Source organism: Rahnella aquatilis CIP 78.65 = ATCC 33071 (genome assembly GCF_000241955.1).
Taxonomy (GTDB): Bacteria; Pseudomonadota; Gammaproteobacteria; order Enterobacterales; family Enterobacteriaceae; genus Rahnella; species Rahnella aquatilis.
On the sequence record NC_016818.1, the window covers coordinates 4,081,662 to 4,139,332 of the forward strand.

A 57,671-nucleotide genomic window follows, 5' to 3' on the forward strand; every position below is an offset into this window, starting at 1 on the left:
TTACGAAGCGCAAAACGAAACGCCATTGTTATACATCGATCGCCACCTGGTTCACGAAGTGACCTCTCCGCAGGCGTTCGATGGCCTGCGCGCGATGGGCCGTCAGGTGCGCCAGCCGGGTAAAACCTTTGCGACCATGGACCACAACGTGTCCACGCAAACTAAAGACATCAATGCGAGCGGCGAAATGGCACGCATCCAGATGCAGGAATTAATCAAAAACTGTGCTGAATTCGGCGTGCAGCTGTATGACCTGAACCATCCGTATCAGGGTATCGTTCACGTTATCGGCCCTGAGCAGGGCATGACTTTGCCGGGCATGACGATTGTCTGCGGCGATTCCCACACCGCCACACACGGCGCGTTTGGCTCACTGGCCTTCGGTATCGGGACTTCTGAAGTTGAACACGTTCTGGCGACACAAACCCTGAAACAGGGCCGTGCCAAAACGATGAAAATTGAAGTGACCGGCGAAGCACCTGCGGGTATCACGGCGAAAGATATTGTTCTGGCCATTATCGGTAAAACCGGCAGCGCCGGCGGTACCGGTCACGTTGTGGAATTCTGTGGTAAAGCCATCGAAGCGCTGAGCATGGAAGGTCGAATGACCCTGTGCAACATGGCGATTGAAATGGGGGCGAAAGCCGGTCTGGTTGCGCCGGACGAAACCACGTTTGCCTATCTGAAAGGCCGTCAGTTTGCGCCGAAAGACCAGAACTGGGATACGGCAGTTGACTACTGGAAAACCCTGAAAACAGAAGATGGCGCGACGTTCGACAGCATTGTTACGCTGGACGCCTGCGAAATAGCACCGCAGGTGACGTGGGGCACCAATCCGGGTCAGGTGATGGCCGTGAATCAGACCATCCCGGACCCGGCCTCGTTTGCTGATCCGGTAGAACGTACATCTGCTGAAAAAGCGCTGGCGTATATGGACTTGCAGCCGGGCATTAAACTGACTGACGTAGCCATTGATAAAGTGTTCATCGGCTCCTGCACCAACTCACGCATCGAAGACTTACGCGCGGCGGCAGCGATTGCCCAAGGCCGTAAAGTAGCGAACGGCGTACAGGCCATTGTGGTACCCGGCTCCGGCCCGGTAAAAGCGCAGGCGGAAGAAGAAGGTCTGGATAAGATCTTCATCGAAGCCGGTTTCGAATGGCGTCTGCCGGGCTGTTCTATGTGTCTGGCGATGAATAATGACCGTCTGGAACCGGGCGAGCGTTGCGCGTCTACCAGCAACCGTAACTTTGAAGGCCGTCAGGGCCGTGGCGGCCGCACGCATCTGGTCAGCCCGGCAATGGCGGCGGCGGCGGCTGTCACTGGCCGTTTCGCTGATATCCGTGAACTGAACTGAGGAAAAACACCATGGCTAAATTTACCCAACACATCGGTCTGGTGGTTCCGCTGGATGCAGCTAACGTCGATACCGATGCCATCATTCCAAAACAGTTTTTGCAGAAAGTGACCCGTACCGGTTTCGGCCAGCATCTGTTTAATGACTGGCGTTTTCTGGACGATGCCGGTCAGGTGCCAAACCCTGATTTCGTGCTGAACAAACCACGCTACAAAGGCGCGAGCATTTTGCTGGCACGCGAAAACTTTGGCTGCGGTTCTTCCCGTGAACATGCGCCATGGGCACTGACTGACTACGGTTTCCATGCGGTGATCGCGCCAAGCTTTGCCGATATCTTTTACGGTAATTCGTTCAACAACCAGTTGCTGCCGATCACACTGAGCGAAGCCGAAGTGGACGAACTGTTCGAGCTGGTAAAAAACAACGAAGGCATTCAGTTCGAAGTGGATCTGGAAGCGCAGACGGTTAAAGCAGGCGATAAAAGCTATCCGTTTGTCATCGACAACTTCCGCCGTCATTGCATGATCAACGGTCTGGACAGCATTGGCCTGACGTTACAACACGAAGAAAATATCTCCGGCTACGAGAAGAACCAGCCTGTATTTATGCACTGATTTCTCTGGACATAAACGTAAAAAACCCGCGTACATCGCGGGTTTTCCTTTATCTGAACCGGTCAGACATCTTTAACTTTATACATCAGCCCGAACGCCACCACAGCCAGTACGGTCGCCGCCCAGTAAACCGGATAATGACCCAAGCTTTCCACGATAAAACCCTGCAACAAACCGGCGCAAATCACACCGGTAGAAATACTGTTAGTGAACAGCGTGGTCGCAGAACCTGCCCTTCCCGGCATCAGATCCTGAAAATACAACATACCGATACCCGCCACGATGCCGATGAAAATCGCGTTAAACAGTTGCAGGATCATCAGCGCCGCCTTGAACTGAAACGCGACCAGCCCGGCATAGAAAATCACACCGCTGGCGACGGCATACAGCATCAGCTTGCGTTTGCCGGTGCGTTTCACCAGATACCCGGCCAGCAACATCGCCGGAATTTCCAGCCCGGCAGCGGTCCCCATCAGCAACCCCGCCAGCCCTTCCGGCAGGCCTAACTCACTGGTGATGTAGAGCGGCATATCAATGACATACATGATATTGCAGGTCCACATCAACAGGGATGAAAAGAATAACAGGCGAACATCTTTGTTACGCCAGGCACTGGCGTGCACCACTTTCTCATCCACCGGCAGTTCAAGGCGCGGCACTGAAGGCAGGAAAAAGAAAATCATCAGAATGCTGCCGACAAACACCGCAGCCGCACTCAGGTACATTGGCGTAAAACCGTAATTCAGCGCCACCATAAACGACAGCGGCGGGCCAAGCACCCAGGCCAGCGAGAGCATCGCACGCATCATCGAGCTGAACATCACCACTTCACTGGCGGAGCGATCCGCATGTTCACGCGCCAGTGCAAACAACTGCGGCATTGATGCATTCCCTATTGCCGCCAGCAACACGCCAACGGTGATCAGCACCAGGTAATCGCGGCTGAAGGCAAAGACCAGACTGTTGCCGAGCGCCATCAGGCAGCAGAACATCAGTAATTTTCGCCGGTCGCCTTTGTTATCCGAGCGGTTAGCCAGCAGGAAGCTGATGGCAATCCCAGCGATAGCATTAACGGTATAAAAGAAGCCGACCCACAACGGGCGGACTTTCACTTCGTTGGTCAGAAACAAGCTGAGTGTGGGAGCCTGCAACGCCCCGGCAATACCGCACAGCAAGGACACCACCAGAAAGGTGACATAAATTGCATTAATACGAGGTTTTGACATGACGCCGTCCCTGAGAAATGAAAGCCTATAAAGCAAGACAGACAGTGTAGCGAAGTTTCAGGAAGTTCTGGGGAATGAGCAAAAAAACTGCGTAAAAAAACCAGTGAGTTTCCTCACTGGCTGGTGACATTACACCATTACTCAGAAAATCGGATTGGGTCTGGCCTGCCATGAAAGGGATTACAGGCGCTGGCGATATTCTTTTTCATCCACAGAATCGATATCCCACTGCGTCAGCCGCGCCAGAATATCCATCCGGTATTGCACCGGCACCCAGGACAACCAGTCAGCATGATTTTTCGCCGCGCCTTGTCTGATGGCTTTGAAGTAAAACTGATAAAAACGGGCAGTTAACTGGCGTTTCATGGTGTCCTCCGGTTGTTCACAACAGGCTTTCGTTGAGAAACAGTATCGGCGTAATATGAGGAAAGATAAATTGATGAAGATCGGCAACGGAGCTCCCCTTTTATGTCCTCGTCCCGTTTACAACAACAGTTCATCCGCCTGTGGCAAAGCTGTCACGGTGAAGACACCGAAACCACATTACAGGCCTTGTCACAGATCCTGAACTGTTCACGCAGACACATGCGCTCGTTGCTCAGTACCATGCAGGAACAGGGCTGGCTGCAATGGGATGCCGAAGCCGGACGCGGCAAACGTTCCACGCTGAAATTTTTGTATACCGGGCTGGCACTCCAGCAACAGCGCGCTGAAGAGCTGCTGGAACAGGACAGCATTGATCAACTGGTACAACTGGTCGGCGACAAAACGAGGGTGCGTCAGATGCTGTTGTCACAGCTAGGCCGCAGTTTCCGTCAGGGCAAACATATTCTGCGCGTGCTGTATTACCGCCCGCTGGTTAATCTGCTGCCAGGCACCATGTTGCGCCGTTCAGAAACCCACATCGCCAGACAAATTTTCAGCGGCCTGACACGCATAAATGAGGAAAATGGGGAAGTCGAAGGCGATTTAGCCCATCACTGGCAGGAAATTTCTCCGCTGCACTGGCGTTTTTATCTGCGCCCCGCCATTCATTTTCATCATGGCCGCGAACTCAGCATGGCAGATATCATCGCCACCTTTGCCCGCCTGAAATCACATCCGCTGTTTAGCAACCTGAAGTCGGTCACGACCCCCACGCCCAATGTCATAGACGTCCACCTGAACGCGCCCGATCGCTGGCTACCGTGGCTGTTCGGCAATATCCACGCGATGATCCTGCCGCAGGAATGGCAGTCATTGCCTGATTTTGCCCGACATCCGGTCGGCACCGGCCCTTACGCGGTGGTACGCAATATGAAAACTCAGCTGCGCATCCGCGCCTTTGACGATTATTTTGGTTTCCGTGCGCTTATCGACGAAGTGAATATCTGGGTTTTACCGGAACTGAGTGAGGAGCTGGTGCATTCCGGCGTGCAGCTTCAGGCCGATGAATCCGGCAAAAGCGAGCTGGAAAGTCGCCTTGAAGAAGGCTGCTATTTTCTGCTTTTTGACCAGCGTTCACCGGCCGGACAATCAGAAGAAACACGCCAGTGGTTGTGCGATTTACTCAATCCCATCGCTTTACTCAATAATGCGGAACCGGTTTACCAGCGCTACTGGTCCCCGGCGTATGGCCTGCTGCCGCGCTGGCATCATAAAGCGCCACAGCCGCGTCCGCCAAAACCGCAAAACCTGACTCAGGTCACGCTGACATTCTACGGTGAGCATTCTGAACATCAGGCCATCTGCAATGCGTTGCATCCGCTGCTGGCGGCGGAAGGTATCGAACTGATTATTCAGGTGGTGGATTACGCGGTCTGGCACCGCGGCGACGCCACCAGTGATTTATGGCTCGGCAGCGCCAATTTCACCCTGCCGCTGGATTTTTCACTGTTCGCACATTTCTACGAACTGCCACTGGCAAAGCACTGCTTCAGCGAAGAGATGATCGATGATGCCGCGCAGTGGCACGCAGGGAATTTATCGATAGCGAAGTGGAGTCAGAAACAAACGGTCAGCCATCAGATCCATCCGCTGTTCCATCACTGGCTGGTGTTGCAAGGACAACGCAGCATGCGCGGCGTGCGCATGAACACCCTCGGCTGGTTCGACTTTAAATCCGCCTGGTTTGCGCCACCGGACAGTTAATCGGACTATCGCATCGCGCCGTTAATCACTAGAATGACATCCGTTCTCAACGGGGTGCCCGATTTGTTAAAGCAGCGATGTAAACGCCGCGAGCAAGTGTTCAGCCGGTGAAGGCCAGCGCACAGAAAGCGGAGCGTACACAAAGTACGTGAGCATTTCGAGCACTGCCCGACGCCGGATCAACACCTGCGCAGCAAGTTTGGCTGAGATTTAGACTCGTCGAACCTGATCCGGTTGATACCGGCGGAGGGATTTGAGACTGCGCGATGCTCACTCAAAATCCTTTGCCCTTTCATTTTTTTGGAGCGCAAAGTTGAAAAAATTATTGTCCTGCCTGCTGTTACTTTCTGCACCTGCATTTGCGGCAAAACCTGTTCTGACGGTGTACACCTACGATTCTTTTTCTGCCGACTGGGGCCCCGGCCCGGCCATCAAAAAAGCCTTTGAGGCCCAATGCGGCTGCGAGCTGAAATACGTGGCGCTGGAAGATGGCGTGTCTTTACTCAACCGTCTGCGGATGGAAGGTAAAAACAGCCAGGCGGACGTCGTCCTCGGGCTGGATAACAACCTGTTGCAGGCGGCGGAACAAACCGGTTTATTTGCCAAAGCGCCGAAAACCGACGCCAAACTGACGGTGCCCGGCGGCTGGAATGACAGCACGTTCGTACCTTACGACTACGGCTATTTCGCCTTCGTCTATGACAAAAACAAACTCAAGAACCCGCCAAAAAGCCTTGATGAGCTGATCAACAGCGACCAGAAATGGAAAGTCATTTATGAGGATCCGCGCACCAGCACGCCGGGTCTGGGCCTGATGCTGTGGATGCAAAAAGTCTACGGCGACAAAGCCCCCGAAGCCTGGCAAAAACTGGCGAAGAAAACCGTCACCGTCACCAAAGGCTGGAGCGAGGCCTACGGTTTATTCCTCAAAGGCGAAAGCGATCTGGTGCTGAGTTACACCACCTCTCCGGCATACCATATTGTCGAAGAGAAGAAAGATAACTATGCCGCGGCTGACTTCAGCGAAGGTCATTACATGCAGGTGGAAGTGGCCGGTCAGCTGGCGAACAGCAAGCAGCCTAAACTGGCCGAAGCCTTCATGAAATTCATCACCACGGAAGATTTCCAGAAAGTGATCCCGACCGGCAACTGGATGTATCCGGTCGTGGATACGCCGCTGCCTGATGCCTTTAAACAGCTGACCGTGCCGGCCAAATCCCTGCAATACAGCGCACAGGATGTCGCCACTCACCGCAGCCAGTGGATCCAGGCATGGCAGAACGCCGTCAGCCGTTGATCCCGCGCTGGCTGTGGCCGGGGGTCATCGCGTCGCTGGCTATGTTGCTGGTGGCCGCGCTGGCCTTAGGCTCTCTGTGGCGTCATGCGCCACAGATGAGCGGCGCCTCCCTCTTGCAGGATCCGTATCTCTGGCATGTGATCCGCTTTACCTTCTGGCAGGCGCTGCTTTCAGCGCTCTGCTCAGTGCTGCCCGCTATTTTGCTGGCACGCACGTTGTTCCGTCGCCGTTTTCCCGGCCGCCAGTTGTTATTACGTTTATGCGCGATGACACTGGTGCTGCCGGTTTTGGTGGCGGTGTTTGGCATTCTCAGTGTCTATGGACGACAGGGCTGGCTGGCGCAGATTTGCGGCTGGCTGGGTATGGATTACCATTTCTCGCCCTATGGCTTACAGGGCATTTTGCTGGCGCACGTATTTTTCAATCTGCCGCTGGCGACACGCCTGTTATTGCAGGCACTGGAAAATATCGCCGTTGAGCAGCGCCAGCTCGCCGCGCAACTGGGCATGAACGTCTGGCAGCAATTTCGCTTTGTGGAATGGCCCGCGCTGCGCCGGCAGATTTTTCCCGCCGCTGCCTTAATCTTTATGCTGTGTTTCGCCAGCTTCGCCACGGTGCTTTCACTGGGCGGCGGCCCGCAGGCGACCACCATTGAACTGGCCATTTATCAGGCGCTGAGTTACGACTACGATTTAAGCCGCGCCGCGACGCTGGCGCTGATCCAGCTTTTTTGCTGTCTGGCGCTGGTGTTGCTCAGTCAGAAACTCAGTCAGGTGTTGCCGGTCGGGCAAACCCATTCTCAGCGCTGGCGTAACCCCGACGATTCGTGGCCGCGACGCATCGCTGATAGCGTGCTGATTGGCCTCGCGTTGCTGCTGATCCTGCCGCCATTACTTGCTGTGATGACCGACGGTGTAAACCGGGCAGCGGTTGGGGTTTTACAACAACCTGCGCTCTGGCAGGCATTATGGACATCAGTGCGTATCGCGCTGGGCAGCGGACTATTATGTGTGCTGCTGACCATGATGCTGCTGTGGAGCAGCCGCGAACTGCGGTTACGCAAGAGAAATAGCTGGGCGCAGACGATGGATCTGAGCGGCATGCTGATCCTCGCGATGCCGGGTATTGTGCTGGCGACCGGTTTCTTCCTGTTGCTCGGCGATACCACCGGTTTACCACAGTCGCCATGGCCGCTGGTGATCCTCACGAATGCACTGATGGCCGTCCCGTATGCATTAAAAGTGCTGGATAATCCGATGCGCGACGTGGCAGAGCGCTACACGCTGCTGTGCCTTTCGCTGGATATGCATGGCTGGCAGCGGCTGCGCCGGGTTGAACTCAGCGCCCTGAAACGCCCGATCGCGCAGGCGCTGGCTTTTGCCTGCGTGCTTTCGCTGGGGGATTTCGGTGTGATTGCCTTGTTCGGCAACGAGAATTTCCGCACCCTGCCGTTTTATCTGTATCAGCAGATCGGCTCTTACCGCAGCCAGGACGGCGCGGTGACGGCGCTGTTATTACTGCTGCTATGCTTCCTGTTATTCACCCTGATTGAGAAACTGCCGGGCCGCCATGCTGACGCTGAATAAACTGACGTATTTGTACGAACATCTGCCGATGCGCTTCGATTTACAGATCGACGCCGGTGAACGTGTGGCGATCCTCGGCCCGAGCGGCGCAGGGAAAAGTACCCTGCTGAGTCTGGTCGCCGGTTTTCTGGCTCCGGTCAGCGGGCAGATCCTGCTAAACGGCGCAGATCACAGCGCGACGCCTCCGGCAAAGCGTCCGGTGTCGATGCTGTTTCAGGAAAATAATCTGTTCTCGCATCTGACGGTGCGTCAGAACATGGGGCTGGGATTGCATCCGGGGCTGAAACTTACCGCGCAACAGAAGCAGGAACTTGAAAACATCGCGCAACAGGTCGGGCTGGCCGAATGTCTGGAGCGCCTGCCATCGCAGCTTTCCGGCGGTCAGCGTCAGCGTGTTGCTCTGGCGCGCTGCCTGTTACGCAGTCAGCCGCTTTTACTGCTCGATGAACCGTTTTCAGCACTCGATCCGGCGCTGCGCAGTGAGATGCTGGGTCTGCTGGATAAGGTGTGCGGCCAGCGTAATCTGACGTTGCTGATGGTGTCGCACAATCTGGATGACGCGGCGCGGATTGCTCCGCGAACGCTGCTGATTGTTGATGGCAGGATTTTTTACGACGGGCCGACGCAGGCACTGGCCGACGGCACTGCGCCGCAGGCCAGCGTGTTGGGGATAATGCCGGAAATCAGCGGGTGATCACTTGCCACAGCAAATGCCCATAAACCGGCATCATCGGCTGTTCACTCAACATCACCAGACTCACCACTGTCGCCACAAGACTCAGCACACAGACGATACGCAGCCGCGGTAATGGCAGCCATTTGGTCATCGCATCAGGCGACGCTTTGCCCGAACGGAACCCGCGCCACAGCAACCAGGCACTCAGCCAGATCAGCACCACGGCGGCAAACAGCATCCATTTGAAAACCGAACTGTTGTGGCTGGCCGGAATATCAATGGCCACACCTGCCAGAATGCCCGGCAGGAAATACACCGGCGGCCAGGTGATACAGCCAATAATATTCGGCGGCGCAAATTTATACGGCGGCAGATTCAGCATACCGGCAACCATCGGCACCAGCGGCCGTGTTGGCCCGATGAAACGCCCGATGATCACCGTCGCAAAACTGTGGCGATCCAGCGCATAACCGGTTTTATCCAGTAATGACTGGTAACGTTTGAGGAAGCGCCAGCGATGCAGCGGCTCCTTGAAACCGCGTCCAATGAAATACGAGGCCCAGTCGCCGAAGAAACATCCCAGCCCCGCCGCCAGCCAGGCTTCGTACAACCCCACCTGACCGCTGCCGATCAGCGTCCCGAGCGTCGCCATCATCACGGTGCCGGGCAAAATCAGCCCGACCAGCGCCAGCGACTCGAAGAAAGCCACCACGGCGACAATAATTAATGCAAAGCCCACCGACTGAGCGACCAGATGTTGTAGATAGGCTTCCATATCTTCCCAGGATTCAGTTACGCCTGCGCCAATTGCGCAGATAAATGAGACAAGTGTGAGTTTTCTGTATTCTCATTGTAGTAAATACATCAAGCGGCTGAATTGTCAGCGCATGAACTATCACAGTCAACCGGGTAATTGTATGCGTATTTGGCAGAAACCTGGGTCATAGACAAAGGCTGTATAAATAACCATACTCTGTTGTCATTCCTTATCTGTGCATCTTTACCGTTTCGAGGCGCTTATTACTTCCACCTTTGTCCGTCCCGCTTCAGCCCCTACTGACACTCCGCCGCGTCAGGGATTTGTGCTGACCCGCCACTGGCGCGACACGCCGCGCGGTACCGAGGTGGAATTGTGGCTGGCGACCGACGAAGGGCCGCAGAAAGTGCGCCTGCCTTTACAGGAGTCCGTGGCGTTTATTCCGGCCGAACAACGCGCGGCGGCAGAGCGCATTCTCGCCGATGAAAAAAATGTCAGCCTGCGGGAATTACCGCTACAGGATTTTCATTCGCGGCCGGTCCTCGGGCTGTATTGCCCGCAACACCGGCAGCTTATGCGGATGGAAAAACTGCTGAAAGAAGGCGGTGTCAGCATTTTCGAAGCCGATATCCGCCCGCCGGAACGTTTCCTGATGGAGCGCTACATTACTGCGCCGGTATGGTTCAGCGGCAAACCAGGCCCCGGTCATTTGCTGCTTGAAACAAAAATGAAGCCCGCTGAGGATTACCGCCCGCCGCTGAAACTGTGTTCGCTGGATATCGAAACCAGCGGCAACGGCGAACTGTACTGCATCGGGCTGGAAGGCTGCGGGCAGCGCCACGTTTATATGCTCGGCCCGCCAAACGGTGCGCCTGACGCTCAGTTTGATTTCAACATGGTTTACGTCGACAGCCGCCCGCAGTTGCTGGAAAAACTCAATGAGTGGCTGGAAACCTATGATCCCGACGCCATCATTGGCTGGAGCGTGGTGCAGTTTGACCTGCGGGTTTTACAGAAACACGCTGACCGCTACAAAATTCCCCTAAAATTCGGGCGCGGCGGTGGTGAACTGGAATGGCGCGAGCACGGTTTCAAACAGGGACACTTTTTTGCTGCCGCTGCGGGCCGCCTGATCATCGACGGCATTGAAGCGCTGAAATCGGCGTTCTGGAACTTCAACTCGTTCAGTCTGGAATTCGTCTCGCAAAGTTTATTAGGCGAAGGCAAAGCCAGCGACAATCCCTATCAGCGGCTGGCCGAAATCGAACAGCGTTTTCGTGAAGATAAACCGGCGCTGGCACGCTATAACCTGAAAGACTGCGAGCTGGTGACGCGTATTTTCGCCAAGACTGAACTGATGCCGTTTTTGCTGGAACGCGCCTCGGTCACCGGTCTGGCCGTGGATCGCAGCGGCGGTTCAGTGGCGGCCTTTACTCATCTTTATTTACCCCGCATGCACCGCGCCGGTTACGTCGCGCCCAATATGGGCGAATTGCAGGGCGAAATGAGCCCCGGCGGCTTTGTGATGGATTCGCGTCCCGGTTTGTATGATTCGGTGCTGGTACTCGATTATAAAAGTCTGTACCCGTCGATTATCCGCACCTTCCTGATCGACCCGGTCGGGCTGGTCGCCGGGCTGAAACAACCGGACGACGAACATTCGGTACCGGGGTATCGCAACGCCCGCTTCTCGCGGGAAAAACATTGTCTGCCGGAAATCGTCCGCCAGATCTGGATGGGTCGCGAAGAAGCCAAGAAGCAGAAAAACAAACCGCTCTCGCAGGCACTGAAAATCATCATGAACGCGTTTTACGGCGTGCTCGGCTCGAGCGGTTGCCGCTTCTTTGATCCGCGTCTCGCCTCTTCCATTACCCTGCGCGGACACGACATCATGCGCCAGACCCGCGAACTGATTGAAGCCGAAGGTTATCAGGTGATTTACGGGGATACCGATTCCACCTTTGTCTGGCTGAATAAAGCCCGTTCGCAGGAAGAGGCCGACGCGATTGGCCGCCGTCTGGTTGAACAGGTGAATGCGTGGTGGAAAGGCCATCTGCAACAGGAATACGGGCTGGAAAGCGCACTGGAACTGGAATTCGAAACGCATTATCAGCGTTTCCTGATGCCGACCATTCGCGGCTCGGAAACCGGCAGCAAAAAGCGTTATGCCGGTCTGGTGAAAGACGCCGACGGCGAGCACATCGTTTATAAAGGGCTGGAAACGGTGCGCACCGACTGGACACCGCTGGCGCAGGAGTTTCAGCAGGCGCTGTATGAGCGGGTCTTTCACCGCCAGCCGTATCAGGATTACGTGCGCGATTACGTGGCGCGCACGCTCAGCGGCGAGTTTGATGACAAACTGGTGTACCGCAAACGCCTGCGCCGTAAGCTGAGCGATTATGAGAAAAACGTCCCGCCGCATGTCCGCGCGGCGCGGCTGGCGGATGACTATAATGTGCTGCACGGTCGCGCCAAACAGTATCAGAATGGAGGCTGGATCAGCTACGTGATGACCACCTCCGGCCCCGAACCCCTGGAAAACCGTCAGTCTCCGGTCGATTACGATCACTACATTGAGCGTCAGCTTGAGCCGGTCGCCGATGGCATTTTGCCTTTCCTTCACGATGACTTTGCTACACTGATTACAGGTCAGATGGGTTTATTTTAAACAAAAGAAGGCGCAGCTCTTGTGATTCACAGGTGACGAATCGCTTACCTTCCATTACCATAGCGCCCTTTCCCATTTCTGAAACATCCTCACACAGTGAATGACTCCGCGCCTCCGGGCGGGGAAAGAAAACTATTGCCCGTGAAACATCTCGGGCTGAACAAGCATTGCGCAGTCGCCGTATACAGAGCACACAACACAGAGAGAGATTATGCCGTTTACATTGGGTCAACGCTGGATAAGCGATACGGAAAGCGAATTAGGATTAGGAACCGTGGTAGCGCTGGATGTGCGCATGGTCACCCTGCTTTTCCCCGCCACCGGTGAAAACCGTTTGTATGCCCGAAATGATTCCCCGATCACCCGCGTGATGTTCAACCCCGGTGATACCATCAGCTGTCACGAAGGCTGGCAGTTGCAGGTCGAAGAAGTGGTTGAAGATAAAGGTCTGTTGACCTATATCGGCACCCGTCTGGACACGGGAGAAACCGGCGTTGCCATGCGTGAAGTGCTGCTCGACAGCAAACTGACCTTCAGCAAACCGCAGGATCGCCTGTTCGCCGGTCAGATTGACCGCATGGACCGCTTCGCCCTGCGTTTTCGCGCCCGTAAATATCAGCGTGAACAGTTCCGTCTGGAATTCGGCGGGCTGCGCGGTATGCGCGCCAGTCTGATCCCGCATCAGTTGCACATCGCTTACGAAGTCGGTCAGCGTCATGCGCCGCGCGTTTTACTGGCCGATGAAGTGGGTCTGGGCAAAACCATCGAAGCGGGCATGATTATTCATCAGCAACTGTTGTCCGGCCGTGCTGAACGCATACTGATCGTGGTGCCGGAAACCTTGCAACACCAGTGGCTGGTAGAAATGCTGCGCCGCTTCAATCTGCGCTTCTCTTTGTTTGACGACGACCGCTACGCTGAATCCATCCACGAAGCAACAAACCCGTTTGAAACTGAACAACTGGTGATCTGTTCCCTTGATTTCGTGCGCCGCAATAAATCCCGTCTTGAGCAGTTATCCGATGCTGCCTGGGACATGCTGGTGGTCGACGAAGCCCACCATCTGGTGTGGAGCGAAGACGCGCCGAGCCGCGAATATCAGGTTATCGAACAGCTTTCCCAGCAAATCCCGAGCGTTCTGCTGCTGACCGCTACGCCGGAACAACTGGGACAGGAAAGCCACTTTGCGCGTCTGCGCCTGCTGGATCCGGACCGTTTCCACGATTACGAAGAATTCATCGAAGAACAACAGCAATATCAGCCGGTGGCTGATGCCGTGACACTGTTGCTCAATAAAGAGCCGCTGACGCCGGAAGCCCTGGCGCTGCTGGGTGAAAGTGTCGGCAATGCCGATACCGATGCCCTGCTGACCGCCGCCAATAAAGGCGACGAAGCCGCCGCGAAACAGCTGGTTTCCATGCTGATGGACCGTCACGGCACCAGCCGCGTGCTGTTCCGTAATACCCGTAATGGCGTGAAAGGTTTCCCGGAACGTCATCTGCATGCCGTGAAACTTCCGCTGCCGACGCAGTATCAGACCGCGATTAAAGTCTCCGGTATTATGGGCGCGAAGAAAACCGCCGAAGCGCGTGCGCACGACATGCTGTATCCGGAACAGATTTATCAGGAATTCGAAGGCGAGAACGCCACCTGGTGGAACTTTGATCCACGCGTCGAATGGCTGCTCGGTTATCTGACCGCCAACCGCGACGAAAAAGTCCTGGTGATCTGCGCTAAAGCCGCCACTGCATTGCAACTGGAACAGGTTCTGCGTGAGCGTGAAGCGATACGCGCTGCGGTGTTCCACGAAGGTTTGTCGATCATCGAACGTGACCGCGCCGCCGCTTACTTTGCTTCCCAGGAAGAAGGCGCACAGGTTCTGCTGTGTTCTGAAATCGGCTCCGAAGGCCGTAACTTCCAGTTCGCCAGCAAAATGGTGATGTTCGACTTGCCGTTCAACCCGGATCTGCTGGAACAGCGTATCGGGCGTCTGGATCGTATCGGTCAGCAAAACAATATCGACATCATGGTGCCTTACCTCGAGCAGACCGCGCAGTCGGTGCTGGTTCGCTGGTTCCATGAGGGTCTGGACGCGTTCGAACATACCTGTCCGACCGGCCGCACCATTTACGACAGCGCGTACGATCAGTTGATTGCGTTCCTGGCGACACCTGCCGCGCAGGAAGGTCTGGACGCGTTCATTCTCGAATGTCGCGCCGAACATGACGCGCTGAAAGAGAAGCTGGAAAATGGCCGCGACCGCCTGCTGGAGATGCATTCCAACGGCGGCGAACGTGCACAGCAACTGGCGAAGGAGATCGGTGAGCAGGATAATGATGTCAATCTGGTGAACTTTGCGCTGAATCTGTTTGATATCGTCGGTATTAATCAGGAAGATCGCAGCGATAACCTGATCGTCCTGACGCCGTCTGATCACATGCTGGTGCCGGATTTCCCTGGCTTGCCGGAAGACGGTTGTACCGTGACATTCGATCGTGAACAGGCGCTCTCGCGTGAAGATGCGCAGTTCATCAGTTGGGAACATCCGATCGTGCGTAACGGTCTGGATCTGATCCTTTCCGGCGATACCGGCAGTTGTGCGGTATCGATCCTGAAAAACAAAGCGCTGCCGGTAGGAACTCTGCTGGCGGAACTGGTTTACGTGGTGGAATGTCAGGCGCCGAAACATCTGCAACTGACCCGCTTCCTGCCACCGACACCGGTGCGTATGCTGATGGATCGCAAAGGCACCAATCTGGCGGCTCAGGTAGAATTCGAAAGCTTTAACCGTCAGCTGAACGCCATCAACCGCCATAACTCCAGCAAGCTGGTGAATGCGGTACAGCAGGATGTTCACGCCATGCTGCAACAGGCTGAAGCGGAAATTGCGGAACAGGCGCGTGCCCTGATTGAGGCCGCGAAAGTGGAGGCTGACGAGCAACTGACCCAAGAGCTGGATCGCCTGAAAGCGCTGAAAGAAGTGAACCCGAACATTCGTGATGACGAACTGGAATCGGTAGACTCGAACCGTAAGCAGGTGCTGGCGAATCTGAACGATGCCAGCTGGCGTCTGGATGCGATCCGCCTTGTGGTGGTCAGCCATCAGTAAGCCCGACGGGATGCAGCCGGTTTGCATCCCTTCTTTATTTCACCCCGAATGCAGACTTAAACCGCTATGAGCGAACATCAACCGACTCTCCCTGAACCGTCGAAAACCCGGCCGCTGGAGAATTATAATCCGCCGACCGATCCCTGGTTACAGGTGATTTTTCAGGATGAACATATCATGGTGGTCAATAAGCCAAGCGGTCTGCTTTCCGTACCGGGCAAGCTGGCTGAGCATCAGGACAGCCTGATGACGCGTATTCAGCAAGAATTTCCTGAGGCTGAGTCCGTACATCGTCTGGATATGTCAACCAGCGGTGTGATCGTGGTAGCACTGACCAAAGACGCCGAACGTGAACTTAAACGCCAGTTCCGCGAACGCGAAACCAAGAAAGTGTATATCGCGCGGGTCTGGGGACGGGTTGAGGAAGACTACGGCATTATCGATTTGCCGCTGATTTGCGATTATCCCAACCGGCCGAAACAGAAAGTCTGTCACGAGACCGGCAAGAAAGCACTGACGCAGTATGAAGTGATGTCATGGGATGATGACGGCACAACGCGGGTGAAACTGCGGCCGATCACCGGACGTTCGCATCAGTTGCGCGTGCATCTTCTGGCGCTCGGACACCCGATTCTGGGCGATAAATTCTATGCCCACCCGCAGGCGCTGGCAGCGGCAGACCGTCTGCAACTGCATGCGCAGGAGTTATCGTTTTATCATCCGATCACAGACGCCCCGTTGGTGTTTAATTGTGAGCCGGACTTTTAATCCTTTCGGCTCCTGTCGGTAAAAAAAATAAATATCCTCCGGCATAGCCGGAGGTTTTTCATATGCGCCTGTAAGGCTCTGTTACCAGCCGCGCCCTAACAGGCGCATAGCAATCTGACATTTGCATCCAAATTCGTTACTTACCGCCCGTAAACGGGCTCCCTGGATACGGGATTGATAACTGTTCCCCTAGTTTATCCTGCTCCAGTTGGTGCTTTATGTATTCCTGGATCTTCGATGTATTTTTACCCACTGTATCTACATAATACCCTCGGCACCAAAACTCCCTGTTCCTGTATTTGAATTTAAGATCACCAAATTGTTCATATAGCATCAGACTACTTTTGCCCTTCAGATACCCCATGAAGCTCGATACACTCATCTTCGGCGGGATTTCCACAAGCATATGGATGTGTTCTGCACAGCATTCTGCTTCCAGAATGTGCACATTTTTCCATTCACACAGTTTTCTTAAAATACTCCCTACTGCACGGCGTTTCTCGCCGTAGAAGACCTGCCTTCGGTATTTAGGCGCGAAAACTATGTGATATTTACAGTTCCATCGGGTGTGCGCTAAGCTCTTTTCGTCCCCCATTGGGACCCCCTTTTGATTTCTTGTTTGACCAATGCAGTTGCCAGACCGCAAGGTGTTTTAACAAATCAAAAGGGGTTTTTATATCCGGCTCAAAGCTGGAAGCTTTACGGAACCCCCAGCCTAGCTGGGGGTTTTCTATAGACAACAAAAAAGGCGCTGAATTCAGCGCCTTTTGCATTACGTGGGTATCAAAGCAACGAGAATTATTTAAAGCCTTTCTCACGTTTGATCAGATCATACGCGGCCTGAATCGCCTGCGCTTTTTCCTTCGCCATTTCCATCATTTCCGGCGGCAAACCTTTCGCCACCAGTTTGTCAGGATGATGCTCGCCCATCAGTTTGCGGTACGCACGTTTAATCGTTGTCGCATCGTCTGTCGCATTCACACCCAGCACTTTACAGGCATCTGCCAGCGTCGGGCCTTGCTGCGTCTGGTGATAACCGCCGCCATAGGAACCGCCCCCCTGCTGATGACCACCAAACTGCTGGCCACCTTCCATCATGCGCAGGAACTGATCGAACTGCATGCGTGAAATTCCGAGCTCTTCGGCAATCACATACAACACTTCGCGTTCATTGGGATGCAATGAACCGTCGGCGTACGCCGCCTGGATCTGAATTTCCAGAAAAGTCCGTATCAGGTCAAAACGACCAAAACACGCACTGCGCAGTTCACGCATTTTCTCACGCAAGGGATAGTCAGCTTCTTTCCCGTCGCGAAAGGCGCGCTGTGCGGCTTCGCGCTGCTCGCCGTGCAACTGCATACGTTCCATGTAAAGACTGGCGATCTGAATATCCGCCTCGGTAACTCTGCCTTTTGATTTAGTCAGATTTCCCATCACCTCAAACGTGGTGCGGAAAAAGATGGTTTGACGTGTCTGCTGATCGGCAAAATACCCTTTGCGTTTCGCTGAACGCGCGGTATCAAACATATGCCCTATCAGCAGCCCTGCTACTATTCCCCAGAAGCCTAAACCGGACCATAAGCCCAGGATAAGTCCGAGCAGTTTTCCCCAATACTGCATATACTCCTCAATTCGCCATGCCGTCGCTTAAAAATTGCTTTATCATAACCGGCATTTATCGTTGTGCCTAACGGCAGCAACGTAACCGGTGGGATTTAACACTAGCGCAACCATGATGAGTGAGATAGTCTCTGACCGTTTGCCGGCATGATGCCTCTGATGACGGAACACCATTTTACGTATGAAAAACAGACGTCTGAAAACACGCTTACCGACAATGCTGGCCGCCACAATCTGGTCAGTATTGTACAGTCACGGCGCAATGGCCGATCTCGCAGAACAATGTATGCTCGGCGTTCCGACCTATGACAAACCTTTGGTGCAGGGTGATCCTAATTCACTGCCTGTGACCATCAACGCCGATAAGGCGACCGGCAACTACCCTGACAGTGCGCTATTTAGCGGCAATGTTAACGTTGTTCAGGGCAACAGCACGCTGGATGCTGATCAGGTTCAGCTTAATCAAATCGCCAATCCCAATCAGCCGACTCCGACCCGAACCGCTACAGCGACCGGCAACGTGCGTTATAACGATAACCAAATCAAGCTGAATGGCCCGAAAGGTTTTGCGAACCTGACCACCAAAGATACTGACGTTCAGGATGGCGACTACCAGATGGTCGGCCGTCAGGGACGTGGTCAGGCTGACAAAATGAAGCAGCGTGACAACAACCGTTACACCATCATGGATAACGGCACATTTACCACCTGTCTGCCTGGCGATAACAGCTGGAGTGTCGTCGGTTCCGAAGTGATTCAGGACCGTCAGGAAGAAGTGGCTGAAATCTGGAACGCCCGCTTCCATATCGGTCCGGTGCCGGTGTTCTACAGCCCGTACATGCAGTTGCCGATTGGCAATAAGCGTCGTTCCGGTTTCCTTATCCCGAATGCTAACTACAGCAGCAATAATGGCTTTGGCGTCACCGTTCCTTATTACTGGAACATTGCCCCAAACTACGACGCCACGATCACGCCAAATTACATGAGCAACCGTGGTCTGCAACTGCAGAATGAATTCCGCTATCTGACCGTTGCCGGTGCAGGTTTGATGGAATTCGATTATCTCGGTGACGATAAGAAAATTGACGAGCAGTATGTCGCTGATGAAAACCGTACCAGCGATAAAACCAAGCGCTGGATGTATTACTGGCGCCACGCCGGTGTATACGATCAGGTATGGCGCTTCAATGTCGACTACACCAAGGTCAGTGACCCTTACTACTTCACCGATTTCGATTCGAAATACGGTTCCAGTACTGACGGCTATTCCACGCAGAAATTCAGCGTAGGTTACGCCAACCAAAACTGGGATGTCACACTGGCCAGTAAGCAGTTCCAGGTATTCTCTGATTTCGGGAACACCAACGCTTACCGTGCACAGCCGCAGCTGGACATTAACTATTACAAGAATGATGTGGGCCCGTTTGACCTGCATCTCTACGGTCAGGCGGTGAAATTCACCAGCGTAAACCCTGACAACCCTGAAGCCGTACGTACTCACTTCGAACCGACGCTCAGCCTGCCACTCAGTAATGGCTGGGGAAGTCTGGATAACGAAGTGAAACTGATGGCAACCCACTATCAGCAGGATATTCCGGACGCGTATTACGATAGCAATCCGAATACCAAACTGCGTTCATCCGTGAACCGCACCATGCCTGAGTTTAAAAGCGACGGCAAAATGGTGTTTGACCGCACGATGGACTGGAACAGCGATTATACCCAGACCCTCGAACCACGCGTGCAGTACCTGTATATCCCGTACCGCAACCAGAGCGCGATCAATACCTACGACTCCACGCTGTTACAGTCCGACTACACCGGTCTGTTCCGCGATAAAAGCTACAGTGGTCTTGACCGTATTGCCTCGGCAAATCAGGTGGCGAGCGGTTTAACGACCCGTATCTATGACGAAAATCTGGAAGAACGCTTTAATGCGTCTGCCGGTCAGATTTATTACTTCCAGCCGCCACGTACCGGTGACGTCGATAGCGTACTGGATAAAAATGATGATACGGGCAGCCTGGTGTGGGCCGGTGACAGCTACTACAAAATCAATAACTTCTGGGGTATTCGCGGCGGCGTACAGTATGACACCCGTCTGGATGCACTGGCTTTAGGTGATGCTGTGCTGGAGTATCGCGCAGATTCGGAAAGAATGATTCAGTTGAGCTACCGTTACGCCAGCCCGGAATATATTCAGGCGACGTTACCTAACGTCACCAACCCGGGTTATCAGGACGGGATTTCGCAGGTTGGCGGCATCGCCAGCTGGCCGATTGCTGACCGCTGGGCGATCGTGGGGGCGTATTATTACGACACCAAAGCACAGCAACCTGCCGATCAGCTTATTGGTTTGCAATACAACACATGCTGCTGGGCTGTCAATGTTGGCTATGAACGTAAGATCACCAACTACGATTCGGTTAAGTCAGAAAGTAAGTATGACAATAAGATTGGTTTCAATATTGAACTTAGAGGCTTGGGTAACAATCAAACCCTCGGAACGAAAGAAATGTTGGCCCGCGGCATACTGCCTTATCAAAGTGCTTTCTAAGCCCGAAACATGATTCATTTCGTGAAGACACGACGAACTCAGTGAACTTGAAACCCGCGCTTGCGGATTAGACAAATGGAAAAAGTATGAAGAACTGGAGAACACTTCTCCTCGGCGTGACGCTTTGTGCCAGCACCGCGTTTGCTGCCCCTCAGGAAGTTGATAAAGTTGCCGCCGTCGTAAACAACGGCGTCGTGTTGCAAAGTGACGTAGATGGTTTGTTTAATTCTGTAAAACAGCAGGCAAAGCAGGCTAATCAACAGTTACCGGATGATGCGACTCTGCGTCACCAGATCCTTGACCGTTTGATCATGGATCAGATCCAGTTGCAGATGGCGACCCGAATGGGCATCACGCCAACCGATCAGGATGTTGATAAAGCCATTGCCGGTATTGCACAGCAAAACAACATTTCTGTTGATCAGCTGCGCAGCCGTCTGGCTTACGACGGGATGAACTACAGCACTTACCGTACGCAGATCCGTAAGGAAATGATCATCAGCGAAGTGCGTAACAGCGAAGTGCGTCGCCGTGTCACCATTCTGCCTCAGGAAGTGGAGCAGCTTGCCAAACAGGTTGCGGCTCAGAACGGCAGCGGTGCTGAGTTTAACCTCAGCCACATTCTCCTCCCTCTGCCGGAAAACCCGACTCAGGATCAGGTTGATTCTGCAGAGCAGCTGGCGAAGAAAATTGTTACCGATCTGAACAATGGCGCGGACTTCGGCAAACTGGCTATCACCTACTCGGCTGATTCCCAGGCACTGAAAGGCGGCAACATGGGCTGGGGCAAATTGCAGGAACTGCCTTCCCTGTTTGCTCAGGCGTTGAGCACCGCGCAGAAAGGTCAGGTTATCGGTCCGATCCGTTCCGGTGTTGGCTTCCATATTCTGAAAGTGAACGATATCCGCGGCGATAACAAAACCGTTTCTGTCACCGAAGTTCACGCCCGTCACATTCTGCTGAAACCTTCAGTGGTAATGACCGATGCGCAGGCGCGTGCGAAGCTGGAACAGGTAGCGGCGGATATTAAGAGCGGCAAAGCGACCTTCGCTGAGGAAGCTAAACAGCTTTCTCAGGATCCGGGCTCTGCCAATCAGGGCGGCGATTTAGGCTGGGCGTCACCAGACATGTACGACCCTGCGTTCCGTGATGCGCTGATGAACCTGAAAAAAGGTGAAATGAGCGCACCGGTCCACTCCTCGTTCGGCTGGCACCTGATCCAACTGATCGACACCCGTCAGGTCGATAAAACAGATGCAGCACAGAAAGAACGTGCTTACCGCATGCTGTTCAACCGCAAATTTGCGGAAGAAGCCCAGACGTGGATGCAGGAACAACGTGCTGAAGCGTATGTGAAAATTATGGATGGGAATGGAAAATAATACTTCCGTGACAAAATCTGTGGTCATTACCCCCGGCGAACCGGCCGGGGTTGGGCCGGATCTGGTACTCGCTCTGGCTCAGCAGGCATGGCCTGTTGAGTTAGTGGTATGTGCCGATCCGGCCTTACTGCTTGAACGTGCTGAGAAACTGGGGCTGAGTATTCAGTTGCGCGATTATCAGCAAGGCCGGCCGCCAGAGCCTCAGGCGGCAGGCACACTGACCGTTTTACCGGTTAAACTCGCCGCACCGGTGACAGCCGGTAAACTGGATGTGGCTAACGCGCCCTACGTGGTAGAAACACTGGCGCGTGCCTGCGACGGTGCCATCAGCGGTGAATTTTCCGCACTGATCACCGGACCGGTTCAGAAAAGCATTATCAACGATGCTGGTATCCCCTTCATCGGCCATACCGAATTCTTTGCTGACCGCAGCCATTGCGACCGTGTGGTGATGATGCTGGCGACCGAAGAATTGCGCGTAGCACTGGCGACCACGCATCTGCCTCTGCTGGCAGTGCCGGGGGCGATTACCCGTCAGTGTCTGCATGAAGTGATCACTATTTTGCATCATGATCTGAAAACGAAATTTGGTATTACCGCGCCGCAAATTTATGTGTGTGGTCTGAATCCACATGCCGGCGAAGGTGGCCACATGGGGCACGAAGAGATCGACATTATCATTCCAGCCCTGGAGGAACTGCGCCAGCAAGGGATGAATCTCATCGGCCCGCTGCCCGCTGATACGTTATTCCAGCCTAAATATCTGCAACACGCCGATGCTGTTTTATCGATGTATCACGATCAGGGCCTTCCGGTGCTAAAATATCAGGGATTCGGCCGCGCAGTGAATATCACACTCGGCCTGCCTTTTATCCGGACTTCCGTTGATCACGGTACCGCCCTTGAACTCGCCGCCACCGGCACCGCCGATGCAGGCAGTTTCAAGACAGCAATAAATCTCGCCATTCACATGGCAAATAACAGCAACGATAAATAACAACAATGAATAGTAGAGTCCACCAAGGTCACTTTGCCCGTAAACGTTTTGGGCAAAACTTCTTAACCGATCAATTTGTTATCGATAGCATCGTGTCGGCCATTCATCCTATGCCGGGCGAGGCTGTCGTTGAAATCGGCCCGGGTCTGGCGGCATTAACTGAGCCTGTTGCTTCACGTCTGGACAGCATGACGGTTATCGAACTCGACCGCGATCTGGCTGCACGTCTGGAAACTAATCCGAAGTTTCAGGGCAAGCTGCGGGTCATCCAGTCTGATGCGATGAAAATCAATTTCGCCGAACTGTCTGAAGAACTCGGTCAGCCACTGCGCGTCTTTGGTAACCTGCCGTACAACATTTCCACGCCGCTGATGTTCCACCTCTTCACCTATACCAACGCCATCAAAGACATGCACTTTATGTTGCAGAAGGAAGTGGTAAACCGTCTGGTTGCAGGGCCGAACAGCAAGGCGTATGGTCGTTTAACGGTGATGGCGCAGTATTATTGCAACGTGATCCCGGTTCTGGAAGTCCCGCCGGAATCCTTCACACCAGCACCTAAAGTGGAATCCGCTGTGGTTCGTTTAGTGCCGCATGAAGTGATCCCGTATCCGGTACCGGATATTCGCATTCTGAGCCGTCTGACCACCGATGCTTTCAACCAGCGTCGCAAAACAGTGCGCAACAGCCTCGGCCACCTGTTCACTCCTGAACAAATGACCGAACTGGGCTTAGATCTCAGCATGCGTGCTGAAAATATTTCTGTAGAGCAATTTTGTAAACTGGCTAACTGGTTGTCCACACGACCTAAAACCCCGGAACTTCAGGAGTAGCGTTATGCTTAATTCGCCCCGCGTTTGTGTTCAGGTGCAAAGTATCTACGTTGAGTCACAGTCGATACCGGAAGAAGAACGTTTCGTCTTCGCTTACACCATTACCATCCGCAATCTGGGGCGTTTTAGTGTGCAACTGCTTCGCCGTTACTGGTTGATCACCAACAGTAACGGCCGCCAGACCGAAGTCCAGGGCGAAGGGGTCATCGGTGAACAACCGCTGATCCTGCCTGGCAATGAATTTCACTATACCAGCGGCGCCATTTTAGAAACGCCGCTGGGCACGATGGAAGGCCATTATGAAATGGTCGCACAAGACGGTGAAACCTTCCGTGTGCCTGTTCCGGTCTTCCGCCTCGCCATCCCTACGCTGATAAATTAATCCTCATGTCGACATATCTTATTGGTGATGTTCACGGCTGCATCGATGAACTCAAGGCGCTATTGGCGCAGGTGGATTTTAATCCGCAAAATGATGTCCTCTGGCTGACGGGGGATTTAGTCGCCCGCGGTCCGTCCTCACTTGACGTGCTGCGTTTTGTCAGCGGTTTAGGTGACTGTGTCCGGATGGTGCTCGGTAACCACGATCTGCATCTGCTGGCAGTTTACGCCGGGATCAGTTTCAACAAACCGAAAGACCGCATCACACCCCTGCTTGAAGCTGAAGATGCTGACGAGCTGATCAACTGGTTGCGCCGCCAGCCGGTACTGCAGGTTGATGAAGATCTGAAACTGGTCATGGCCCACGCCGGGATCACGCCGCAATGGGATCTCGACACCGCCAAAATGTGCGCCCGTGAAGTGGAATCTGTACTGAGCAGCGATACCTATCCGTTGTTTCTTGATGCGATGTATGGCGATATGCCGAACAACTGGCACCCTGAACTGACCGGTCTGGCGCGTTTGCGTTTCAGCACCAATGCTTTCACCCGTATGCGTTACTGCTTCCCGAACGGACAACTGGATATGATCTGCAAAGATATTCCGGAAAACGCGCCGAAGCCGCTGAAACCCTGGTTTGATATTCCGGGGCCCTTACAGGAAGCAGGCTACAGTATTGCGTTCGGTCACTGGGCGTCACTGGAAGGAAAAGGCACACCGGAAGGTATTTATGCGCTGGATACCGGCTGCTGCTGGGGCGGTGATCTGACCATGCTGCGCTGGGAAGACAAAACCTATTTCACCCAGCCTTCAAACCGCCAGAGCGAAAAACAGCAGTCTGAGATCCCGAAAGCCGTTTGATCAAATAGATGACATTCAGACAGCAAAAAGGCACCTGAAAGGGTGCCTTTTGCTGTCACACGGCTCACGCAGCCGTGGGATCAGGCGCGACGATCAAGGATCTCGAAGCAATAACCGTGTGAGTTCTGCTCATCCGCATCGTGGAATTCGCTGAATGTGCTTTCCCAGTCATCCGGCTCGTAATCAGGGAAATGCGTATCCCCTTCGACTTCGGCATCAATGTGCGTCAGATATAAACGGTCGGCCTTCGGCAGCAACTGCTCATACACACGGCCGCCGCCCATCACCATCACTTCCTCCACATCACCGGCAGCAGCCAGCGCAGCGTCAACAGACGTTACCCAGGTCACGCCTTCATGCTCGCCCGGTTTAGAGCTGATAACAATATTCAGCCGGCCTGGCAACGGGCGTCCGATTGACTCAAACGTCTTGCGCCCCATGATGACGGGTTTGCTGAGCGTATTACGCTTAAACCAGGCCAGATCACCAGGTAAATGCCAAGGCATAGCGTTTTCCATGCCGATAACGCGATCGGTCGCCAGTGCGGCGATCAGGCTAATAATCATTGTGAAGCCCTGTGTAGAAAAAGGATTTGTGCGTGACCCCAAAAAAGAGCTGCCACTATACGGAAAGCCCCATCAGCCGTCGATAGGGAGACTGACGCTTTACAAAGATATAAGAGAGCTCTTACCCTGCCGGGATATTCGCCGACAAAAGTACCAGTTCCTGGCGTAAAGGACGTTCAAAAGCAGGAGAATTTCGCCGTAGTCCAGTCGAAAATGCTGAACCGCTCCTTTGCTTTTTGCATTATCACTCCGCGTTGTACAACAACGCTTACACACCGGGGCGTTTACGGTACAGCCACAATCCTGGTAATGATAATCCGATAGATAATGCCCCGACGATAAAACTGGCTTTCAGAAAATTAGTGAGTGCCGTCGACACCAGGGCTTCGCTGTAGCCCAGATGCGAAATCTCGACGACAGAGATCATCGCCGTGTAGGCAGAAATACCGGGGAACATCGGGATAACAGCGGCGACAGTGAAAACTTTTGGATGCGCCAGCAACCAGCGTGACCAGCGAATCCCCATAATGCCAATCAGTATAGCTGCCAGCAAAGAGGCCCACTCGATGTTCATCCCGCCATGAATAAGCAACATCCGCGTGCCGTGGCCGAGCGCACCGAGCAGCGCACAATAACGCAATGCCCGTGGCGGCACATTAAATACCATCGCAAAGCCCAGTGCAGGCACGGCGGCAAACAGCATATCCTGTATCAGTGCCCATAAAAGACTCATGACCACCCCCGCAAATCCCACAATGCCATTGCCATAACCACGCCAATGCAGGTCGCCAGCGTCAGCAGACTGGCCATCGCCCAGCGCGCCAGGCCGGTATTCACATGCCCTTTGAACATGTCCGCCACGGCATTAATCAGCGGAAATCCCGGCACCAGCAATAACACACTGGCAGCCATCGCGACGCTTGATGAGTGCTGAAAAATGCCCAGACGCAACAAAAGCCCTGAAATGGAAGTCGCTACGAAGGCCGTGCAGCAAAAGTTGATCAAAGGATTCATGTGCCGCGCAGTGAGGCTCTGGCGTACGGCCATGGCCACACCGCTGGCCAAAAAAGTGACAGTGAACGCATCCCAGCCGCCACCATTAAGTCTGCTGAAACATCCGCAGGAGAGCGCCACCATCAATACCATCAGCCAGCGCGGATAGCGCAACGGTTCGATTTTTTGCAAGCGTTTGGCCACCAGCGCGCTGTCGAGCAGTTTATGCTCTGCCAGGATCACCGTATGCTGGACTTGTGTCACAACCTGCATGTTGATCCCGCGGTCGACATTTTTACGCGTCGAGGTCAGACAATAACCACCGCTTAGCGTGCTGAGTACAATGGCATTGGCGGAGATCGAGCTTTCCACCCTGTCCATTCCCAGCGCGACGCCAAGCCTCGCAGACAACTGTTCGACCAGCATACTTTCGGCACCGTGCTGTAACAGCATCAGGGCGCATTCGATGCACAGCCGGGTAATTTCACGCTGATGATGCGCCTCGGGGCTTTCACGCACCGGGTATTCTATGACCGGATCCTGCATACCATTCACCGCCCGTAAAAAAGCAATAAGAGTGATTTAACTTACTGAGGATTGGCGTATCATGCCGCCTTCTTTTGTTCCGAACATTGACGACGGTTATTTTCATGCTTGAAACCACCCTTTTTGTTGCCAGCATTGCCTTCCTCGGCATGCTTTCTCCTGGTCCTGATTTCTTTCTGGTCATCAAAAATGCGGCCCGCTATCCGCGTATCGCAGCCCTCATGACATCACTGGGTGTGATTTGTGGCGTGATTACGCACATGTCTTACTGTGTGGCCGGTCTGGCAGTGGTGATCACCACCACGCCGTGGTTATTCAATTTGCTGAAATACGTCGGTGCTGTGTATCTGATCTGGGTGGGGATTCAGGCGTTATTTTCGCGCAGCAACAGCAAGATGAACCTCGACGGGCTTGAGCCGCAGCAGGTGAAACTACGCACGGCGTTCGTGCAGGGTTATCTGTGTAATCTGCTTAATCCTAAGGCGACCCTGTTCTTCCTGGCGATGTTTACGCAGGTCTTGCAGATTAACTCCACCTTCGGTGAAAAGCTGTGGTACGCCTCGATTATCGTTGGTTTGTCCACCCTCTGGTGGCCGTCGCTGGCATTGCTTATTCAGAGCCCGCCGGTGCGCCGCGGTCTGGCGAAAGCGCAGAAACTGATTGATAAACTGCTGGGCGGAGTATTGATTGGGCTGGGCATCAAAGTCGCCCTGAGCTGATATCCGGAAGAAAAAAACCGGTGCATCAGGCACCGGTTTTCTGTTTTTACGCGTCTTTATCCTTTCGCTTCAATCACCTCTTTTTCCGGCGCTTTTCCGTCGATACTGCCACGCCAGCCCTGCTGCTGACCGGAAGCCAGACGTTCCTGATCCTGCTCGATGGCGGCTGTCAGCATATCTTTCGCACGCTGCATGCTGGCGATACGGAACTCAGTATCTTCGTAATTCTCGATCGTCGCTTCCAGCATTTTCAGGTTATAGCGGCGGAACAGATCGGCTTTTTCGCGGGCTTCATAGGCATCCAGCCCCAGTGCTTCCAGCACATCGCGGCCAACGCGCAGGGAGCCTTCAAACAGTTCACGTTCCGGCGCTTCGACACCCAACTGGCGCAACTGATACCAGTGATCGACATCGCGGGCACGGGCAATGATTTTCAGGTTCGGGAAATGTTCTTTCGCCAGCGCCGTCAGCTGAAGATTGGCTTCCACATCGTCGATGGCGTTAATCAGCACTTTGGCCTGCGCGGCACCCGCCGACTCCAGCAAGTCCACCCGGGTGGCATCGCCGTAAAAGACTTTGGTGCCAAATTTACGCAGCGTTTCGATATGATCCGGGTCGTGATCCAGTACCACCGTGTGCACATTGTTCGCCAGCAACAAACGACCGGCAATCTGACCAAAACGCCCGAAACCGGCGATAATCACCTGTGCGTTTTCATCATCAATGGTGTCATGCGGACGGTCATCTTTCGGTGCATTACGCTCAAGACGGGCCGACAACACCAGCAGTAACGGCGTTACCGCCATGGAAAGCGCGACGGCCAGCGTCAGGGCTTTCGACCAATCTTCCGGCAGAATACCGGCCATTTTTGCCGCACCAAAAATCACGAAAGCAAATTCACTGCCCTGCCCGATTAAGATGGCAAACTGGCCGCGCTGTTTTTTCGGCACACCCAGCCACGGCGCGACCAGCCACAGCAAGGCCGCTTTCAGCGCCATAAAACCGATCAGTAATGTGGCGATCAGCAACGGCTGATGGACCAGCGTGCCGAAGTCGATGGACATGCCGACACCAATAAAGAACAGCCCGAGAAGCAGACCTTTGAACGGTTGAATATCGCTTTCCAGTGCATGACGGTATTCAGAACTTGCCAGCAATACACCCGCCAGAAACGCGCCCATCGCCATCGACATCCCTGCCATTTCCAGCAGAATACCGAAGCCGAAGACCAGAAACAGCGCAACGGCACTGAATACTTCACGCATGCCGGAGCGTGCCACAAAGTGCAGCAAGGGCCGCGTCACGTAGCGTCCGAGCAACACCACAAGTACCAGCGCACCGGCCACTTTTGCCGCCGACAGGCCAAAGCTCATTAGCGTTGTGGCTTCACCGGTACTCGCCAGTAAGGGGATCATCGCCACCAGCGGGATCGCGGCGATATCCTGGAACAGCAACACCGCAAAGGCACTGCGGCCGATAGGTGAAGCCGTCAGGCTGCGCTCACTCATCGCCTGCATGGCAATCGCCGTCGAGGAAAGCGCCAGCGTCAGGCCGATCAGCAGCGCGATTTTCCAGTCCAGTCCGAGGAAATAACAGAATGCGCTGAGCACCACGCCGCAGCCCGCCATCTGGATGCTGCCGCCACCGAAAACTGACGCACGCATCGTCCACAGCCGTTTTGGGTCGAGCTCCAGCCCGATGACAAACAGCATCAGTACCACACCGATTTCGGCAAAGGTCAGGATCGACTCCGCATCTGACACCAGTTTCAGTCCCCACGGTCCGATAATGCAGCCCGCAATCAGGTAACCGAGTACAGAACCCAGTCCCAGACGCACGGCAATCGGCACAAACAGCGCCGCCGAGCCGAGATAAATCAGGCCTTCGATCATCAGATTATGGTTATCCAAGAGTCACCTCCGGCGGGCAGCCTTCTTTCAGGCCCAGACAGGCGGTTAAACGGCGACGATATTCTTCGCCCGCCGCTTTCAGCGCCACTTCATCGCAAATAAAGGTATTGTGCACAGCGAAATACGGCAGCCAGTGCATACCGCAATAAATGGCTGTCGCCTGTAACGGCTGCGCCAGCACGTCAAAATCAGGGTGATCGCCCAGCTCAAAATGATGCTCGTTACCGCCCGTGGTCACCGCCCACAGACAATGTTTACCGTTGAGCGCGTTGCCTTCATGGCCGTACGCCCAGCCGTGCTCGAGCACTTTATCGATCCATAGCTTCATTAATGGCGGCAGGCTGTACCACTGGATCGGATGCTGAAAGACCACCAGATCCGCGCGTTCAACCGCTTTCTGTTCAGCGGCAATATCGATATTGAAATCGGGATAGAGGTCGTAGAGCGAACGCACTTCGACGTCGGGCAAATCACTGACTGCCGACAGCAGCCCCTGATTGGCTCTTGAATGACGCGGATAAGGATGGGCGTAAATTATTAAAATCATCAGTGAACTCATATCGACAGAATATGGATTCATCATAAAGTATTTTTAACATTTAATAACTGCCGTAAATACGATGAAAAACAGGGCCATCTGGCCCTGTTGATTTATCGCGCAGGATTTACGGACAACTGATTGCTCCGAGATCCAGCCAGTTGTCACCGGCAACCGGCGTAACGCCTTGTGTCCAGACTTTCGCTTTCCAGTTATGGCCGCCATAGGTGGCCATTTCGCCCTGCAGGTAGGTCGCCGCATTGTCGTAAGGAAGCGTGACATTGCTGACCAGTTGCCACTGATCGCTGCTGCGCGAAGGCGGATTGTTTTGCGTCCAGTATTTCGCCTTCCAGATTAGCTGACTGTAACTGACCGCATCGCCGGTATTATAGATTTTGCTGCTGACCCAGGCAGGCACGGTTGCAGCAGTCGGGTCCGTTGTCACGCCACATCCGCCGGAACTTTCCGGGATAACCGTCAGCTGTAAGCTGGCAGAGCTGGATGATTTTCCATCGCTGACCACCACACTGACCGGATATACCGTGCTGCTGGTGACCGCTGGCGCCGTGATGTTGATGGAGCTGGCAGTGAGCGAGCTGGCGCTCAGACCGGCGGGCAGCGTCCACTGATAGGTTAGCGGATCACTGTTGGCATCCGTCGCCTGCGCCACCAGCGCGAAGGTATTGCCAGCCGTTACAGTCATGGTCGCTGGCAACGTCACTACCGGCGGCTGATTCGCCTGCACTGCGGAGTTGGTCACCTGAACCTGCGCGGTTGCACTCAGCCCCTGCGGGTCGGTTACTTTGAGCTGGAATACCCAGACCTGATCCTGCGTGGTGCTGAGCACACTAAACTGCGCTTTGGCTTTATCGGCATTGGTCAGCGTCACGGCCGGGCCGGAAACTTTGCTCCACAGATAGGTCAGCGCGCCATTTTCCGGATCACGGGAAGCCGCGCCATCAAGCGTCACGCTAACCGGGCCGGTCACATTCTGATTTGTCCCGGCGTTCGCCAGTGGAGCAAGATTCGTTGTGCCCCCTCCGCTGCCATCCCCTAAACCTTCATGCATCGCATTCAGAATATCGCCGTTATCCGCATCGATTTCCCATGCGAACAGGCCACCGAGCTGATTAGCAAGCACATACTTACCTTTGGCAATCACGGAACGGGTGTCGTCATAAGTGATCAGATCGCCGGTAGAAGGTTTCCATAAATACGGTGCTTCAGCCGCTGCGTCGTAGTTGTATTGCCAGTCACTGCTGGCTTTAAGCTTCGCTACCTGACGGTAATCGAGAATGCCATTCTCCCAGGTTCCGGCGGTCGGACCGGTGGCCGTGCCGGTGAACGGGTCATTATTTTGCATATTCTTAACGCCCGTCCAGCCGCGCCCGTACATGGCCGCGCCCACCACAATTTTGCCCGGTGTCACGCCCTGAGTTAACAAAGCCTGAACGCCGTGATCGGTGGTGTAATCGGTATCGGGTTTCGACGCGGATCCGTACAACGCGGTTTGATGCCCCAGCGTGGTCAGTGAGAAAGCGCCATAAAAGTCATAGCTCATCAGGAAAATATGATCCATATACTGCTGAGCCGCGCGGTAATCCACGTTATCAATCTTGTCCCGGCCGGCACTGATCGCCGAACTCAGTTCGTAGGTTTTCCCGGTTTGGGCAGATAACTCATTGAGCATCGTCCGCAGCTCTTTCATCAGCTGCACATAAGTTTCGCCATCCGCCGTGCTGCCCAGTGCCGGGTTCTCGCCACCACCGCCCGGGAATTCCCAGTCAATATCCACCCCGTCGAAGAATTTCCAGGTTTGCAGAAACTCCTTCACCGAGGCCACAAACACATCCCGCTTCGCTTTGTCTTTCATGAAATAGAACGGATCAGACAGCGTCCAGCCACCGATGGAAGGAACAATTTTCAGGTTGGGATAGGCTTTTTTCAGCGCCATCAGCTGACCGAAATTGCCTTTATAAGGCGCAGAATATTCACTGACACCCTGCTGAGGCATTTGTACCGCTGCCCACGGGTCGTGGATCGCGACTTTAAAATCCTGACGACCCGCGCAGGCGCGTTGCAAGGCCTGAAAGCTCCCCTCAATACTTTTCAGACTGTCGTTAATCCCGTCTCCGCCGCAAATCGGCGTAAAGCCGTACAGGATGTGCGTCAGATTCTGAGCAGGGATTTTATCGACCGGGAATCCGCGCCCGTAAACACCCCACTCAACAAAATAGGCACCCACGACTTTGCCGGATTTGTTGTTATACGGTTGGTTGTTTTCTTTCAGCGTGCTGGTCAAAGGCAACAAATGGCTGCCGTCGGTATCCGCCACCACAATTTGTTTGGCATCGCTGGTGGTACAGCCTTCACTGTTACATAAGGCGACCTGCAGTTGATAACGCCCGCCTTTATTAACCGCAAACGTGGCGCTGCCCGTCGCGCCGGAGGGGCCGCTCCAGACCTGCGCGCCATTGAGTAAAACTTTAGCCGTCTGGCCCGCGTCGCCGGTCCATAAATTCCAGGTGACCGTCACATCCGCCGCATTCTTCACCGTAACCAGTTGGTTATAGGCTGAGGCAGACTGATTGATATCAATGATTGAAAACGTGGTCTCATCCGCGCCAAGCGTGGGCTTTCCGGGAAGTGCCGCCTGTGACACCGGCGCAAGAGCCGCACCGATGAGTAAAGCCAAAAGCGTGACAGGTGTTTTGTACATGTGAAATTCCTCATTTTTGACTGGAAACGCAGCAAGATGGTTAATTCTTAATGTGAACTAACCAAGGCTTCTAGTATAAAATCAGACACAAATACATAACAATAATTAAACACACAATGCACATGACACCCATCACATTAACTAAAAATAATGATCTAAAATAATGAGTTATGTAAAAATCACTTTCATCCGAAAGGAATCATGCGCACTATGTATAATTAGTTTGATAAACATATTTAATATATATAATTAACATTTCACTTTTGTGCAGGCGTAAAAAAACGTCCGCTCCCTGAGGGAACGGACGTTTCAGCGACCGCAGCAATTTAGTACATAATCACTTGCCGATTTTCGCGTGCATTTCCTGCACTGAAATCACCTGCCTGATGCCATTTCATACTGAAGAGGCGTCGGTTTTTTAGCTTAGTTGTTCAAGCCTCAAGTTATGAATTGTATTGTATTCTGCTGACTCACCTGGGTAAATAATTTGAATATCCAGCGCAACATCCTGATTGGGCCCTATGATATGCCCGGCCCGGCTTTCCAGATACACATGACCCTCTACAGACTTTTCAACATTTAAAATAATCCAGTTAAGATTCGTTTTCAGCCATTCAGGACTAACCTCTGATCCTTCAGGAAGGATAAACGAGAGTTCCCAGGAACTCACTTGCTCATCCCTGGATGAAAGCACCAGATGATAACTGTAAATATATTCAGGTTGATCCCAAACCACTTGCCAGTGAGACATTAATTCCTGAGTAACTTGTAATGGTTTTGGCTTTGTCACGTGAACGGAGGTAGTCACGACGTTATCGCCATTATTAATCACACCTAACGGCGCATGAAGTCTGCAAATCAATTCTGTTGATCCCTCCGTTTTCCCTGTTACCGGAACACGAAGAATGACAGAAGCATTAGCCGGGATAGTAAAGGCAGGAATCATCGAAACAGAAATAATATCAGGATCATTAATCGTCACTTCAATCGTGGCATTTTCAACCGAAGTCGCACTGTTATTTTCTATTTTAAGTTTGAACAAATATTTTTCATCAATCCCGACACTAAAATCATTTTCGGCCAGCATTAATAAATCGACTTCGGTTACCGGAAGACTGGCTACCGAACGTACCGCATCATTCCAGTTACTGCTTCCTAACGGATAATCATACAACGAAGAAATTTGCTGCCCCGCAGCGACTTCCAGAGTCTGCCCGTCAAGATAAATCCCCGAGACCAGTGTTGCGCCCTGATCCATTTTATTCACTACACTGGATACACCACCACCCGCGCCCAGAATAAATCCATAGCTTTCCAGTTGTGCATGATCCACCTGAATATCGGGAGAAATCACCAAAATATCGCCTATCGCTTTGTTATATTCCACGTTAGTAAATAAGCATAACTTACCGTCCGGGCAATTATTGACTCCGGAACTTTGCTTGATAAGATAAATATCCTGATCTGACATAATACACCTCATCTGTTGATTGAATAAACTTTAGCAGGGATAACGCCTGCACGACCATCAGGGGGAAGATAATGAAAACTACATCATGATCAGTGATAACACATAAGTGGGAGAGATATGGAATATAAAATCATTAATAAACATCAATTCATATAACATGTCGTCTTTTATAAAAATAAGAGGTTTTATATTCTTAATCTTTTTACTCTTAATACATTGCTGCAATGAGAATAAAATGTCATTTTTGGAACTGTCGCTATTAAATAGCAATACCTTATCTGAATAAGCAAAGATGGGTTTTATGACAAAAAAAAGCCGCAGGCAAACCTGCGGCTGTACGGAAAAACGAGCAGATTATTAGAGCTTAATCTTTGCGTGCATCTCCTGCACTGAAATCACCTGTTCAGTCGGGTCAGAAGACAATGCCATCGCTGTCGCGAAACCACCGTTCAGCGTGGTGTCGTAATGCACTTTGTATTGCAGTGCGCTGCGACGGATAAGCTTGGAGTCTTCAATCGCCTGACGGCCCGCCGTGGTGTTCACGATATACACATATTCGCCGTTCTTGATACGATCCTGAATATGCGGACGGCCTTCATGCACCTTGTTGACCAGACGCGGGTTAATCCCGGCTTCGCCCAGTACCACCGCTGTGCCGTGAGTCGCATCCAGCTCGAAACCGCGTTTAAGCAGTTTCGCGGCTAAATCCACCACGCGACCTTTGTCGCCTTCACGAACCGACAACAGTGCGCGACCGGCTTTCTTCATACCGGAATTGCTGCCCAGTTGCGCTTTGGCAAAGGCTTCGGCAAAGGTACGCCCAACGCCCATCACTTCACCGGTAGAACGCATTTCCGGCCCCAGAATCGGGTCAACGCCAGGGAATTTATTGAACGGCAACACCACTTCTTTCACGGAATAGTAAGGCGGGATCACTTCTTCGGTGATGCCCTGCTGTGCCAGCGTCTGACCCGCCATCACACGCGCCGCCACTTTCGCCAGCGCCACGCCGGTCGCCTTGGAGACGAACGGTACGGTACGCGCAGCACGCGGGTTGACTTCAATCAGGTAGACTTCGTTGTTCTTCACGGCGAACTGGACGTTCATCAGACCGCGAACGCTCAGCTCGAAGGCCAGTTTCTCAACCTGCTGACGCATCACATCCTGAATTTCCTGACTCAGCGTGTAGCACGGCAATGAACATGCGGAGTCACCGGAGTGAACGCCAGCCTGTTCAATGTGCTCCATGATGCCGCCAATCAGTACGCGCTCGCCGTCGCAGATAGCATCAACGTCAACTTCTACAGCGTCGTCAAGGAAGCGGTCCAGCAGCACCGGTGCGTCGTTCGACACACTGACGGCATTCTGGAAGTAACGACGCAGGTCGATTTCGTCGTAAACGATTTCCATCGCACGGCCGCCCAGCACATAAGAAGGACGCACCACCAGCGGATAACCGATACCCGCGGCTTTTTCGACAGCCTGTTCGATCGTCGCGACCGTGGCGTTTGCCGGTTGTTTCAGGCCCAGACGGTTAACCGCCTGCTGGAAACGTTCACGATCTTCGGCGCGGTCAATCGCATCCGGGCTGGTGCCGATAATCGGCACGCCAGCGGCTTCCAGTTCACGCGCCAGTTTCAGCGGAGTCTGGCCGCCGTACTGAACAATCACGCCTTTCGGCTGTTCGATGCGCACGATTTCCAGCACGTCTTCCAGCGTCACGGATTCAAAGTACAGACGGTCGGAAGTGTCGTAGTCGGTAGAGACAGTTTCCGGGTTACAGTTAACCATGATGGTTTCGTAACCGTCTTCACGCAGCGCCAGTGAGGCGTGTACGCAGCAATAATCGAACTCGATACCCTGACCGATACGGTTTGGACCGCCGCCCAGCACCATGATTTTTGGCTTGTCGTTGGTCGGGTTGGATTCGCACTCTTCTTCATATGTCGAATACATGTAGGCGGTATCGGTTGAGAATTCCGCCGCACAGGTATCCACACGTTTGTAGACCGGATGCAGATTGTATTTGTGGCGCAGTTTGCGCACTTCGCTTTCTGAAACGCCGACCAGTTTAGCCAGACGCAGATCCGCAAAGCCTTTGCGTTTGAGCATGCGCAGATAGTCATGGGTCAGAATGTTGAAGCCACCTTCGGCCACTTCATTTTCCAGTTTCACCAGTTCTTCAATCTGCACCAGGAACCAGCGGTCCACGTTGGTCAGATTGAAGATACCATCAACGGACATCCCGGCACGGAAGGCATCAGCGATATACCAGATACGCTCGGCACCGGCTTCTTTCAGTTCACGACGGATTTTGGTCAGCGCTTCCGGGTCGTCCAGGCTCACTTTCGGGTCGAAACCGCTTGCGCCAACTTCCAGACCGCGTAAGGCTTTTTGCAGAGATTCCTGCTGTGTACGGCCAATCGCCATCACTTCACCGACAGATTTCATCTGTGTAGTCAGACGGTCATTGGCACCGGCAAATTTCTCGAAGTTGAAGCGAGGGATTTTAGTCACAACGTAGTCGATGGACGGTTCGAACGACGCCGGGGTTTTGCCGCCGGTGATGTCGTTCATCAGCTCATCGAGGGTGTAACCCACCGCCAGTTTAGCCGCCACTTTGGCAATCGGGAAACCGGTCGCTTTGGAGGCCAGCGCAGAAGAACGGGATACGCGCGGGTTCATTTCGATAACAATCAGACGGCCATTTTTCGGGTTCACCGAGAACTGTACGTTTGAACCACCGGTTTCTACGCCGATTTCACGCAGTACCGCCATCGAGGCGTTACGCATGATTTGGTATTCTTTGTCGGTCAGGGTCTGCGCCGGGGCGACAGTGATGGAGTCACCGGTGTGGATACCCATCGCATCGAAGTTTTCAATAGAGCAGACGATGATGCAGTTGTCGTTTTTATCACGCACCACTTCCATCTCGTACTCTTTCCAGCCAATCAGCGACTCATCAATCAGCAGCTCTTTGGTCGGTGAAAGATCCAGTCCGCGTTCGCAAATCTCTTCGAACTCTTCACGGTTGTACGCAATACCGCCACCGGTGCCGCCCATGGTAAAGGAAGGACGGATAATGCACGGGAAGCCAACGTCAGCGGCAACTGCCAGCGCTTCTTCCATGGTGTGTGCAATGCCGGAACGTGCGGTGTCGAGGCCAATTTTCTTCATCGCCACATCGAAACGGCGACGGTCTTCAGCTTTATCAATAGCATCTGCGGTCGCGCCAATCATGGTCACACCGAACTCTTCCAGCACGCCCTGACGTTCCAGTTCCAGCGCACAGTTCAGTGCAGTCTGGCCGCCCATGGTTGGCAGCACGGCATCCGGACGTTCTTTTTCGATAATCTTGCGCACCACTTCCCAGTGGATTGGCTCGATATAGGTCGCGTCCGCCATTTCAGGGTCAGTCATGATGGTGGCCGGGTTGGAGTTCACCAGAATGACGCGGTAACCCTCTTCACGCAGCGCTTTACACGCCTGTGCGCCGGAATAGTCAAATTCACAAGCCTGGCCGATAACAATCGGACCGGCGCCCAGAATCAGGATGCTTTTTATGTCTGTACGTTTTGGCATTTTTTATTCGCTCCTGTTATCTGGCGTTGTTTGTGCGAAAAGCTTCAATCAGTTCAATAAAGTGGTCAAACAGCGGCGCCGCATCGTGCGGGCCCGGGCTGGCTTCAGGGTGGCCCTGGAAGCTGAATGCCGCTTTATCGGTACGGTGGATACCCTGCACCGTATGGTCAAACAGTGATTTGTGTGTCACGCGCAGGTTGGCAGGCAGGTCAGATTCATCAACCGCAAAGCCGTGGTTCTGTGCGGTAATCATCACAATACCTTTATCGAGATCTTTTACCGGGTGGTTACCGCCATGGTGACCGAGTTTCATTTTCACCGTCTTCGCACCGCTGGCGAGTGCCAGTAACTGATGGCCGAGGCAGATGCCGAAGACAGGAATGTCGGTTTCCAGGAAAGTTTTGATAGCCGCGATAGCGTAGTCGCAAGGCTCCGGGTCGCCCGGACCATTGGACAGGAAGATGCCGTCCGGATTCAGCTTCAGCACATCAGCCGCCGGGGTCTGCGCCGGAACGACCGTCAGACGGCAACCGCGATCGACCAGCATGCGCAGGATATTGCGTTTCGCGCCGTAGTCATAAGCCACCACGTGGAATGGCAGGTCTTCAGCTCTTTTTACTGCCGGCAATTCTTCTTCCAGCGTCCAGCTACCTTGTTGCCAGCTGTAAGATTCCGTGGTTGTCACTTCTTTCGCCAGATCCATGCCTTTCAGGCCGGGGAATGCTTTGGCTTTTTGCAGCGCCAGTTCAGCATCCGGTGAATCGCCCGCAATAATGCAGCCGTTCTGGGCGCCTTTTTCACGTAACAGACGGGTCAGCTTGCGGGTATCAATATCGGCGATGGCCACGATGTTGTTGCGCTTGAGGTAATCCGAAAGATTTTCTTCACTGCGGTAGTTGCTGGCAATCAGAGGTAAATCGCGAATGACCAGACCTTGAGCGTGTACTGCGGAGGATTCTTCATCAGCGGCATTGGTGCCGACATTACCGATATGGGGATAAGTGAGAGTGACAATCTGGCGGGAATAGGAAGGATCAGTGAGGATTTCTTGATAACCGGTCATCGACGTATTGAAGACCACTTCCCCCACTGCCGACCCTTCTGCCCCGATGGCCCGACCGTGGAATTGGGTTCCGTCTTCCAGAACCAATAGCGCTGACTTTATCAAAGCATCCTCCAAGAATAATAAATCACAATATCTGCATATTAATTCAGATAACCCGATCTAAATCAATGCAAAAATCGCTCCCGAAGCCAATTTTTGGCAAATTGCGCGCATTCTAATGATGGCGGCCCGGTTTGTCTACCCAAAGGCGCCAATATTTCTCTGTTTTTCGCACAACTCAGTGAAAAGAGGCTCTCACTGCCATAAAAGCATAGCCTAAGTAAGTATAGTAACCGTTTGCGGAAGAGGATGTCTGGAAAATGATGAAGAAAGAAGGATTATTACAGGAAGGGATAGCTGATGCGTTCAAAAAACAAACAACACATGCTATGTAAATAGAGAAAATGACCTAAAAAAGGCGCTATTTAATTAAAACCAACTCAAGTCGGTATTTTCAAATAAAAAGAGAAGGGCAATCAAGGAACTGCCCTTTTATCAAAAGATTATGACTAAAACAACCACATCACATCTAAACCATTTACTATAAATCATCTAAACCCAGGACATCCCGCATGTCATAAAGACCACTTTTATGCGAGGAAAGCCATTTTCCTGCACGAACCGCGCCATTTGCGAAGGTCATGCGGCTGGAAGCCTTATGGGTAATCTCAACACGCTCCCCGATATCGGCAAACATCGCGGTATGTTCACCGACGATATCGCCAGCGCGAATAGTGGCAAAACCAATACTTTTTGGATCACGTTCACCGGTATGACCTTCACGGGCATACACCGCACAATCTTTCAGATCGCGCCCTAACGCATCAGCAATTGCTTCACCCATCGCCAGTGCTGTACCTGATGGTGCATCAACTTTATGACGGTGGTGCGCTTCCACGATTTCAATATCCGTGTAATCGCCCATGACTTTGGCCGCTTTTTCCAGCAGCTTGAGGACAACATTCACGCCCACGCTGAAGTTGGCCGCAAAAACCACCGGAATCACCTCGGAAGCCTGCTTAATTGCAGCCTTACCGGCATCGTCAAAGCCCGTAGTGCCGATAATCATGCCTTTATGATGCTTCTGGCAAAATCCCAGATGGACCAGCGTGCCTTCCGGACGGGTGAAGTCGATCAGGATATCGAAGTCATTTGCCACACCATCCAGATTGTCATGCACTTTAATGCCCGCAGTACCCACACCAGCCAGTTCGCCCGCATCGGTGCCCACTAAGGAAGAACCCGGACGTTCCAGCGCAGCGCCCAACACCACGCCCTCGGCGTCAGAGATGGCCTGAATCAGTTGCCGGCCCATACGACCACCCGCGCCAACAACAGCCATGCGAATATCAGCGTTACTCATAATTACTCTCTTCTTATTGTGGTTCTGCCGTGAAACAGAATCAGGTTATCGACCCCGCGATCAGGGGGCCAGCAAAATTGCCTCATAATTAGAAAATTATGATACAGGCCCGTTAATATCAGTAAAAGCCATCTGATTTCAGGTTACACACTCTGTGATTTTGTGTTAAACGATGGGCAGAACTGGAACTAACGGACAAAAAATCGCCAAAAAAACGCCTTAAGGCGGCTCGCATAACCATGCAATGTAGTGCATAAGTTTCAGCTTTCAAACACCCTTCTCCCCGTCTCTCTCTCACTACTCTGATTTTACCACTCCTGCTCAGGGCACCGTCTGACAATATGTAATAACGCAGAAAGGCGAATATGACGATGATTTCTGAAAACGCTTATTCACGCCTCTGGAGGCCACAGATAAGCAGCAAACCCAACATTTCTTAGATCTTAAACATTAAATTTTTATTATATTTGATGAAATAATATTGATAAAACCAATGATTATGATAATAAATAGCCACCTAATTTTAACTGCCGAAATTTGATTTAGCGGACAGTGAAAATGAGTAGCCTGGTTTCATCAGGCGCGTCTTTCACCCTTACCAGACAGTCATCAGTAAGGGGAAAATAAAAATACACACGCCAATTTTGTTGCTGATTTTTCAGATCAGTATATTGGCACAGGGACTTAACATGAAATTCAAACTGAACAATGTCACGCAAGTGGCCACTGCTGGCCTTTTATTTGGCTTAGCTTCCTTTGCCGCACACGCAGAAATCACCCTGATTAAACAAGATCCACAGCCGAACGATCCGCTGAGCCGCCTGAACTTCCAGGTCGGGGGCAGTATTCGTCCACAGTTCCAGTTCCAGAACGGGGTGAAAAACTACAAGACCAATGGTTTTGATGGCGGTACACGTTTCCGTTTTTCTGCTGATTATTATCTGTTTGATGACATCAGCTGGATTAACTACTACGAATTGGGTGTGAATATTCCTGCCCTGACTGGCTGGGATAATCATCACGCGGATGGCGCGCATAACACCAGTCGCCGTATGCTCTATACCGGCCTTAAAAGCAAAACTTACGGCCAGCTGACCTTCGGTCAGCAAAACAGCGTCTATTACGATGTGGTCGGTGCGAAAACCGATATCTGGGACTACGATATGCTCGCTCAGGCACCCGGCAATGGTGTTAACGGCGACTACGATGGTTCTTACCGTTCCCGTAAAATGCTGAAATACAAAAATACCTTCGGCGATGCGGATATCTATGCTTCTTATCTGTTCGAAGACAGCGAACTGCTGACCGGCAAAAATGGCCTGCGTTATAAACGTAACGGCGGCGGTTCTGTCGGTGTCGATTACCACATCACCAAAGATCTGACATGGGGTACTGCCTACAATTACACCGATGCAGAAATGAGAAATCCGGGCGACAACACCTCTAAAGATTACAACCAGAGCATTGTCGGTACTGCGCTGAGCTGGAAACCAGGCAACTGGACAGCATCCTTCGGTGGCGGTTACTACCATGACTTCCTGACCACTGGCGTGAAAACTGAAGACCGCTTCTTTGCAGGCGATGCGTACGGTCTGGAATACTTCCTGGGTTATGCTTTCCCTATCAATCAGCTGGCGGTTAAAACTATTCAGCCGTACTTTATGGGCGACCGTCTGACCTATGTGACCGGCCGTAATTACCAGCGTATTGATAACGGTCTGGGTGTTTCCTTCCAGCTCGATTACGGCTTCCGTGTGGATTACGAACACGTGTTCACGTCCTCTACCGATAACCTCGGCGATATGAACCTGATCCGTCTGCGTTACGACTTCTAAGCCTTAACGACTGAACTTTTGGGGCCAGCTTTACGTCTTATTGACGGGCTGGCCCTTTCTTTTTACACCCTTTCATCTATCCCCCGCGGCCAAAGCCAGACTAGACTGAATACAGACAGTCATTCGCCCTATCCATTTGTAACCTGCAGGAGATCTTTGCGATGTCAGCATTTTTCCGGTCCGACATTACTGCCATTGGCGACTATCGAGCCGAATTGGGTGAAACGCCCGTCTGGTGCCAGCGTACACAATCTTTGCTTTGGGTCGATATTCTGGCTCAGCGTGTTCTGCGTTACTGGCCCGATAGCGGGCAAACCGAAATTCATCAACTCCCCGCCCTGACCAGCGCCGTGTTGCTGACCGAAAAGAGAAATCAGTTTTTGCTGGTTTCCGTCGACGGGATCCACCTTTACGATTACGGACAGAAAACCCGCCAGAAGCTTTGTGATTATCCCGGCGCAGAAGGCACGCGTCCGAATGAAGCGGCCATCGCCCCCGATGGCTCACTGTGGTTTGGCACGCTGGATATAAAGGAAGAAAAGGATAACGGCGAATGGTTCCGCTATGAAGCGGACACAGAAAAGCCGGAGATGATGCTCGATAAGGTCGGGTGTACCAATACTCTGGTCTGGTACGAAGGCAAAGTCTGGTTTGCCGACAGCAAGAAGAAACGCTTCTTCTCCGCCAATGCCCGCCGGATCAATCCGCTGAAAATATCCTGTTTTTCTTCGGGCGATAAGATCCCCGATGGCTCTGCACTGGCACAAAATGGCTGGTTAATCACCGCCTGCTGGGGCTCGAAATGTTTGCTCCGTCAGCAGATCAATCAGGGTGAATTACTGACGCTGGATACGCAGCCAGTTCCGGTCACACAACCCAGTTGTTGCACGTTTGGCGGCCCGGACATGACTGAACTGTTTATCACTTCCGCGCGTAAAAACCTGGACGCACCGCATGCGCTGGAAGGCGCGTTACTGCATGTGGAAACGACCACGGTTGGCTCGCCGCAAAATTTATTCAAACTCCCGGCTCATTGATGCCGCAAAAGTGCAGACATAAAAAAACCGGCCACATTGAGCCGGTTTTTCATTCAGGGCCTGCGCTCAGTCGATCTGACGCACATCAACACGCAGTTCTTTTGGCACTTCGAATACGATATTTTCCTCGCGCCCTTCGATATTGATCACATCAAGCCCGCCGAAAGTTTTCAGCTTGCTGATCACGTCCTGCACCAGAATATCCGGTGCAGATGCGCCTGCCGTCACGCCAATGCTTTTTGCATCTTTCAGCCAGCTTTCCTGAATATCTGCCGCAGAGTCGATCAGGTAAGAAGGTACGCCGACACGTTGCGCCAGTTCGGCCAGACGGTTGGAGTTTGACGAGTTCTTCGACCCCACCACCAGCACAACATCAGCCCCGTCAGCCAGCGTACGCACGGCTTCCTGACGGTTTGTTGTCGCATAGCAAATATCATCTTTACGCGGCCCGATGATTTTCGGGAAACGTTCGCGCAGCGCATCAATCACTGCAGACGTATCATCAACCGACAGTGTGGTTTGCGTCATAAAACACAGGTTGTTTTCGTCTTTCACCTGCAATTTATAAACATCTTCAGGTGCCTCGACCAGATACATTCCCCCTTTCGGGTTGCTGTACTGACCCATGGTGCCTTCCACTTCCGGATGCCCGGCGTGACCAATCAAAATGGCTTCAGTGCCTTTACGGCTGGCACGGGCCACTTCCATATGCACTTTGGTCACCAGCGGACAGGTCGCGTCAAACAACATCGTCAGATCACGCGATTTCGCTTCCGCGCGCACCGCCTGAGAAACCCCGTGAGCGGAGAAAATCAGAATAGAACCATCAGGCACTTCACTGATTTGTTCGATAAAAACAGCACCGCGCTGACGCAGGCTGTCGACCACGTAGCGGTTGTGCACCACTTCATGGCGGACATAGATAGGTGCGCCATAAATTTCCAGCGCACGTTCTACAATACTGATTGCGCGGTCAACGCCTGCGCAAAATCCTCGCGGATTAGCCAGCAATATCTGCATGTTTCCCCTCAAGCTCCGGGTCAATGTCCAGCACTTCAATATCGAAATCGATATGTTGCCCTGCCAGCGGATGGTTGAAATCTACAGTGATTGAATCTTCTGTCACTTCACGGACGACGCCCGGCATTTCGCTGCCATCACGACCGCTGAACAACATGATGGTGCCGACATCCGGCACCCCAGTTTCCTGAAAATCACGACGGGAGAAGAACTGAACCAGATCCGGGCTTTTGCTGCCGAATGCCGATTCAGGGGCTAACGTGAATGCCCGTTTATCCCCGACGCTCAGCCCTAACAGCTGATTTTCCAGTGCGTCAGACAAGCTGCTGTCGCCAAGGCGAAACAGTGCAGGTTTGCCATTGGCGCGGGTTGATTCCGCCGTCGAGCCATCTTCCAGCTTCAACGTAAAATGCACCAGTACAGCGCTGTCGTGTTTCACCTGTTGAGACATAAACCTTATCCTTTACTCTTTGTGGCTTCAGAGGGTTTTGCCAGAAAACCTTCCAGCACCACCATGGCTGCGCCGACACAGATAAAGCTGTCAGCCAGATTGAACGTCGCAAAATGCCAGTTACCGACATAAAAATCGATAAAATCGACCACAAAACCGTGATACAGGCGATCAAACAAGTTGCCCAGCGCCCCGCCGATAATCATCGCAAAAGCGATATTGTTCAGCTTTTGCTTCGCGCTGCCGCGATACATCAGCACGACCAGCGCCACGACGATCACCAGCGCGATTAACGCGAAGAACCAGCGCTGCCAGCCGCCTTTGTCTGCCAGGAAACTGAACGCAGCACCGTGGTTCTGGGCATAGAACAGATTTAAATACGGGATCAAAGGCATGGATTCACCAAGCTGGAAGTTTCCCATAATGAGAAACTTACTGCCCAGATCCACGATAATGACCACGACCGCCAGCCAGAGCCAGCGGAGTCCGGTGGAACAAATCGATTTACTCATTATGCAAACTTACGCTCTTCGCCGTCACCGGCGATGTTAGTGACACAACGGCCGCAGATGTCGCTGTGTTCCGCGTTCTGACCAACGTCAGTCGTGTAATGCCAGCAGCGCGGACATTTGTCGCCTTCCGCTTTCGCCAGACCAATTTTCAGGCCCTTGAGCAATTCGCTTGGCTGAGCTGCATCGTCAGCGTCAGACAGAGCCGCAACTTTCGCGCCTGATGTCAGCAGGACAAAGCGCAGTTCGTTACCCAGCGAACGCAAGTCCGTTGCCAGCGCATCATCAGCAAACAGAGTCACGGCAGCTTCCAGAGAACCACCAAGACGTTTATCAGCACGCGCCTGTTCGATCACTTTGTTCACTTCGCCACGCACTTTAAGCAGCTCATCCCAGAACGTATCGTTCATGGATTCGTTGCCTGCCAGACCGAACAAACCGTCATACCATTCTTCGGTAAAGACGAATTTCTCACGGCTTCCCGGCAGTTCTGCCCAGATTTCATCGGCTGTGAACGACATGATCGGTGCCATCCAGCGAACCAGTGCTTCGCTGATGTGATACAGGGCGGTCTGACAACTGCGACGTGCAACGCTGTCGCTTTTCGCGGTGTACTGGCGATCTTTGATGATATCCAGGTAGAAGGATCCCATTTCGATCGAGCAGAACTGCATCAGGCGTTGAACGACGCCATGGAAATCATAGGCTTCATACGCGGCAATGATTTCGTCCTGTGCGGCTTTCGCACGGCCAACAGCCCAGCGATCCAGAACAACCATGTCTTCCGGTGCCACGCTGTGCAGCGCCGGATCGAAACCGTTAAGGTTCGCCAGCAGGAAGCGCGCAGTGTTACGGATACGGCGGTAAGAATCCGCAGCACGTTTAAGGATTTCGTCGGACACGGCAATTTCGCCGGTGTAATCCGTCGACGCCACCCACAGACGCAGGATGTCGCCACCCAGCTTGTTCATCACGTCTTGCGGCGCGATGGTGTTGCCGATGGATTTAGACATTTTGCGGCCCTGACCATCCACGGTGAAACCGTGCGTCAGAACTTGTTTGTAAGGCGCTTTGCCTTTCATGGCAGTCGAAATCATCAGGGAAGACATGAACCAGCCACGATGCTGGTCAGAACCTTCCAGATAAAGATCCGGCGAATGACCGTTAAATTCAGGGCGCACATCCACAACGGAAGAATGCGTTGAACCGGAGTCAAACCAGACGTCCAGCGTATCCGGCACTTTGACGTATTCAGCAGCATCTGCACCCAGAATGTCTTCCGGATTCAGATCCCACCACGCCTGAATGCCATCCACTTCAACACGTTTCGCCACTTCTTCCATCAGCTCAAGGCTGCGCGGATGCAGTTGTTCGGTGTCTTTATGAACGAACAGAGACATCGGCACGCCCCACGTGCGCTGACGGGAGATGCACCAGTCAGGCCGGTTAGCGACCATGTTTTCGATACGTGCCTGGCCCCAGTCCGGGATCCACTGCACGCCTTTGATCTCTTCCAGAGACTGCTGACGCAGGCCTTTTTGATCCATGCTGATGAACCATTGTGGCGTAGCGCGGAAGATGATTGGCGTTTTGTGACGCCAGCAGCACGGGTAGCTGTGCGTGATTTTCTCAACGTGCAGCAATGCGCCTTTCTCACGCAGCAGCTCAACAATCAGATCATTTGCTTTAAAGACGAATTTACCGTCCAGCGTCGGGTAAGTGCCCGGCAGGTAGCAGCCGTTCGGCCCTACCGGATTCGCCACTTCCAGACCGTATTTCTGACCGATAACAAAGTCATCCGGGCCGTGGCCCGGTGCGGTATGAACGGCCCCGGTACCGGCATCAAGCGTCACGTGATCGCCAAGGATCGCCGGAACGTCGAAACCGAGGAACGGGTGTTTGAAACGCAGCAGTTCGAGGTCTGCACCTTTACATTCGCCCAGCACGGTCCATTCCGCGATACCGGCGCGTTTCATGACGCTTTCAACCAGATCGGTTGCCAGAATCAGACACTGACCGTCGACCTGAACCAACTGATAAGAAAACTCAGGGTTCACTGAAATGGCGCGGTTAGCGGGCATAGTCCACGGGGTGGTGGTCCAGATCACCAGAGAAACCGGGCCGTTAAAGGAAGAGACGCCAAATTTCGCGGCAACAGCGGCAGCGTCAGTCGCGTTGAACGCCACATCAATAGAAGGAGAGGTTTTGTCGTAATACTCGACTTCTGCTTCTGCCAGTGATGAACCGCAATCTGTACACCAGTGAACCGGCTTAGCCCCTTTGTGCAGGTGGCCGTTACCGATGATTTTGCCCAGTGCACGAATGATGTTGGCTTCAGTTTTGAAGTCCATAGTCAGGTATGGATGATCCCAGTCGCCCAACACGCCCAGACGAATGAAGTCTTTCTTCTGGCCTTCAACCTGCTCTGCGGCATATTTACGGCAGGCTTCGCGAAATTCCGCTGCCGTGACTTTCTCACCCGGCTTACCGATCAGTTGTTCGACTTTCAGCTCGATTGGCAGACCATGACAATCCCAGCCCGGCACATACGGCGCATCAAAGCCCGCAAGCCCTTTGGACTTAACGATCATGTCTTTAAGAATTTTATTGACTGAGTGACCAATATGAATGCTGCCGTTCGCATACGGAGGGCCGTCATGCAAAATAAAGGTTTTCTTGCCTTTCTTGGCAGCACGAATAATCCCGTACAGATCCTGTTCATACCAATTTTTCAGCATGCCAGGTTCACGCTTGGCCAGATCGCCACGCATCGGGAACCCTGTTTCCGGCAAATTCAGGGTGTTCTTGTAGTCACTCATAGATTCTCGGTTCCGTTTTCGGCTGGATTCCAGGCGTTGTGACACGCCTGTCAGTACATGTTTAGCGCAGTGTCTTTAACCCAAAGAATTCACGGGCCGTCACTTCATCGTTCGCAATTTGTTGCTTTAAAGCATCAAGCGAGGAGAAACGCTGTTCGTTGCGCAATTTCGCGCGGAGCACCACATCAATGTGGCGCCCGTATAAATCTAATGTGGTGTCGAGAAGGTGCACTTCCAACTGCTTGCGCACACCACCGACAGTCGGGCGTATTCCAATGTTCGCCACGCCCGGCAAAGGTTCAGGCCCGAGGCCTGAGACTTCAACGGCATACACGCCGCGCACCGGCGAGACAACCCGCTTTAACGGCACGTTCGCCGTCGGGAAGCCAATGGTACGCCCCAGTTTATCGCCGTGTACGACACGGCCAGAGATGCTGAACGGGTGGCCCAGTAAATTTTCGGCCAGCGCCAGATCATCGTCGCGCAATGCATTACGGATCGCCGTGCTGCTGATGCGGTTTTCACCTTCACGGAAAGTTTGTGTGCTGATCACTTCAAAGCCGTATTCTGCACCGGCTTTCTGTAACAGCTCAAAATCCCCGAGACGGCTGGCTCCAAAGCGGAAATCATCCCCGACCGTCAGGAATTTGACGCCCAGCTTTTCCACCAGCAGTTGCGAGATAAACGCCTGCGCCATGTGTGCTGCGAACCGTGGCTCGAAACGGACACATAAAAGGTAATCGACTCCGCACTCCGCCAGATACTTGGCTTTGTCACGCAAACTGGTCAGGCGTGCAGGTGCTTTATCACCGGCAAACAGTTCCAGAGGCTGTGGCTCAAAAATCATTACCATCACCGGCAGTCCCAGACGTTGACCTTCCAGCTTCAGCTGTTCAATCAGGGCCTGATGACCACGGTGTACACCATCAAAATTGCCAATAGTCAGCACACAGCCATGATGACGTGCCCGAATATTGTGTATTCCGCGAATTAGCTCCATAGCTGGCTCAAATCCAATGCTGACTCATAACGATGGAAATCGGCGGATTATACCTTGTACAGCCTCCAAGGTTAACCAGCGATTAGCAGGATCACACCATTCTCTCTTGCATACGGCAGATATTGCGGTTCAAATGGCGGCGTGGCGATGAAAATCTTTCGTTGCATACAGGGAATGCGTGACTTTTCGCATAAACAAAGCGTTAATGGCCGTAGTGGGCAGTTTGTACACTCTCCTGTCGATTTTTCTCGCGAAAGACTGTATTCCGATGCCGGAAGCTGTTAAAATCCTGCGCCATCACAACGTAACAAGCGACGAGTAAAGTTCACTCTTTAAAACGCCGCTTATTTGCACAAATCCGTTGACAAAAGAAGACCGAAAAGGCATATTCCTCGGCCTTTGAATTGTTCATCAATAGAAAAATATTTGGGAGTTGGCCTTGGCTAATATCAAATCAGCTAAGAAACGCGCCGTACAGTCAGAAAAACGCCGTAAGCACAACGCGAGCCGTCGTTCTATGATGCGTACCTTTATCAAGAAGGTATACGCGGCTATTGCAGCAGGCGACAAAGCTGCTGCACAAAACGCATTTAACGAAATGCAACCAATCGTGGACCGTCAGTCTTGCAAAGGCCTGATCCACAAAAACAAAGCAGCGCGTCATAAGTCAAATCTGACTGCGCAAATCAACGCAATGCAATAATCGCATTACGCTGAAATGCTTGATAAAAAAACCGGCTCACGCCGGTTTTTTTATATCTGAAATTCAGGCGGGTTATTCAAACAACGCCGAAAAATCAGTATGGCAAATCCGCTGAACCGAAGGATGCTGAATCATTCTCTCGGCAAAAATCACGTAGTACTCTTCCATAATCCCTTCAACGCGCCCGACTTCCTCAATTTTTTCATCCTGAAATTCAGTTGATGAATAAATGGCCGGGGCGACAAATATCGCGTCGTTGTTCATTCCAAAGGCTTTCATCAGCGCGGCGTCATCAAACTCACCGAGAATATTAACCTTCAGCACCTGTGTATTAAACCAGTTGAGCAGCTTACGTCCCAGCATTGAACGCCGGCCGGGGATGAGTAATGGACGACGTTCCAGACAAGCCGGAAAACTCATGTCTGACGGCGGATTACAACAGAAGAAGCTGATCGGGCTTTCACCCAACTTGACTGAGAACAGCCCTTCCTGCTGGGTGGAATCCACCGGACAATCTGACAAAATCATGTCCAGTTTATGCTGGCTTAGTTGTTCGAGCAGCATTTCGTGGGTCGATTCAAAACAGCGCAGGTGAATTTGTGCGTTATCCGGAACCGCCGCTTCCAGCACGCGGCTGACCAGCCGTTTGGATAACGCATCCGCCACTCCCACATCAAACAGCAGGCTAGCCTCTTTGCGGTAATTCACGATATCCAGCATTTCCTGACTTAAGGTGAACATCTTATCGGCATAGCGGTAAATCAGTTGCCCCAGTTCCGAAGGCACCAGCCCCCGTCCCTGCCGTTTAAAGAGTTTGCCATCCAACCTTTCTTCCAGTGATTTAATCTGCCCGGTGATCGTTTGCGGAGTCAGGTGCAACGCTTCTGCGGCCCCCACAACCGAACCTGATTTGCACACGTGCCAGAAATAATACAAATGGTTGTAATTAATATGAGGCATGGTTTTACCTTTTCCCGAAGTATGAAGCCAGCATCGTTATGACCTGGTGCGTTTTTTCGGCAAGGCACGGCTCAGGAGCAGGTATCCCAGAACCGCAGATGCGACTGATCCCATCAGAATGCCCATTTTGGCGTAAGTCAGCAACGCAGGCTCAAGTTTCACAAAAGCCAGAGAACCGATAAAAATCGACATCGTGAAACCGATACCGCACAGCACGGAGACTGCCGCAATCTGACTAAAAGTTATGCCGGATGACAGACGGGTAATGCCTGATTTCAACGCGATCCCGCCGAATACAATGATACCCAGCGGCTTACCGAGAAGAAGCCCGGCAGCAATACCCATAGGTAATGCTGAGAATGAACCCGCAACCGTTACGCCCTGCAAAGAGATACCCGCATTGGCGAACGCAAACAGCGGCAAAATAAACCAGGAAACATAGGGATGGATCCCATGTTCCAGACGGCGTGCTGGCGATGGCTTATCGTGTTGAGTATTCAGTGGGATCAGGAAGCCAAGGATCACACCGGCCAGCGTTGCATGAATGCCTGATTTAAGAACACACACCCACAACACCGCGCCGATCAGCAAATAAGGTGTCAGCCTGATGACACCCCGCCAGTTTAGCCAGGCCAGTGCTGCGATGCATAACGCCGATAATCCCAATGCCATCATCGATACATCATGGCTATAAAACAGCGCGATGATCACAATGGCACCCAAATCATCAATAATGGCCAGTGCCAGCAGGAATACTTTTAACCCGGTCGGCACACGCGAACCCAGCAGCGCCATCACTCCCAGCGCAAATGCAATGTCCGTTGCCGCCGGAATAGCCCATCCCTGACGGGCTATTTCATCGCTGCCGTTAAACAGTAAATAGATTAATGCCGGGACAACCATCCCCCCGAGCGCGGCAATGGCCGGAAACATCGCCTGCTCGCGATTGGCCAGCGCGCCTTCGCACATCTCACGCTTTACTTCCAGACCAATCATCAGAAAGAATACCGCCATCAGTCCATCGTTAATCCACAGCAAAAGCGGCTTGTCGATCAACAGCCCGGAAAAACGCAGGGTGACGGGAATATCCAGAAACGCCTGATAAATCCCCTGCAACGGGCTGTTTGCCATGATTAATGCCACGATAGCTGCGACGATTAACACCACGCCCCCGGCGGCTTCCATCCGTAAAAACTGACGAATGATATTCGACATTCTGACTCTCCTGTAGAAAAACGTGGCAAAAAAGGGATCACCACAAGATATGCCTGAATTGTACGCAACTATTCACTTCGTAAAAAGTCGATTATTTCTGAGAAATAGCTCGTTTTTTACGAGTCATTGGGTTTGACGTTTTTACATCAAAACCCATAAAAAAAATCCCCGGCGCGTCAACCGCTGCCGGGGATTTTATCTGCCTTTCCGCCGCTGTATTCAGCGAAAAATTAGCGGGTCAGATCATCAAAGAACTTTTTCACGCCATCGAGGAAGCTTTTAGAACGCGGGCTGTTTTTCTCGCCAGAAACGCCACCAAAGCTTTCTTCCAGATCACGCAGCAACTGCTTCTGCTTCTCGTTCAGACTGACCGGTGTTTCCACTACAACACGGCACATCAGGTCGCCCTGAGCACCACCACGGACAGATTTCACACCGCGCCCGCGCATACGGAACATTTTGCCCGTTTGCGTTTCAGCAGGAATTTTCAGGCTCACGCGGCCATCAAGCGTTGGCACTTCGATTTCGCCACCCAGTGCCGCCATGGCAAAGTTGATTGGCACTTCGCAGTACAGGTTATTACCTTCGCGCTCAAAGATTTTATGCGCTTTAACCTGAACCTGAACGTACAGATCGCCCGACGGAGCACCGTGCTCACCGGCTTCGCCCTCACCCTCAAGACGAATACGGTCGCCGGTATCCACACCCGCTGGGATTTTCACTGACAGCGTTTTTGACCGTTCTACACGGCCATGACCATGACATTTGGTGCACGGATCTTTAATGACTTTACCGCGGCCCTGACAGGTCGGACACGCCTGCTGGACAGTGAAGAAGCCCTGACGCATCTGAACCTGACCTGCGCCATGACAGGTCGGACAGGTGGCAGGAGAGCTACCTGCTTTCGCACCGCTGCCGTGGCAAACGTCACATTCATCCAGTGTCGGGATGCGGATTTCTTTGGTGACACCACGAACGGCCTCTTCCAGAGTCAGATCCATGTTGTAACGCAGGTCTGAGCCCCGGCTGGCACGCTGACGACGACCGCCGCCAAAGATGTCGCCAAAGACGTCACCAAAGATGTCGCTGAAATCTGCACCGCCGCCGCCGCCCATGCCACCCTGTTCAAAGGCTGCATGACCGTACTGATCATAGGCCGCACGTTTTTGCGCATCGGTCAGAATTTCATAAGCTTCTTTAATTTCTTTAAATTTGCTTTCAGATTCTTTATCGCCCTGATTACGGTCAGGGTGATGCTTCATCGCCAGACGCTTATAAGCCTTTTTGATTTCACGCTCATCCGCTGTTTTGGATACGCCTAAAATCTCGTAATAATCTTGCTTCGCCATGCTTTAACCTACCCTCAACATGCGTGCACGGGCGTAGAGTTTCCTCGACGCCCGTGCTGGTTATCAGTAAAGCTTCTTACTGTGCCCGCTTAAGGGCGATTATTTTTTATCTTTAACTTCTTCGAATTCAGCGTCAACAACGTCATCATCTTTCTGCGCGCTGGTGTCGCCGCCTTCAGCCTGGCCTTGCTGCTGAGCCATTTCCATCAGTTTGCCGGAAACCTGTACCAGCGCCTGGATTTTCGCTTCGATATCAGCCTTGTCTTCACCTTTAGCAGACACTTCCAGTGCTTTCAGGGCTTCTTCTACTGCGGTTTTGTCTTCAGCTGGCAGTTTGTCACCAGCTTCTTCCAGTTGCTTACGGGTACCGTGGATCAGGTGATCCGCCTGGTTGCGGGTCTGAACCAGTTCTTCAAACTTACGGTCAGATTCAGCGTTGGCTTCAGCATCGTTGACCATTTTCTGGATTTCTTCTTCGCTCAGACCAGAAGATGCCTTGATGGTGATCTTCTGCTCACGGCCGGTATTTTTGTCTTTTGCAGACACATGCAGGATACCGTCGGCATCAAGGTCGAAGGTGACTTCGATCTGAGCCTGACCGCGTGGTGCTGCCTGAATACCGTCCAGGTTGAATTGACCCAGAGATTTGTTATCACTTGAACGCTTACGTTCACCCTGCAACACATGGATGGTTACTGCAGACTGGTTGTCTTCCGCAGTAGAGAACACCTGGCTGTGTTTGGTCGGGATAGTGGTGTTTTTGGCGATAAGCGGAGTCATCACGCTGCCCATGGTTTCGATACCCAGAGACAATGGGGTCACATCCAGCAGCAGAACGTCTTTCACGTCACCGGCCAACACACCACCCTGAACTGCTGCACCGATTGCCACAGCTTCGTCCGGGTTCACGTCTTTACGCGGTTCTTTACCGAAGAAATCAGCGACTTTCTTCTGAACCATTGGCATACGGGTCTGACCACCCACCAGGATAACGTCCTGAATGTCAGAAACTGACAGACCTGCGTCTTTCAGCGCCACTTTCAGTGGTTCGATAGAACGGTTAACCAGGTCTTCAACCAAAGATTCCAGTTTTGCACGGGTCACTTTGATGTTCATGTGCTTAGGACCTGACGCATCAGCAGTGATGTACGGCAGGTTCACGTCAGTTTGCTGAGCAGAAGACAATTCAATCTTCGCTTTTTCAGCCGCTTCTTTCAGACGTTGCATCGCCAGCGGATCGTTACGCAGATCCATGCCTTGATCTTTCTTAAATTCTTCAACCAGATAGTTGATCATACGGCTATCGAAGTCTTCACCACCGAGGTGAGTGTCACCGTTGGTTGCCAGTACTTCAAAGGTTTTTTCGCCGTCAACTTCATCAATTTCGATAATAGAGATATCGAAGGTACCGCCACCGAGGTCATAAACCGCGATAGTACGGTTGCCGATTTCGCGATCCAGACCATAAGCCAGTGCCGCAGCAGTCGGTTCGTTGATGATACGTTTGACTTCCAGACCTGCGATACGACCGGCATCTTTCGTTGCCTGACGCTGAGCATCGTTGAAGTAAGCAGGTACAGTGATAACAGCTTCAGTTACAGGCTCACCCAGATAATCTTCAGCGGTTTTCTTCATTTTCTTCAACACTTCTGCAGAGATCTGCGGAGGTGCGATTTTCTGACCTTTCACGTCGATCCAGGCGTCGCCATTATCAGCGCTTACGATCTGGTAAGGCATGATGCCTTTATCACGTTGGACTTCTTCATCCTGGAAGCGACGGCCAATCAGGCGCTTGATCGCGAACAGGGTGTTCTGCGGGTTAGTCACAGCCTGACGTTTAGCCGGAGAACCTACCAGAGTCTCGCCATCTGCCGCATAAGCGATGATGGAAGGAGTGGTGCGGTCGCCTTCAGCATTCTCCAGTACACGAGCAGTCGTGCCATCCATGATAGCTACACAAGAGTTGGTGGTGCCCAGGTCGATCCCAATAATTTTACCCATCTAAAACGTCTCCACTTAAATTCATATTCGTTCAGGTTGCTACTGTATATGTGGCCGATATTTTCGATTTCAACAGCCCCATTTAACGGATTTCCCGACGGTAACAACTGCGGTTGGGAATAAGATGGGGCCATGCGGCTCAGCATCAAGGGGCAAAGTGAAAAAAAATCTTCAATTGCTGTTACGCCAGATCAATGTTTGCTGACGCAACCCTCCTTATGATGCCGCGCGCTTCTAAAGATATGTGGCTTTTTTACTCATTTCCCAAGCGTTTCTTCCCCCGATTATCAATTAATAATAATTCCGATACAGAGGATCTATGCACAGCAAAACGTTGGCAAATCCAGGCCCGCTCGGGCTGATGGGATTTGGTATGACCACCATCTTATTGAATTTACACAATGCAGGCTTTTTCCCCCTGACCGCAGTCATTGTCAGTATGGGGATTTTTTATGGTGGTTTGATTCAGATTCTTGCCGGGATGATGGAATTTAAAAAAGGGAATACGTTCGGGACAACCGCATTCACGTCTTATGGTGCGTTCTGGTTAAGCCTGGTCGGCATCTTAATGCTGCCACGCATGGGCATGGCAGAGGCCAGCAGCGAAAGCTTCCTTGGCGCTTACCTCGGCATCTGGGGCGTGTTCACCTTATTCATGTTCTTTGGCACCCTGAAAGCAAACCGTGGCTTACAGATCGTTTTCGGCAGTCTGGTGATTCTGTTCGCGCTATTGTGTTTCGGCAATATGACCGGAAACACAGCGGTGCTGCATTTTGCCGGCTTTGAAGGCATCTTCTGCGGCGCCAGCGCGATTTATCTGGCGATGGCCGAAGTGCTGAACGAGCAATATGGCCGCACCGTTTTGCCTGTCGGCGAACCGAAAAGCCATTCCCCGCAAGTCGATGCAGTGACGGCATAACCGCCCCGTTCTCAGACGACAAGGCCCTGCATCACAGGGCTTTTTTTATACATCGCGTAATATAAAAGGATCAGGATTTACTGACCTGAAGAGGCACCTTCGGCAAATTTTGCCGCGCGGGTCGTCTCACTGTTCAAATCACGGCTGAGATAAACACCGGTCAGCAGCCCAATCGCAGACAAGGCCAGCACGTAATATGCCGGTGCCATCGGGGTCAGGCGCATAATCAGCGTAACGAAAACCGGTGTGAGCCCGCCGAAAATCGCGTAGGCCACATTGTAAGAGAAGGAAATACCGGTAAATCGCACTTCTGCCGGGAACGCCCGCACCATCACATAAGGCACCGCGCCGACCACACCCACGCTCAGCCCTGCCAGTGCGTACATGCCCATCAGCACCGAGGCATCCGCCGCGACCATATGATAGAAAGACCCACAGCAAATCCCGAGGAACAGACTGCCAAAGATAAAGGTTTTGCTGGCACCGAGGCGGTCCACAATGCTGCCCGAGATGATGCATCCAAACATCAGCGCCACGGTGGCCAGACAGTTTGCCTGCAATGCCGCTGCCGCCGGAATGCCGAGCTGCTTCTGCAACCAGGTGGGCGTCATCAGGATCACCACAACAATCCCTGCGGATAACAGCCAGGTCATCAGCATCGAGACCACGATTTCTTTCTTATGATTAGCCACGACGGCTTTCAGCGGTAGCTCGCCGGCCAGCGTTTTCTGCGCTTTCATTTCCATGAAAATCGGCGTTTCCTGCAACCAGCGGCGCAGATACATGGCAATCAGACCAAAAATCCCGCCAATAAAGAAAGGAATACGCCAGCCATACAGGCTGATCGTCGCGGGCGTCATACTGGTGTTCAGTAAAGTTGCCACCAGCGAACCCAGCAGGATACCGGCGGTTAAACCGGCCGTGAGCGTTCCGCAGGCAAAGCCAATGCGATTACGCGGTACATGTTCGGCGACAAACACCCACGCGCCCGGCACTTCGCCGCCGATCGCCGCGCCCTGTAAAAGACGCATCAGCAGCAACAAAAGCGGTGCCGCCATGCCAATCGAGGCGTAGGTCGGCAACAGTCCCATCGCCAGCGTCGGCAATGCCATCAGCAGAATGCTCAGGCTGAACATACGCTTACGGCCAACCAGATCACCGAAATGCGCCATGATGATGCCGCCCAGCGGGCGTGCCAGATAACCGGCAGCGAAAATACCAAAGGTCTGAACCTGACGGAGCCAGTCGGGCATGTTGGCCGGGAAGAAAAGATCGCCAATCACCGCAGCAAAGAAGACGAAAATGATGAAGTCGTAGAATTCGAGGGCGCCACCCAGTGCCGCCAGGGAAAGCGTTTTGAAATCCTGCCGGTTCAACCGGCGCGATTGTGCATGTTGCATAGGATACCGTCAGACACCAGAGTAAAAAATGGAAAAAGGTTTTGCCGCCTTTTGTAAAGTAATCCTTACTATAGCGGCAAATATTTCCTACACCAGCAGTGTCTGACGCTTAACGTTGCTAA

General features: G+C 52.8%; 45 protein-coding genes (1 of these 45 only partly in view). 20 read left to right on the plus strand and 25 right to left on the minus strand.

What is annotated here, in order from left to right:
• On the plus strand, positions 1-1,357 hold the 3' portion of the coding sequence (gene leuC / locus RAHAQ2_RS18505) for a 3-isopropylmalate dehydratase large subunit (protein WP_015698682.1). 44 nt of this gene lie to the left of the window's left edge; only the last 1,357 of its 1,401 coding nucleotides appear in the window; its start codon lies beyond the left edge, outside the window; it ends in the stop codon at positions 1,355-1,357.
• An 11-nt stretch (positions 1,358-1,368) separates the two neighbouring features.
• Entirely contained in the window at positions 1,369-1,971 is a 603-nt protein-coding gene (gene leuD / locus RAHAQ2_RS18510) for a 3-isopropylmalate dehydratase small subunit (RefSeq protein ID WP_015698683.1), read from the plus strand.
• A gap of 62 nt (positions 1,972-2,033) precedes the next feature.
• On the opposite strand, the gene RAHAQ2_RS18515 is transcribed toward leuD, so the two are convergent.
• A complete protein-coding gene (locus RAHAQ2_RS18515; RefSeq protein ID WP_015698684.1) occupies positions 2,034-3,197 on the minus strand; it encodes an MFS transporter in 1,164 nt (387 codons plus the stop codon).
• Between the two features lie 180 nt (positions 3,198-3,377).
• Positions 3,378-3,563, minus strand: coding sequence for a glucose uptake inhibitor SgrT (gene sgrT, locus RAHAQ2_RS18520; protein WP_015698685.1), 186 nt, complete (start codon positions 3,561-3,563; stop codon positions 3,378-3,380).
• A gap of 102 nt (positions 3,564-3,665) precedes the next feature.
• On the opposite strand from sgrT, the gene sgrR reads away from it, so the two are divergent.
• The 4 genes from sgrR (at position 3,666) to thiQ (ending at position 8,904) form a co-directional block, all read left to right on the plus strand.
• Entirely contained in the window at positions 3,666-5,327 is a 1,662-nt protein-coding gene (gene sgrR / locus RAHAQ2_RS18525; RefSeq protein ID WP_015698686.1) for an HTH-type transcriptional regulator SgrR, read from the plus strand.
• A gap of 313 nt (positions 5,328-5,640) precedes the next feature.
• A complete protein-coding gene (gene thiB / locus RAHAQ2_RS18530; RefSeq protein ID WP_015698687.1) occupies positions 5,641-6,624 on the plus strand; it encodes a thiamine ABC transporter substrate binding subunit in 984 nt (327 codons plus the stop codon).
• Complete coding sequence (gene thiP / locus RAHAQ2_RS18535; RefSeq protein WP_015698688.1) at positions 6,600-8,210, plus strand: thiamine/thiamine pyrophosphate ABC transporter permease ThiP; 1,611 nt, start codon at positions 6,600-6,602, stop codon at positions 8,208-8,210. Before thiB ends, thiP begins: the two co-directional genes overlap by 25 nt.
• Positions 8,194-8,904 carry a thiamine ABC transporter ATP-binding protein ThiQ gene (thiQ, locus tag RAHAQ2_RS18540; protein WP_015698689.1) on the plus strand — a complete coding sequence of 237 codons (711 nt, stop codon included), beginning with the start codon at positions 8,194-8,196 and terminating at the stop codon, positions 8,902-8,904. Before thiP ends, thiQ begins: the two co-directional genes overlap by 17 nt.
• Here the strand turns inward: thiQ and RAHAQ2_RS18545 are convergent.
• The gene (locus RAHAQ2_RS18545) at positions 8,894-9,661 is read right to left on the minus strand and encodes a DedA family protein (protein WP_015698690.1); all 768 of its coding nucleotides are present in this window, start codon (positions 9,659-9,661) and stop codon (positions 8,894-8,896) included. The two genes, thiQ and RAHAQ2_RS18545, sit on opposite strands and share 11 nt — an antisense overlap.
• Positions 9,662-9,905: 244 nt before the next feature.
• Between RAHAQ2_RS18545 and RAHAQ2_RS18550 the strand changes: the two genes are divergently transcribed.
• The 3 genes from RAHAQ2_RS18550 to rluA all read left to right on the plus strand — a co-directional run bounded on the left by RAHAQ2_RS18550 (position 9,906) and on the right by rluA (position 16,188).
• Positions 9,906-12,311 carry a DNA polymerase II gene (locus tag RAHAQ2_RS18550; protein ID WP_274378175.1) on the plus strand — a complete coding sequence of 802 codons (2,406 nt, stop codon included), beginning with the start codon at positions 9,906-9,908 and terminating at the stop codon, positions 12,309-12,311.
• A 211-nt stretch (positions 12,312-12,522) separates the two neighbouring features.
• Positions 12,523-15,420, plus strand: a complete 2,898-nt coding sequence (gene rapA / locus RAHAQ2_RS18555; RefSeq protein WP_015698692.1) for an RNA polymerase-associated protein RapA — start codon at positions 12,523-12,525, stop codon at positions 15,418-15,420.
• 66 nt (positions 15,421-15,486) lie between these two features.
• Positions 15,487-16,188 carry a bifunctional tRNA pseudouridine(32) synthase/23S rRNA pseudouridine(746) synthase RluA gene (rluA, locus tag RAHAQ2_RS18560; protein WP_015698693.1) on the plus strand — a complete coding sequence of 234 codons (702 nt, stop codon included), beginning with the start codon at positions 15,487-15,489 and terminating at the stop codon, positions 16,186-16,188.
• A gap of 136 nt (positions 16,189-16,324) precedes the next feature.
• Here rluA and tnpA read toward each other — a convergent pair whose 3' ends face one another.
• Positions 16,325-16,783, minus strand: a complete 459-nt coding sequence (gene tnpA / locus RAHAQ2_RS18565) for an IS200/IS605 family transposase (protein ID WP_015698694.1) — start codon at positions 16,781-16,783, stop codon at positions 16,325-16,327.
• A gap of 203 nt (positions 16,784-16,986) precedes the next feature.
• Positions 16,987-17,808, minus strand: coding sequence for a co-chaperone DjlA (djlA, locus tag RAHAQ2_RS18570; protein WP_015698695.1), 822 nt, complete (start codon positions 17,806-17,808; stop codon positions 16,987-16,989).
• Between the two features lie 181 nt (positions 17,809-17,989).
• Here djlA and lptD point away from each other — a divergent pair, with 181 nt between their 5' ends.
• The 6 genes from lptD (at position 17,990) to apaH (ending at position 24,819) form a co-directional block, all read left to right on the plus strand.
• The gene (gene lptD, locus RAHAQ2_RS18575) at positions 17,990-20,365 is read left to right on the plus strand and encodes an LPS assembly protein LptD (protein ID WP_015698696.1); all 2,376 of its coding nucleotides are present in this window, start codon (positions 17,990-17,992) and stop codon (positions 20,363-20,365) included.
• An 86-nt stretch (positions 20,366-20,451) separates the two neighbouring features.
• Positions 20,452-21,747 carry a peptidylprolyl isomerase SurA gene (gene surA / locus RAHAQ2_RS18580; RefSeq protein WP_015698697.1) on the plus strand — a complete coding sequence of 432 codons (1,296 nt, stop codon included), beginning with the start codon at positions 20,452-20,454 and terminating at the stop codon, positions 21,745-21,747.
• Entirely contained in the window at positions 21,737-22,744 is a 1,008-nt protein-coding gene (gene pdxA, locus RAHAQ2_RS18585; protein ID WP_015698698.1) for a 4-hydroxythreonine-4-phosphate dehydrogenase PdxA, read from the plus strand. The genes surA and pdxA overlap by 11 nt, the downstream gene beginning before the upstream one ends.
• A 5-nt stretch (positions 22,745-22,749) precedes the next feature.
• A complete protein-coding gene (gene rsmA / locus RAHAQ2_RS18590; RefSeq protein WP_015698699.1) occupies positions 22,750-23,577 on the plus strand; it encodes a 16S rRNA (adenine(1518)-N(6)/adenine(1519)-N(6))-dimethyltransferase RsmA in 828 nt (275 codons plus the stop codon).
• A 4-nt stretch (positions 23,578-23,581) separates the two neighbouring features.
• On the plus strand, positions 23,582-23,959 hold the full coding sequence (gene apaG / locus RAHAQ2_RS18595; RefSeq protein ID WP_015698700.1) for a Co2+/Mg2+ efflux protein ApaG: 378 nt from the start codon (positions 23,582-23,584) through the stop codon (positions 23,957-23,959).
• A 5-nt stretch (positions 23,960-23,964) separates the two neighbouring features.
• Positions 23,965-24,819 carry a bis(5'-nucleosyl)-tetraphosphatase (symmetrical) ApaH gene (gene apaH, locus RAHAQ2_RS18600; RefSeq protein WP_015698701.1) on the plus strand — a complete coding sequence of 285 codons (855 nt, stop codon included), beginning with the start codon at positions 23,965-23,967 and terminating at the stop codon, positions 24,817-24,819.
• A gap of 80 nt (positions 24,820-24,899) precedes the next feature.
• Here the strand turns inward: apaH and folA are convergent, their stop codons facing one another.
• From folA to RAHAQ2_RS18615, 3 genes are all read right to left on the minus strand, one after another.
• Positions 24,900-25,385, minus strand: coding sequence for a type 3 dihydrofolate reductase (gene folA, locus RAHAQ2_RS18605; protein WP_015698702.1), 486 nt, complete (start codon positions 25,383-25,385; stop codon positions 24,900-24,902).
• Between the two features lie 268 nt (positions 25,386-25,653).
• Positions 25,654-26,118 (minus strand): threonine/serine exporter, encoded by a 465-nt coding sequence (locus RAHAQ2_RS18610; RefSeq protein ID WP_015698703.1) that lies wholly within the window; start codon positions 26,116-26,118, stop codon positions 25,654-25,656.
• On the minus strand, positions 26,115-26,924 hold the full coding sequence (locus RAHAQ2_RS18615; protein WP_015698704.1) for a threonine/serine exporter family protein: 810 nt from the start codon (positions 26,922-26,924) through the stop codon (positions 26,115-26,117). The genes RAHAQ2_RS18610 and RAHAQ2_RS18615 overlap by 4 nt, the downstream gene beginning before the upstream one ends.
• Before the next feature lie 104 nt (positions 26,925-27,028).
• Here RAHAQ2_RS18615 and RAHAQ2_RS18620 point away from each other — a divergent pair, with 104 nt between their 5' ends.
• Positions 27,029-27,643 carry a LysE family translocator gene (locus tag RAHAQ2_RS18620; protein WP_015698705.1) on the plus strand — a complete coding sequence of 205 codons (615 nt, stop codon included), beginning with the start codon at positions 27,029-27,031 and terminating at the stop codon, positions 27,641-27,643.
• A gap of 56 nt (positions 27,644-27,699) precedes the next feature.
• Here the strand turns inward: RAHAQ2_RS18620 and kefC are convergent, their stop codons facing one another.
• The 7 genes from kefC to dapB form a co-directional block, all read right to left on the minus strand.
• Entirely contained in the window at positions 27,700-29,553 is a 1,854-nt protein-coding gene (kefC, locus tag RAHAQ2_RS18625; RefSeq protein WP_015698706.1) for a glutathione-regulated potassium-efflux system protein KefC, read from the minus strand.
• On the minus strand, positions 29,546-30,100 hold the full coding sequence (kefF, locus tag RAHAQ2_RS18630; protein WP_015698707.1) for a glutathione-regulated potassium-efflux system oxidoreductase KefF: 555 nt from the start codon (positions 30,098-30,100) through the stop codon (positions 29,546-29,548). The genes kefC and kefF overlap by 8 nt, the downstream gene beginning before the upstream one ends.
• Before the next feature lie 118 nt (positions 30,101-30,218).
• Complete coding sequence (locus tag RAHAQ2_RS18635; protein ID WP_015698708.1) at positions 30,219-32,810, minus strand: glycosyl hydrolase family 18 protein; 2,592 nt, start codon at positions 32,808-32,810, stop codon at positions 30,219-30,221.
• 418 nt (positions 32,811-33,228) lie between these two features.
• A complete protein-coding gene (locus RAHAQ2_RS18640; RefSeq protein WP_015698709.1) occupies positions 33,229-34,281 on the minus strand; it encodes a hypothetical protein in 1,053 nt (350 codons plus the stop codon).
• Positions 34,282-34,638: 357 nt separating this feature from the next.
• Complete coding sequence (gene carB, locus RAHAQ2_RS18645; RefSeq protein WP_015698710.1) at positions 34,639-37,863, minus strand: carbamoyl-phosphate synthase large subunit; 3,225 nt, start codon at positions 37,861-37,863, stop codon at positions 34,639-34,641.
• A 16-nt stretch (positions 37,864-37,879) separates the two neighbouring features.
• Positions 37,880-39,031 carry a glutamine-hydrolyzing carbamoyl-phosphate synthase small subunit gene (gene carA, locus RAHAQ2_RS18650; RefSeq protein WP_015698711.1) on the minus strand — a complete coding sequence of 384 codons (1,152 nt, stop codon included), beginning with the start codon at positions 39,029-39,031 and terminating at the stop codon, positions 37,880-37,882.
• A 478-nt stretch (positions 39,032-39,509) separates the two neighbouring features.
• Positions 39,510-40,331, minus strand: a complete 822-nt coding sequence (dapB, locus tag RAHAQ2_RS18655; RefSeq protein ID WP_015698712.1) for a 4-hydroxy-tetrahydrodipicolinate reductase — start codon at positions 40,329-40,331, stop codon at positions 39,510-39,512.
• Positions 40,332-41,020: 689 nt separating this feature from the next.
• Between dapB and RAHAQ2_RS18660 the strand changes: the two genes are divergently transcribed.
• Both RAHAQ2_RS18660 and RAHAQ2_RS18665 read left to right on the plus strand, forming a co-directional pair.
• Positions 41,021-42,166, plus strand: coding sequence for a porin (locus RAHAQ2_RS18660; protein ID WP_015698713.1), 1,146 nt, complete (start codon positions 41,021-41,023; stop codon positions 42,164-42,166).
• Between the two features lie 161 nt (positions 42,167-42,327).
• Positions 42,328-43,203 (plus strand): SMP-30/gluconolactonase/LRE family protein, encoded by an 876-nt coding sequence (locus RAHAQ2_RS18665; protein ID WP_015698714.1) that lies wholly within the window; start codon positions 42,328-42,330, stop codon positions 43,201-43,203.
• Positions 43,204-43,269: 66 nt separating this feature from the next.
• On the opposite strand, the gene ispH is transcribed toward RAHAQ2_RS18665, so the two are convergent.
• The 5 genes from ispH to ribF form a co-directional block, all read right to left on the minus strand.
• Positions 43,270-44,223 carry a 4-hydroxy-3-methylbut-2-enyl diphosphate reductase gene (gene ispH, locus RAHAQ2_RS18670; protein WP_015698715.1) on the minus strand — a complete coding sequence of 318 codons (954 nt, stop codon included), beginning with the start codon at positions 44,221-44,223 and terminating at the stop codon, positions 43,270-43,272.
• A complete protein-coding gene (gene fkpB / locus RAHAQ2_RS18675) occupies positions 44,204-44,674 on the minus strand; it encodes an FKBP-type peptidyl-prolyl cis-trans isomerase (RefSeq protein WP_015698716.1) in 471 nt (156 codons plus the stop codon). Before fkpB ends, ispH begins: the two co-directional genes overlap by 20 nt.
• A 5-nt stretch (positions 44,675-44,679) precedes the next feature.
• Positions 44,680-45,186 carry a signal peptidase II gene (gene lspA, locus RAHAQ2_RS18680; RefSeq protein ID WP_015698717.1) on the minus strand — a complete coding sequence of 169 codons (507 nt, stop codon included), beginning with the start codon at positions 45,184-45,186 and terminating at the stop codon, positions 44,680-44,682.
• The gene (ileS, locus tag RAHAQ2_RS18685; protein WP_015698718.1) at positions 45,186-48,002 is read right to left on the minus strand and encodes an isoleucine--tRNA ligase; all 2,817 of its coding nucleotides are present in this window, start codon (positions 48,000-48,002) and stop codon (positions 45,186-45,188) included. The genes lspA and ileS overlap by 1 nt, the downstream gene beginning before the upstream one ends.
• A gap of 61 nt (positions 48,003-48,063) precedes the next feature.
• Complete coding sequence (gene ribF / locus RAHAQ2_RS18690; RefSeq protein ID WP_015698719.1) at positions 48,064-49,002, minus strand: bifunctional riboflavin kinase/FAD synthetase; 939 nt, start codon at positions 49,000-49,002, stop codon at positions 48,064-48,066.
• 439 nt (positions 49,003-49,441) lie between these two features.
• Between ribF and rpsT the strand changes: the two genes are divergently transcribed.
• On the plus strand, positions 49,442-49,705 hold the full coding sequence (gene rpsT / locus RAHAQ2_RS18695) for a 30S ribosomal protein S20 (protein WP_013577064.1): 264 nt from the start codon (positions 49,442-49,444) through the stop codon (positions 49,703-49,705).
• A 72-nt stretch (positions 49,706-49,777) separates the two neighbouring features.
• Here rpsT and nhaR read toward each other — a convergent pair whose 3' ends face one another.
• The 4 genes from nhaR to dnaK form a co-directional block, all read right to left on the minus strand.
• Entirely contained in the window at positions 49,778-50,665 is an 888-nt protein-coding gene (nhaR, locus tag RAHAQ2_RS18700) for a transcriptional activator NhaR (protein ID WP_015698720.1), read from the minus strand.
• A 36-nt stretch (positions 50,666-50,701) separates the two neighbouring features.
• Positions 50,702-51,880, minus strand: a complete 1,179-nt coding sequence (nhaA, locus tag RAHAQ2_RS18705) for a Na+/H+ antiporter NhaA (RefSeq protein ID WP_015698721.1) — start codon at positions 51,878-51,880, stop codon at positions 50,702-50,704.
• 230 nt (positions 51,881-52,110) lie between these two features.
• Positions 52,111-53,229, minus strand: a complete 1,119-nt coding sequence (gene dnaJ / locus RAHAQ2_RS18710; RefSeq protein ID WP_015698722.1) for a molecular chaperone DnaJ — start codon at positions 53,227-53,229, stop codon at positions 52,111-52,113.
• Positions 53,230-53,328: 99 nt separating this feature from the next.
• Positions 53,329-55,230 carry a molecular chaperone DnaK gene (dnaK, locus tag RAHAQ2_RS18715; protein ID WP_015698723.1) on the minus strand — a complete coding sequence of 634 codons (1,902 nt, stop codon included), beginning with the start codon at positions 55,228-55,230 and terminating at the stop codon, positions 53,329-53,331.
• A 319-nt stretch (positions 55,231-55,549) separates the two neighbouring features.
• On the opposite strand from dnaK, the gene satP reads away from it, so the two are divergent.
• The gene (gene satP, locus RAHAQ2_RS18720) at positions 55,550-56,149 is read left to right on the plus strand and encodes an acetate uptake transporter (protein ID WP_015698724.1); all 600 of its coding nucleotides are present in this window, start codon (positions 55,550-55,552) and stop codon (positions 56,147-56,149) included.
• Positions 56,150-56,226: 77 nt separating this feature from the next.
• Here the strand turns inward: satP and RAHAQ2_RS18725 are convergent, their stop codons facing one another.
• Positions 56,227-57,549, minus strand: a complete 1,323-nt coding sequence (locus RAHAQ2_RS18725) for an MFS transporter (RefSeq protein ID WP_015698725.1) — start codon at positions 57,547-57,549, stop codon at positions 56,227-56,229.
• Between the last annotated feature and the right edge of the window lie 122 nt (positions 57,550-57,671).

Excerpts from the sequence above, each read along its gene's own strand:
- djlA (WP_015698695.1), bottom strand. The coding sequence starts at position 17,808 with ATGCAGTATTGGGGAAAACTGCTCGGACTTATCCTGGGCTTATGGTCC.
- thiP (WP_015698688.1), top strand. The coding sequence starts at position 6,600 with ATGGCAGAACGCCGTCAGCCGTTGATCCCGCGCTGGCTGTGGCCGGGG.
- ribF (WP_015698719.1), bottom strand. The coding sequence starts at position 49,002 with ATGGAGCTAATTCGCGGAATACACAATATTCGGGCACGTCATCATGGC.
- RAHAQ2_RS18515 (WP_015698684.1), bottom strand. The coding sequence starts at position 3,197 with ATGTCAAAACCTCGTATTAATGCAATTTATGTCACCTTTCTGGTGGTG.
- RAHAQ2_RS18635 (WP_015698708.1), bottom strand. The coding sequence starts at position 32,810 with ATGTACAAAACACCTGTCACGCTTTTGGCTTTACTCATCGGTGCGGCT.
- carB (WP_015698710.1), bottom strand. The coding sequence starts at position 37,863 with ATGCCAAAACGTACAGACATAAAAAGCATCCTGATTCTGGGCGCCGGT.
- sgrT (WP_015698685.1), bottom strand. The coding sequence starts at position 3,563 with ATGAAACGCCAGTTAACTGCCCGTTTTTATCAGTTTTACTTCAAAGCC.
- ileS (WP_015698718.1), bottom strand. The coding sequence starts at position 48,002 with ATGAGTGACTACAAGAACACCCTGAATTTGCCGGAAACAGGGTTCCCG.
- nhaR (WP_015698720.1), bottom strand. The coding sequence starts at position 50,665 with ATGCCTCATATTAATTACAACCATTTGTATTATTTCTGGCACGTGTGC.
- satP (WP_015698724.1), top strand. The coding sequence starts at position 55,550 with ATGCACAGCAAAACGTTGGCAAATCCAGGCCCGCTCGGGCTGATGGGA.
- RAHAQ2_RS18665 (WP_015698714.1), top strand. The coding sequence starts at position 42,328 with ATGTCAGCATTTTTCCGGTCCGACATTACTGCCATTGGCGACTATCGA.
- rsmA (WP_015698699.1), top strand. The coding sequence starts at position 22,750 with ATGAATAGTAGAGTCCACCAAGGTCACTTTGCCCGTAAACGTTTTGGG.
- apaG (WP_015698700.1), top strand. The coding sequence starts at position 23,582 with ATGCTTAATTCGCCCCGCGTTTGTGTTCAGGTGCAAAGTATCTACGTT.
- folA (WP_015698702.1), bottom strand. The coding sequence starts at position 25,385 with ATGATTATTAGCCTGATCGCCGCACTGGCGACCGATCGCGTTATCGGC.
- RAHAQ2_RS18620 (WP_015698705.1), top strand. The coding sequence starts at position 27,029 with ATGCTTGAAACCACCCTTTTTGTTGCCAGCATTGCCTTCCTCGGCATG.
- leuD (WP_015698683.1), top strand. The coding sequence starts at position 1,369 with ATGGCTAAATTTACCCAACACATCGGTCTGGTGGTTCCGCTGGATGCA.
- rluA (WP_015698693.1), top strand. The coding sequence starts at position 15,487 with ATGAGCGAACATCAACCGACTCTCCCTGAACCGTCGAAAACCCGGCCG.
- sgrR (WP_015698686.1), top strand. The coding sequence starts at position 3,666 with ATGTCCTCGTCCCGTTTACAACAACAGTTCATCCGCCTGTGGCAAAGC.
- RAHAQ2_RS18640 (WP_015698709.1), bottom strand. The coding sequence starts at position 34,281 with ATGTCAGATCAGGATATTTATCTTATCAAGCAAAGTTCCGGAGTCAAT.
- RAHAQ2_RS18660 (WP_015698713.1), top strand. The coding sequence starts at position 41,021 with ATGAAATTCAAACTGAACAATGTCACGCAAGTGGCCACTGCTGGCCTT.
- nhaA (WP_015698721.1), bottom strand. The coding sequence starts at position 51,880 with ATGTCGAATATCATTCGTCAGTTTTTACGGATGGAAGCCGCCGGGGGC.
- dnaK (WP_015698723.1), bottom strand. The coding sequence starts at position 55,230 with ATGGGTAAAATTATTGGGATCGACCTGGGCACCACCAACTCTTGTGTA.
- tnpA (WP_015698694.1), bottom strand. The coding sequence starts at position 16,783 with ATGGGGGACGAAAAGAGCTTAGCGCACACCCGATGGAACTGTAAATAT.
- RAHAQ2_RS18725 (WP_015698725.1), bottom strand. The coding sequence starts at position 57,549 with ATGCAACATGCACAATCGCGCCGGTTGAACCGGCAGGATTTCAAAACG.
- lspA (WP_015698717.1), bottom strand. The coding sequence starts at position 45,186 with ATGAGTAAATCGATTTGTTCCACCGGACTCCGCTGGCTCTGGCTGGCG.
- RAHAQ2_RS18610 (WP_015698703.1), bottom strand. The coding sequence starts at position 26,118 with ATGAGTCTTTTATGGGCACTGATACAGGATATGCTGTTTGCCGCCGTG.
- surA (WP_015698697.1), top strand. The coding sequence starts at position 20,452 with ATGAAGAACTGGAGAACACTTCTCCTCGGCGTGACGCTTTGTGCCAGC.
- thiQ (WP_015698689.1), top strand. The coding sequence starts at position 8,194 with ATGCTGACGCTGAATAAACTGACGTATTTGTACGAACATCTGCCGATG.
- kefF (WP_015698707.1), bottom strand. The coding sequence starts at position 30,100 with ATGATTTTAATAATTTACGCCCATCCTTATCCGCGTCATTCAAGAGCC.
- dnaJ (WP_015698722.1), bottom strand. The coding sequence starts at position 53,229 with ATGGCGAAGCAAGATTATTACGAGATTTTAGGCGTATCCAAAACAGCG.
- ispH (WP_015698715.1), bottom strand. The coding sequence starts at position 44,223 with ATGCAGATATTGCTGGCTAATCCGCGAGGATTTTGCGCAGGCGTTGAC.
- lptD (WP_015698696.1), top strand. The coding sequence starts at position 17,990 with ATGAAAAACAGACGTCTGAAAACACGCTTACCGACAATGCTGGCCGCC.
- RAHAQ2_RS18615 (WP_015698704.1), bottom strand. The coding sequence starts at position 26,924 with ATGCAGGATCCGGTCATAGAATACCCGGTGCGTGAAAGCCCCGAGGCG.
- rapA (WP_015698692.1), top strand. The coding sequence starts at position 12,523 with ATGCCGTTTACATTGGGTCAACGCTGGATAAGCGATACGGAAAGCGAA.
- dapB (WP_015698712.1), bottom strand. The coding sequence starts at position 40,331 with ATGAGTAACGCTGATATTCGCATGGCTGTTGTTGGCGCGGGTGGTCGT.
- fkpB (WP_015698716.1), bottom strand. The coding sequence starts at position 44,674 with ATGTCTCAACAGGTGAAACACGACAGCGCTGTACTGGTGCATTTTACG.
- apaH (WP_015698701.1), top strand. The coding sequence starts at position 23,965 with ATGTCGACATATCTTATTGGTGATGTTCACGGCTGCATCGATGAACTC.
- RAHAQ2_RS18545 (WP_015698690.1), bottom strand. The coding sequence starts at position 9,661 with ATGGAAGCCTATCTACAACATCTGGTCGCTCAGTCGGTGGGCTTTGCA.
- pdxA (WP_015698698.1), top strand. The coding sequence starts at position 21,737 with ATGGAAAATAATACTTCCGTGACAAAATCTGTGGTCATTACCCCCGGC.